The organism is Ruegeria sp. BC8 (genome assembly GCF_056535705.1).
The window spans coordinates 1-54,329 of record NZ_JBQFIV010000001.1; the positions used below are offsets into that span (position 1 = coordinate 1).

55 protein-coding genes and 8 pseudogenes (1 of these 63 running past the window's edge) are annotated in these 54,329 nt (G+C 63.5%); 32 read left to right on the forward strand and 31 right to left on the reverse strand.

Annotated elements, in window-relative coordinates; all coding sequences use genetic code 11:
• Positions 1-710, reverse strand: a 710-nt coding sequence (locus ACR3EK_RS00005; protein WP_480632371.1) for a DUF2189 domain-containing protein, incomplete at its 3' end; no start/stop codon positions are given.
• A gap of 192 nt (positions 711-902) precedes the next feature.
• Here ACR3EK_RS00005 and ACR3EK_RS00010 point away from each other — a divergent pair.
• Entirely contained in the window at positions 903-1,886 is a 984-nt protein-coding gene (locus ACR3EK_RS00010) for a quinone oxidoreductase family protein (RefSeq protein WP_170373107.1), read from the forward strand.
• 44 nt (positions 1,887-1,930) lie between these two features.
• On the opposite strand, the gene ACR3EK_RS00015 is transcribed toward ACR3EK_RS00010, so the two are convergent.
• From ACR3EK_RS00015 to ACR3EK_RS00055, 9 genes and pseudogenes are all read right to left on the reverse strand, one after another.
• Positions 1,931-2,464, reverse strand: coding sequence for an outer membrane protein (locus tag ACR3EK_RS00015; protein WP_093963551.1), 534 nt, complete (start codon positions 2,462-2,464; stop codon positions 1,931-1,933).
• Between the two features lie 258 nt (positions 2,465-2,722).
• A pseudogene (locus ACR3EK_RS00020) lies at positions 2,723-3,195 on the reverse strand (YHS domain-containing (seleno)protein).
• Positions 3,196-3,392: 197 nt separating this feature from the next.
• Entirely contained in the window at positions 3,393-3,662 is a 270-nt protein-coding gene (locus tag ACR3EK_RS00025) for a hypothetical protein (protein ID WP_170360017.1), read from the reverse strand.
• Entirely contained in the window at positions 3,659-4,264 is a 606-nt protein-coding gene (gene plsY / locus ACR3EK_RS00030; RefSeq protein WP_170360019.1) for a glycerol-3-phosphate 1-O-acyltransferase PlsY, read from the reverse strand. Before plsY ends, ACR3EK_RS00025 begins: the two co-directional genes overlap by 4 nt.
• A pseudogene (gene pyrC / locus ACR3EK_RS00035) lies at positions 4,264-5,539 on the reverse strand (dihydroorotase). The gene plsY and the pseudogene pyrC overlap by 1 nt, the downstream one beginning before the upstream one ends.
• Positions 5,536-5,909: pseudogene (locus tag ACR3EK_RS00040) on the reverse strand (hypothetical protein). The pseudogenes pyrC and ACR3EK_RS00040 overlap by 4 nt, the downstream one beginning before the upstream one ends.
• A 40-nt stretch (positions 5,910-5,949) precedes the next feature.
• The gene (locus ACR3EK_RS00045) at positions 5,950-6,423 is read right to left on the reverse strand and encodes a hypothetical protein (protein ID WP_480632372.1); all 474 of its coding nucleotides are present in this window, start codon (positions 6,421-6,423) and stop codon (positions 5,950-5,952) included.
• Positions 6,420-7,355 carry an aspartate carbamoyltransferase catalytic subunit gene (locus ACR3EK_RS00050; RefSeq protein WP_480632373.1) on the reverse strand — a complete coding sequence of 312 codons (936 nt, stop codon included), beginning with the start codon at positions 7,353-7,355 and terminating at the stop codon, positions 6,420-6,422. Before ACR3EK_RS00050 ends, ACR3EK_RS00045 begins: the two co-directional genes overlap by 4 nt.
• 65 nt (positions 7,356-7,420) lie before the next feature.
• A complete protein-coding gene (locus ACR3EK_RS00055; protein ID WP_480632374.1) occupies positions 7,421-8,035 on the reverse strand; it encodes a scavenger receptor class F, member 2 in 615 nt (204 codons plus the stop codon).
• Between the two features lie 85 nt (positions 8,036-8,120).
• Between ACR3EK_RS00055 and ACR3EK_RS00060 the strand changes: the two genes are divergently transcribed.
• From ACR3EK_RS00060 to ACR3EK_RS00085, 6 genes and pseudogenes are all read left to right on the forward strand, one after another.
• Positions 8,121-8,888 carry a uracil-DNA glycosylase gene (locus tag ACR3EK_RS00060; RefSeq protein ID WP_480632375.1) on the forward strand — a complete coding sequence of 256 codons (768 nt, stop codon included), beginning with the start codon at positions 8,121-8,123 and terminating at the stop codon, positions 8,886-8,888.
• Positions 8,885-9,484 carry a metallophosphoesterase family protein gene (locus ACR3EK_RS00065; RefSeq protein ID WP_170373102.1) on the forward strand — a complete coding sequence of 200 codons (600 nt, stop codon included), beginning with the start codon at positions 8,885-8,887 and terminating at the stop codon, positions 9,482-9,484. Before ACR3EK_RS00060 ends, ACR3EK_RS00065 begins: the two co-directional genes overlap by 4 nt.
• On the forward strand, positions 9,481-10,101 hold the full coding sequence (locus tag ACR3EK_RS00070) for a LysE family translocator (protein WP_170456549.1): 621 nt from the start codon (positions 9,481-9,483) through the stop codon (positions 10,099-10,101). Before ACR3EK_RS00065 ends, ACR3EK_RS00070 begins: the two co-directional genes overlap by 4 nt.
• A 6-nt stretch (positions 10,102-10,107) precedes the next feature.
• On the forward strand, positions 10,108-10,650 hold the full coding sequence (gene moaB, locus ACR3EK_RS00075; protein ID WP_480632376.1) for a molybdenum cofactor biosynthesis protein B: 543 nt from the start codon (positions 10,108-10,110) through the stop codon (positions 10,648-10,650).
• Between the two features lie 107 nt (positions 10,651-10,757).
• Entirely contained in the window at positions 10,758-12,212 is a 1,455-nt protein-coding gene (locus tag ACR3EK_RS00080) for an efflux RND transporter periplasmic adaptor subunit (protein WP_480632377.1), read from the forward strand.
• Positions 12,213-12,217: 5 nt separating this feature from the next.
• A pseudogene (locus ACR3EK_RS00085) lies at positions 12,218-15,617 on the forward strand (efflux RND transporter permease subunit).
• Here ACR3EK_RS00085 and ACR3EK_RS00090 read toward each other — a convergent pair.
• Both ACR3EK_RS00090 and ACR3EK_RS00095 read right to left on the reverse strand, forming a co-directional pair.
• On the reverse strand, positions 15,584-16,015 hold the full coding sequence (locus ACR3EK_RS00090; RefSeq protein ID WP_170365466.1) for an NUDIX hydrolase: 432 nt from the start codon (positions 16,013-16,015) through the stop codon (positions 15,584-15,586). The pseudogene ACR3EK_RS00085 and the gene ACR3EK_RS00090 overlap by 34 nt on opposite strands.
• 4 nt (positions 16,016-16,019) lie before the next feature.
• A complete protein-coding gene (locus tag ACR3EK_RS00095; RefSeq protein WP_170445488.1) occupies positions 16,020-16,832 on the reverse strand; it encodes a protein-disulfide reductase DsbD domain-containing protein in 813 nt (270 codons plus the stop codon).
• Between the two features lie 140 nt (positions 16,833-16,972).
• Between ACR3EK_RS00095 and ACR3EK_RS00100 the strand changes: the two genes are divergently transcribed.
• A complete protein-coding gene (locus ACR3EK_RS00100) occupies positions 16,973-17,527 on the forward strand; it encodes a YqgE/AlgH family protein (RefSeq protein WP_093963536.1) in 555 nt (184 codons plus the stop codon).
• On the opposite strand, the gene ACR3EK_RS00105 is transcribed toward ACR3EK_RS00100, so the two are convergent.
• Complete coding sequence (locus ACR3EK_RS00105) at positions 17,528-18,478, reverse strand: L-threonylcarbamoyladenylate synthase (protein WP_480632378.1); 951 nt, start codon at positions 18,476-18,478, stop codon at positions 17,528-17,530.
• A 135-nt stretch (positions 18,479-18,613) separates the two neighbouring features.
• On the opposite strand from ACR3EK_RS00105, the pseudogene ACR3EK_RS00110 reads away from it, so the two are divergent.
• The 7 genes and pseudogenes from ACR3EK_RS00110 (at position 18,614) to ACR3EK_RS00140 (ending at position 25,143) form a co-directional block, all read left to right on the forward strand.
• Positions 18,614-20,316: pseudogene (locus ACR3EK_RS00110) on the forward strand (acyl-CoA dehydrogenase).
• Positions 20,316-21,362: an MBL fold metallo-hydrolase gene (locus tag ACR3EK_RS00115; protein ID WP_170452200.1), complete on the forward strand. Its 1,047-nt coding sequence runs from the start codon at positions 20,316-20,318 to the stop codon at positions 21,360-21,362. Before ACR3EK_RS00110 ends, ACR3EK_RS00115 begins: the two are co-directional and overlap by 1 nt.
• A 4-nt stretch (positions 21,363-21,366) precedes the next feature.
• Entirely contained in the window at positions 21,367-21,819 is a 453-nt protein-coding gene (locus ACR3EK_RS00120; RefSeq protein WP_170342276.1) for a DUF6173 family protein, read from the forward strand.
• 36 nt (positions 21,820-21,855) lie between these two features.
• Positions 21,856-23,721 (forward strand): glycerophosphodiester phosphodiesterase family protein, encoded by a 1,866-nt coding sequence (locus tag ACR3EK_RS00125; protein ID WP_480632379.1) that lies wholly within the window; start codon positions 21,856-21,858, stop codon positions 23,719-23,721.
• A complete protein-coding gene (locus ACR3EK_RS00130) occupies positions 23,708-24,268 on the forward strand; it encodes a hypothetical protein (protein WP_480632380.1) in 561 nt (186 codons plus the stop codon). The genes ACR3EK_RS00125 and ACR3EK_RS00130 overlap by 14 nt, the downstream gene beginning before the upstream one ends.
• 91 nt (positions 24,269-24,359) lie before the next feature.
• The gene (locus ACR3EK_RS00135; RefSeq protein ID WP_093963530.1) at positions 24,360-24,494 is read left to right on the forward strand and encodes an aa3-type cytochrome c oxidase subunit IV; all 135 of its coding nucleotides are present in this window, start codon (positions 24,360-24,362) and stop codon (positions 24,492-24,494) included.
• 16 nt (positions 24,495-24,510) lie between these two features.
• Positions 24,511-25,143 carry a hypothetical protein gene (locus ACR3EK_RS00140; RefSeq protein ID WP_093963529.1) on the forward strand — a complete coding sequence of 211 codons (633 nt, stop codon included), beginning with the start codon at positions 24,511-24,513 and terminating at the stop codon, positions 25,141-25,143.
• Here the strand turns inward: ACR3EK_RS00140 and ACR3EK_RS00145 are convergent.
• Positions 25,132-25,464, reverse strand: a complete 333-nt coding sequence (locus ACR3EK_RS00145; RefSeq protein WP_170342269.1) for an AzlD domain-containing protein — start codon at positions 25,462-25,464, stop codon at positions 25,132-25,134. The two genes, ACR3EK_RS00140 and ACR3EK_RS00145, sit on opposite strands and share 12 nt — an antisense overlap.
• Positions 25,461-26,177 carry an AzlC family ABC transporter permease gene (locus ACR3EK_RS00150; RefSeq protein ID WP_170342980.1) on the reverse strand — a complete coding sequence of 239 codons (717 nt, stop codon included), beginning with the start codon at positions 26,175-26,177 and terminating at the stop codon, positions 25,461-25,463. Before ACR3EK_RS00150 ends, ACR3EK_RS00145 begins: the two co-directional genes overlap by 4 nt.
• Between ACR3EK_RS00150 and ACR3EK_RS00155 the strand changes: the two genes are divergently transcribed.
• The 5 genes and pseudogenes from ACR3EK_RS00155 (at position 26,176) to ACR3EK_RS00175 (ending at position 30,141) form a co-directional block, all read left to right on the forward strand.
• Entirely contained in the window at positions 26,176-27,120 is a 945-nt protein-coding gene (locus ACR3EK_RS00155; RefSeq protein WP_480632381.1) for a formate dehydrogenase accessory sulfurtransferase FdhD, read from the forward strand. The genes ACR3EK_RS00150 and ACR3EK_RS00155 overlap by 2 nt on opposite strands.
• Positions 27,110-27,766, forward strand: coding sequence for a molybdenum cofactor guanylyltransferase MobA (mobA, locus tag ACR3EK_RS00160; protein WP_170367600.1), 657 nt, complete (start codon positions 27,110-27,112; stop codon positions 27,764-27,766). Before ACR3EK_RS00155 ends, mobA begins: the two co-directional genes overlap by 11 nt.
• Positions 27,763-28,251, forward strand: a pseudogene (mobB, locus tag ACR3EK_RS00165) (molybdopterin-guanine dinucleotide biosynthesis protein B); the annotation flags it as partial. The gene mobA and the pseudogene mobB, both read left to right, overlap by 4 nt.
• 40 nt (positions 28,252-28,291) lie before the next feature.
• A pseudogene (locus tag ACR3EK_RS00170) lies at positions 28,292-29,548 on the forward strand (molybdopterin-binding protein).
• The gene (locus tag ACR3EK_RS00175; RefSeq protein ID WP_480632382.1) at positions 29,545-30,141 is read left to right on the forward strand and encodes a GNAT family N-acetyltransferase; all 597 of its coding nucleotides are present in this window, start codon (positions 29,545-29,547) and stop codon (positions 30,139-30,141) included. The pseudogene ACR3EK_RS00170 and the gene ACR3EK_RS00175 overlap by 4 nt, the downstream one beginning before the upstream one ends.
• Here ACR3EK_RS00175 and ACR3EK_RS00180 read toward each other — a convergent pair.
• The 3 genes from ACR3EK_RS00180 to ACR3EK_RS00190 all read right to left on the reverse strand — a co-directional run bounded on the left by ACR3EK_RS00180 (position 30,138) and on the right by ACR3EK_RS00190 (position 32,232).
• Entirely contained in the window at positions 30,138-31,130 is a 993-nt protein-coding gene (locus ACR3EK_RS00180) for a hypothetical protein (RefSeq protein WP_480632383.1), read from the reverse strand. The genes ACR3EK_RS00175 and ACR3EK_RS00180 overlap by 4 nt on opposite strands.
• A gap of 12 nt (positions 31,131-31,142) precedes the next feature.
• A complete protein-coding gene (greA, locus tag ACR3EK_RS00185) occupies positions 31,143-31,613 on the reverse strand; it encodes a transcription elongation factor GreA (protein WP_480632384.1) in 471 nt (156 codons plus the stop codon).
• Between the two features lie 238 nt (positions 31,614-31,851).
• Positions 31,852-32,232: a VOC family protein gene (locus ACR3EK_RS00190; RefSeq protein WP_170406821.1), complete on the reverse strand. Its 381-nt coding sequence runs from the start codon at positions 32,230-32,232 to the stop codon at positions 31,852-31,854.
• A gap of 89 nt (positions 32,233-32,321) precedes the next feature.
• Here ACR3EK_RS00190 and soxR point away from each other — a divergent pair, with 89 nt between their 5' ends.
• From soxR to ACR3EK_RS00210, 4 genes and pseudogenes are all read left to right on the forward strand, one after another.
• Entirely contained in the window at positions 32,322-32,777 is a 456-nt protein-coding gene (soxR, locus tag ACR3EK_RS00195; RefSeq protein ID WP_170342262.1) for a redox-sensitive transcriptional activator SoxR, read from the forward strand.
• A gap of 136 nt (positions 32,778-32,913) precedes the next feature.
• Positions 32,914-34,559: pseudogene (locus ACR3EK_RS00200) on the forward strand (electron transfer flavoprotein-ubiquinone oxidoreductase).
• A gap of 105 nt (positions 34,560-34,664) precedes the next feature.
• Positions 34,665-36,377 carry a tetratricopeptide repeat protein gene (locus ACR3EK_RS00205; protein ID WP_480632385.1) on the forward strand — a complete coding sequence of 571 codons (1,713 nt, stop codon included), beginning with the start codon at positions 34,665-34,667 and terminating at the stop codon, positions 36,375-36,377.
• Positions 36,367-37,188 carry a 4-(cytidine 5'-diphospho)-2-C-methyl-D-erythritol kinase gene (locus ACR3EK_RS00210; RefSeq protein WP_480632386.1) on the forward strand — a complete coding sequence of 274 codons (822 nt, stop codon included), beginning with the start codon at positions 36,367-36,369 and terminating at the stop codon, positions 37,186-37,188. Before ACR3EK_RS00205 ends, ACR3EK_RS00210 begins: the two co-directional genes overlap by 11 nt.
• Here the strand turns inward: ACR3EK_RS00210 and ACR3EK_RS00215 are convergent.
• Positions 37,181-38,179: a polyprenyl synthetase family protein gene (locus tag ACR3EK_RS00215; protein ID WP_480632387.1), complete on the reverse strand. Its 999-nt coding sequence runs from the start codon at positions 38,177-38,179 to the stop codon at positions 37,181-37,183. The two genes, ACR3EK_RS00210 and ACR3EK_RS00215, sit on opposite strands and share 8 nt — an antisense overlap.
• Positions 38,180-38,235: 56 nt before the next feature.
• On the opposite strand from ACR3EK_RS00215, the gene ACR3EK_RS00220 reads away from it, so the two are divergent.
• From ACR3EK_RS00220 to ACR3EK_RS00230, 3 genes are all read left to right on the forward strand, one after another.
• Positions 38,236-38,451: a putative signal transducing protein gene (locus ACR3EK_RS00220; RefSeq protein ID WP_480632388.1), complete on the forward strand. Its 216-nt coding sequence runs from the start codon at positions 38,236-38,238 to the stop codon at positions 38,449-38,451.
• A complete protein-coding gene (locus ACR3EK_RS00225; protein ID WP_480632389.1) occupies positions 38,448-39,221 on the forward strand; it encodes a tRNA1(Val) (adenine(37)-N6)-methyltransferase in 774 nt (257 codons plus the stop codon). The genes ACR3EK_RS00220 and ACR3EK_RS00225 overlap by 4 nt, the downstream gene beginning before the upstream one ends.
• 120 nt (positions 39,222-39,341) lie before the next feature.
• Entirely contained in the window at positions 39,342-39,506 is a 165-nt protein-coding gene (locus ACR3EK_RS00230) for a YdcH family protein (RefSeq protein WP_093963770.1), read from the forward strand.
• Here ACR3EK_RS00230 and yddG read toward each other — a convergent pair.
• The 10 genes from yddG to ACR3EK_RS00280 all read right to left on the reverse strand — a co-directional run bounded on the left by yddG (position 39,503) and on the right by ACR3EK_RS00280 (position 47,500).
• A complete protein-coding gene (gene yddG / locus ACR3EK_RS00235) occupies positions 39,503-40,369 on the reverse strand; it encodes an aromatic amino acid exporter YddG (RefSeq protein WP_480632390.1) in 867 nt (288 codons plus the stop codon). The genes ACR3EK_RS00230 and yddG overlap by 4 nt on opposite strands.
• The gene (locus ACR3EK_RS00240; RefSeq protein WP_170461014.1) at positions 40,366-41,313 is read right to left on the reverse strand and encodes a transcriptional regulator GcvA; all 948 of its coding nucleotides are present in this window, start codon (positions 41,311-41,313) and stop codon (positions 40,366-40,368) included. Before ACR3EK_RS00240 ends, yddG begins: the two co-directional genes overlap by 4 nt.
• A 296-nt stretch (positions 41,314-41,609) precedes the next feature.
• Positions 41,610-42,332 carry an acetoacetyl-CoA reductase gene (gene phbB / locus ACR3EK_RS00245; RefSeq protein ID WP_170342952.1) on the reverse strand — a complete coding sequence of 241 codons (723 nt, stop codon included), beginning with the start codon at positions 42,330-42,332 and terminating at the stop codon, positions 41,610-41,612.
• Between the two features lie 186 nt (positions 42,333-42,518).
• Entirely contained in the window at positions 42,519-43,694 is a 1,176-nt protein-coding gene (locus ACR3EK_RS00250; RefSeq protein ID WP_093963511.1) for an acetyl-CoA C-acetyltransferase, read from the reverse strand.
• A gap of 196 nt (positions 43,695-43,890) precedes the next feature.
• A complete protein-coding gene (locus tag ACR3EK_RS00255; RefSeq protein ID WP_480632391.1) occupies positions 43,891-44,724 on the reverse strand; it encodes an EAL domain-containing protein in 834 nt (277 codons plus the stop codon).
• 101 nt (positions 44,725-44,825) lie between these two features.
• Positions 44,826-45,017: a hypothetical protein gene (locus ACR3EK_RS00260; RefSeq protein WP_093963509.1), complete on the reverse strand. Its 192-nt coding sequence runs from the start codon at positions 45,015-45,017 to the stop codon at positions 44,826-44,828.
• Positions 45,018-45,109: 92 nt separating this feature from the next.
• The gene (locus ACR3EK_RS00265; protein ID WP_170360087.1) at positions 45,110-46,081 is read right to left on the reverse strand and encodes a sterol desaturase family protein; all 972 of its coding nucleotides are present in this window, start codon (positions 46,079-46,081) and stop codon (positions 45,110-45,112) included.
• Complete coding sequence (locus tag ACR3EK_RS00270) at positions 46,078-46,464, reverse strand: hypothetical protein (protein WP_480632392.1); 387 nt, start codon at positions 46,462-46,464, stop codon at positions 46,078-46,080. Before ACR3EK_RS00270 ends, ACR3EK_RS00265 begins: the two co-directional genes overlap by 4 nt.
• Positions 46,465-46,523: 59 nt before the next feature.
• Positions 46,524-46,853 (reverse strand): hypothetical protein, encoded by a 330-nt coding sequence (locus ACR3EK_RS00275; RefSeq protein WP_170360091.1) that lies wholly within the window; start codon positions 46,851-46,853, stop codon positions 46,524-46,526.
• An 80-nt stretch (positions 46,854-46,933) separates the two neighbouring features.
• Positions 46,934-47,500, reverse strand: a complete 567-nt coding sequence (locus tag ACR3EK_RS00280; protein WP_480632393.1) for a TlpA disulfide reductase family protein — start codon at positions 47,498-47,500, stop codon at positions 46,934-46,936.
• A gap of 21 nt (positions 47,501-47,521) precedes the next feature.
• Here ACR3EK_RS00280 and argH point away from each other — a divergent pair, with 21 nt between their 5' ends.
• The gene (gene argH, locus ACR3EK_RS00285) at positions 47,522-48,913 is read left to right on the forward strand and encodes an argininosuccinate lyase (RefSeq protein ID WP_170373087.1); all 1,392 of its coding nucleotides are present in this window, start codon (positions 47,522-47,524) and stop codon (positions 48,911-48,913) included.
• Entirely contained in the window at positions 48,910-49,092 is a 183-nt protein-coding gene (locus ACR3EK_RS00290) for a hypothetical protein (RefSeq protein ID WP_170360096.1), read from the forward strand. The genes argH and ACR3EK_RS00290 overlap by 4 nt, the downstream gene beginning before the upstream one ends.
• Positions 49,093-49,334: 242 nt before the next feature.
• Here ACR3EK_RS00290 and ACR3EK_RS00295 read toward each other — a convergent pair whose 3' ends face one another.
• Positions 49,335-49,721 carry a glycine zipper family protein gene (locus ACR3EK_RS00295; protein WP_170526087.1) on the reverse strand — a complete coding sequence of 129 codons (387 nt, stop codon included), beginning with the start codon at positions 49,719-49,721 and terminating at the stop codon, positions 49,335-49,337.
• 93 nt (positions 49,722-49,814) lie between these two features.
• Positions 49,815-50,246, reverse strand: coding sequence for a DUF8051 family protein (locus tag ACR3EK_RS00300; RefSeq protein ID WP_254442249.1), 432 nt, complete (start codon positions 50,244-50,246; stop codon positions 49,815-49,817).
• A gap of 140 nt (positions 50,247-50,386) precedes the next feature.
• Here ACR3EK_RS00300 and ACR3EK_RS00305 point away from each other — a divergent pair, with 140 nt between their 5' ends.
• From ACR3EK_RS00305 to ACR3EK_RS00315, 3 genes are all read left to right on the forward strand, one after another.
• Positions 50,387-50,974, forward strand: coding sequence for a TetR/AcrR family transcriptional regulator (locus tag ACR3EK_RS00305; protein ID WP_170436050.1), 588 nt, complete (start codon positions 50,387-50,389; stop codon positions 50,972-50,974).
• A 98-nt stretch (positions 50,975-51,072) separates the two neighbouring features.
• Positions 51,073-52,338: a diaminopimelate decarboxylase gene (lysA, locus tag ACR3EK_RS00310; RefSeq protein WP_480632394.1), complete on the forward strand. Its 1,266-nt coding sequence runs from the start codon at positions 51,073-51,075 to the stop codon at positions 52,336-52,338.
• 36 nt (positions 52,339-52,374) lie between these two features.
• On the forward strand, positions 52,375-54,329 hold the 5' portion of the coding sequence (locus ACR3EK_RS00315) for a TIGR02302 family protein (protein ID WP_480632395.1). The gene runs 589 nt beyond the window's last position; only the first 1,955 of its 2,544 coding nucleotides appear in the window; the start codon lies at positions 52,375-52,377; its stop codon lies off the right edge, out of view.

Genomic DNA, 54,329 nt, shown 5'->3' on the forward strand with positions numbered 1-54,329 from the left:
TGCCGCAGGACCCGGACCGAGGTGACAACGGCCACAGGCAGGCCGACCTTGCGGTCAAGCAGCAACGGGCTGACAACGCTGACGGCCAAGGTCACCAGAGCAAACAGGAACCCAACCGCCGATCCGACGATGATCATGGTCCAGCCGGGGCCGGTGGTCAGAGCCTGTGTCAGAAATTGGCCCAGCGTCTCTGGCGGCTGCGGACCCAGTGTTTCGATATAGATGCCGTGTGCCACCATCAGCCAGACCAGCAACAGCATGACAAGGTAAAAGGCCAGTGCCAGTATGGCGCCGAACGAGGGGGATCGAAAAACACCCAACGCGTCCAGCCAGTGAACCTCGTGCCCCTGTTCCCGCTTGCGGCTGATCTCATACAAGCCCAGTGCAGCGACCGGACCGATCAGCGCAAACCCGGCCACCAGAGGAGCCAGAAGTGGCACCATGTTGGCTTGCATCGCGAATCCGAACATCAAAAGCCCCGCGATCGGGTAGATCAGAACGATGAAAATGGCATCGGCCCGGATCGCCAGAAAGTCTTCGTATCCGGCGCGCAGGCACTCTCGCAAGTCTTGCAACGTCAGCGTTTGTACCGTCGGCAGATGCTGGGTGTCAGCGCTGCCGATGCCCGTTACGTTTTCAGCGATGTGATCGCTGGTCGCGCCGAGTTGCTGCGCGGTCCAACTGATCGGGTTTCCGATTGTCTTTGCCATTGTCATCCCTTTCCTTGGCGCAGGTGCGCCGCAGGATGCATCCGGCGAAAAGTTGCCCGTGGCCGGATGACCCGGCAACGCCTGACCCTAGTGTACCACAGTTTTTTCCAATCCTGGTTCACCCTTGCGAGATCGCCGGATTGCCCTGCGGCGCCGAAGTGATAGCTTGGATCCAGGCAATAGGAGGTCAGCATGCAGAAAACGGCGCGTACCGTAGTCATTCACGAAACCGGCGGCCCCGAGGTGCTGAAGATCGAGGATAGACCGTTGGGTGACCCGGGGCCGGGTGAAGTTCGGATCCGCCATCACGCCTGCGGTCTGAATTTTATTGATGTCTACCAGCGGACCGGTCTGTATCCGATGGAACTGCCGCACGCGCTGGGAATGGAAGCCGCCGGGGTGATCGAGGCGGTCGGCGAAGGCGTGACGCATCTGAAACCGGGCCAGCGGGCGGCCTATGCCGCGGTGCCGGCCGGTGCCTATTGCGAAGCGCGGGTGATGCCCGCGTCGCAGGTGTGTCCCTTGCCCGGCGGAATCTCATTCGAGACCGCGGCGGCCATGATGCTCAAGGGCTTGACGGTTGAATACTTGTTTCACCGCACCACGCCGCTGAAACGTGGTGATACGGTTCTGTTCCATGCCGCCGCCGGGGGTGTCGGCTTGATCGCGTGCCAGTGGGCCAAATCCGAAGGCATCAAGCTGATCGGCACGGCCGGGACCGATGACAAGTGCCGTCTGGCCCAGTTCAACGGCGCCACACACTGCATCAACTACCGGACCGAGGATTTTGCGTCCCGCGTGGCCGAGATTACTGGCGGCAAAGGGGTCGATGCGGTCATGGACTCTGTCGGTGCCGATACGTTCGAAGGCTCGCTGGACTGCCTCAAGCCATTGGGGATGATGATTTCCTTCGGCAATGCGTCTGGACCCGTGCCACCATTCAACATCGGCATTCTTGGGCAGAAAGGGTCGTTGAAGATCACCCGGCCGACGCTGTTCACCCATATCGCGGACCATTCCGTGTGTCAGGCCATGGCCCGGCGGCTGTTCGGCAAGGTGGCCGGCGCCGAGGTCAAGATTCACATCGATCAACGCTTTGAACTGGATCAGGTCGCCGATGCGCACCGCGCACTGGAGGCGCGGCAGACAACCGGAAGCACGATCCTAGTGCCATGAAAAGGCCCGGCACGCTGTGCCGGGCCCGTTCGATGCGCAAGAGATCAGAAGCGGTATGCCGCCCGGATCTGAAACGTGGTTGCATCCACGTCGACACCGGTCGAGTTGAAATTGTCGAACTCGTGGTACAGCAGCTCGCCCGCGATGCTGACGTTCGGCGCGACGATCTGTTCATAGCCGGCGCCGATGAACCATCCATCGTCGCTGCCCAGCGTGTCGGTTCCCGCATCCGCGTAACCGGCGACACCATAAAGCAGCCCCTGCGGGTTGACCTTGTAGCCGGCGCGGGCTTTCAGCCGCCAGACGTCTTCGACCGTTGCGGCACCCGAAAGGTCGACATCAGACCAGTCATAATCAAAGCCGCCGCCCACGACCCAGTCGCCCAGATCATAGTCGTAACCAAGGATCAGACCGCCGATGGCGCCGTCTCCGTCCACACCGGACAGGCTGGTGCCGATATCCGCGTAGCCGACCTGCGCACCCGCATAGAACCCGGTCCAATCGCCCGAGGACTGCGCCATGGCGGTGCCGGCTGCAAAAGTTGCAACGGTGGTCAATAGTGCCAGTTTGCTCGTCATCTTGCTATCCTTTCGTTGGAAGTTATCTGCCTCGGCCTTTGGTTGGCCTGAAGGTTTGTATTGATCATTACGTTCCGGTCGTTGGACCGGATCATTGGTTTTTCGCTGTTATTCCGACCCGGATTTCCGCAAGGTCGCGGCGCCTGGCCGCCCTTTTAGAGTGTTGTTCTGATCAGATAGGTTCGGGGTCGTGGGGCTTCAAATCACGATCGGCGGCAGAAGCATTCTGCCGCCGATCCTTACCGCCAATTCAGCAGATTATTGCTGCAGTTCGGCCGGATCCTTGTCGGCGATCGTTTCCCAGTTGACGCTTGCTTTTCGATGAAGCCGGGGATGTCGCCTTCCCAACGCTGCTGGATGTCTTCCGACAGGTTCAGGTACAATTTGTTGTCCACGATCTTCCAGTAGGTCGGATCGCCGTCAAACTTGAACCCCATGGCCGCTCCGAAGGCGCAGTAGCCGCCGTAGGCCGGCAGGTAGGCCTCGGGATTGGCTTCGAACGCGGCCTTGTTCTCTTCGGTGGCAAAACGGTACAGCGCATCGTTGTGCAACGCCGTGATCTTGTAGCTGCCTTTGGTCGGCTCGCCTTCAGTGAAATACGCCACCGGGTCGTAACCCTGCATCGCCAAACCGGTCGACGAGGCGTTGATTTCTACCCCGGCCGCCAGGGCCGAGCTTGCGATTGCCACAGACAGCGCAACGCCGCCCAACAGGGATTTGATCTTGTTCATGGTTCCACCTTTCGTGATCGGGCTGCCCGGCATGTCCAAGCGCGGGCGTTTCAGCACCGAAATTGCGTTTCGTGCACCCGGTAATTGAGCGTCACGAAAACTCAGGTGGGAAAGGCGGCGATCACGTTCAAAGCAATCAAACGTGAATGTGCGGAAATACCAGGCGGTCTGTTCGCAAGCGCAGATCGGTCTGCGGTTCAGCTGTCGGGTACCAGGGCCAGAACAAAGCGTACGACCTTGGCGGCAGGCATCTCGCAGGGGCGCAGCAAAGCGCCGCTTTGATCCGTCAGGTACAGGTTCATACTGATGTAGTCCGCACCACCCCGTTCATGGGCGACCAGCTTGTGCGATTTGCCGCCGGCCATCGCCAGCCGCGTGACCGAATAGCTTCGACCGTTTGCGGTTCCGGTGAACGAACCCGCCGGCAAGGCAAAGAATGAGTCCAAAAAGTCGGCCGGCGCGGTCACGATTTCCCGATCTTGGGCTCTGTTCCCGCCTTGATGCGGGCCAGATTTTCGCGGTGGCGCCAGTAAATCAGCAGCGTCAGAACGACGCCCAGCAAAAAGGTCGACCCGTCCGTCAGGATCATCACCCATGTTGTCGACAGGGCTGCCGCGGCCAGCGCGCCGAGGGACGAGATCCGCCAGATCGCAGCAGCGACCAGCCATGTCAGACAGCACGCAACGCCCACCCGCCAGTCCAGCGCCAGCCACAGGCCCAGGAAAGTTGCCACGCCCTTGCCGCCCTTGAAGCTCAGCCAGACCGGGTAGCAATGGCCGACAAAAGCCGCCAGCGCCGCGACCTGGGCGGCATCGTCGCCGGCCAGTGCCCGGGCCAGCAGGACCGCGACCACGCCTTTGCCGGCGTCGAACAGAAGAGTCAGCGCCGCCGCCGCCTTGCTGCCAGTGCGCAACACGTTGGTGGCACCAATATTGCCGGACCCGATCTGGCGCAGGTTGCCCAGTCCCATCACCCGCGCAACGATCATGCCATAAGGTACCGACCCCATCAGGTATCCGATCGCGGCCCAGATAATCAGTTGGGTCGTCGAGCTGTCGAAAACGGGCATCAGGATCTCCGGAAAATTTCTTTGCCTGCAACGTAGGTTGCGGTGACCTTACCCTGCATCCGCTGTCCGTCAAACGGGGTGTTCTGCGATTTCGATTTCAGCGTGAACCGGTCCAGCACGAAGGGCACATCCGGGTCGAACAGAACCAGATCGGCCGGGGCGCCCGCGCTCAGGCGGCCGCAGTCCAGCCCCAGTCGTTTCGCCGGATTCAGTGTCATGGCCCGGAACAGGGTCGGCAGGTCCAGTTGATCGGCATGATACAGGCGCAGTGCGGCCGGCAGCAGGGTTTCCAGCGCCACCGCGCCCGAGGCCGCCTCTTCGAACGGGAGGCGTTTGCTTTCCTCGTCCTGCGGCGTATGCATCGAACTGATCGTGTCGATCAGGCCGGAGCGCACGGCCTCGATCACCGCCTGCCGATCATCTTCGGAGCGCAGCGGCGGCTTGACCTTGAAGAAGGTGCGATAGTCCGCCACGTCCAGCTCGTTCAGCGTCAGGTGGTGGATCGAGGTGCCGGCGGTGATGTCCAGCTCGTTGCGCTTGGCCCGTTCCAGTGCGGGCAGGGCGCGGGCCGTGGTGATCTGATCGGCGTGATAGGCCGCGCCGGTCATTTCCAGCAGGGCGATGTCGCGGTCCAGCCCCATGCGTTCGGCCATGGGCGAAACGGCGGGCAGACCGCGCAGGGCGGCGAATTTGCCGCTGGTGGCGGCAGCACCGTGGCTCAGCCCCGGGTCCTGTGGGTGGGCGATGACAAGCGCGCCGCAGGCCGGGCATAGGTCAGCGCGCGGGAAAATACCTTGGTGTCCGTCACCACATGGTCGCAGTCGGTGAAAGCCACCGCGCCCGCATCCATCAGAAACCCGATCTCGGTCATCTCGCGCCCGTCGCGGCCCTTGGTCAGAGCGGCCATGGTCAGCACGTTGACGGGCGTGTCGGCCTGGGCGCGGCGGGTGACGAACTCGAGCGTTTCCGGCGTGTCGATCGCAGGCAGGGTGTCGGGGCGGGTGACCATCGTGGTCACGCCCCCGGCCGCGGCGGCAAGGCCCGCGGATTTGTAGCTTTCGTGCCGCTCGCCCGGCTCGCAGACCTTGACGCCGATATCGACGATGCCGGGGCCAGACACTGACCGCCGCAATCAATCACCTGCGCGTCCGCCTCGGGAGCTGGACCGTCGCCGCTGGCCAAGATGCGCCCGTCGGCCACGTGCAGCCAACCCAGCGCGTCGGTTCCGGCTTCAGGGTCGATCAGGCGGGCGTTGGTGAAGATCAGCTTGGTCATGCCATTGCCCTTTCAATCGCGGCTTTGGTGGCGGCCGGGTCGGCCTGGTACTTGATCAGGTGCTTGTCGCCGCCTTTAGTGACAATCTGCACGAAGCTGCCCATGATATTCACGGCTGCGACCCGGTTCAGCGGCATGCTGCGTCCGCCCGGGCCGGTCAGGGTGGTGTCGGTCATCTGCCAGTTGGCCGCCAGTTCCTCGGACGCCAGGTACCACGCCCGGACGCCCACCGCCGCCAGACCGGCCGGGGCGCCGGTCCAGACATAGGGATTTCCGATCAGCCACAGCACGAGCATCGCCCCGCCATCGCGCCCGCGGCCAGCCACGAGTTGGTGCGGACATAAGCGCCCTTGTCCGGTGCAAAGGTCACAGGATCAGCCACAGGGCACCTCCGATGACCAGCAGGATGATCAAGGCAAGCACGGCCGATCCCGTTCGGCGGGGTTGCTCGCTCGAAACCGGCTCGGCGCGGCCGAGTATGGCCGCGCGCTTTCGGTCTCGATGGTGCCGCCGCTCCAGTTCGTGGCCTCTTCGGTGTAAAGGCCGATCAGGCGCAGACGCGGATCGGGGTTCAATGTGGCCGCGCGCCCGCCCAGGGCCGCGCTGCGCAGCACCAGAACCCAGCCATCGACCGCGTCCAGCCTGGCCCGGTCCAGCTGGTCCTCGGACACGCCGCAGCCCTCGCTGAGATAGCCGTAGAGACCAAGATCCTCGAGGTCGGAAACCGGAAACACGTCGATCTGCTGGGGGTCCAGCCCCGAGACCCCAAGAACCTGATCCGCCGCGCCGGGCTCGCGCAGGAATTTCGCCTCTTCGGGGCGCATGTCCAGCGCGAACAGGCGGATCACGCCGCGCTCGCCAGCCGAGATGTCCAGATCGCTCATGCCGCCTCCTCCAGGTTGCGAGCCAGCAGTTCCATCGCGGCCATGCGCACGGCGACGCCCATCTCGACCTGCTCCTGGATGACCGAGCGGTTGATGTCGTCAGCCAGCGTGCCGTCGATCTCGACCCCGCGGTTCATCGGGCCGGGATGCATCACGATGGCGTCCGGCTTGGCCAGCGCCAGCTTGGCGGCGTCCAGGCCATAGCGGTGGTAGTATTCCCGTTCCGACGGGATGAACCCGCCATCCATCCGCTCTTTCTGAAGGCGCAGCATCATCACCACGTCCACGTCGCGCAGGCCCTCGGTCATGTCGTCATAGATCTCGGCCCCGAATTCGGCGAATTGCGCAGGCACCAGCGTCGGCGGGCCGATCAGGCGGATGCGGTTTTCCATCTTGCCCAGCAGGATCAGGTTTGACCGCGCCACGCGGGAATGGGCCACATCCCCGCAGATCGCCACGTTCAACCGGTGCAGCCGCCCCTTGGCACGCCGGATGGTCAGCGCATCCAGCAGCGCCTGCGTGGGGTGCTCGTGCCGCCCGTCGCCGGCGTTCAGCACCGCGCAGTTGACCTTCTGCGCCAGCAGGTCTACCGCTCCCGAATGCGGATGCCGCACTACCAGCAGGTCGGGATGCATGGCGTTCAGCGTCATCGCCGTGTCGATCAGGGTCTCGCCCTTTTTGATCGAACTGGCCTGCATCGCCATGTTCATCACATCCGCACCCAGCCGCTTGCCCGCCAATTCGAAACTGGCCTGCGTGCGGGTCGAGTTCTCGAAGAACATGTTGATCTGGGTCAGCCCCGCCAGAACGTCCGAGTGCTTGGCCGATTGCCGGTTCAGATCGACGTATTTTTCGGCCAGGTCCAGAATGGCGGTGATGTCGGATTGGGACAGATGCTCGATGCCAAGTAGGTGACGATGGGCGAAACGCATGGGCCGGGCTCCTGTCTGACAGTCGCGCCGCTTATAGAAAGCGCAGCGCGTCGGGGCAACTGGAGTCAGTCCCCGTCGGGCAGTTTCTCGCATCCGCCTTCGGGCAGGCACCGCTCGCCGGGTCTGCACCACTTGCCGTATCCGCAATCGACGGCCTTTCTGGGCACGCAGCCCTGATTGGCCGAGCATTTGAACCCGGTGCGGCATTGCGATCCGGTCTCTTCGCACAGGTACCAGCCGGGGCGCGTACAGCCGCCGCCCGGCAGGCAGGTCGAACCGGCTGCGCAGGTCCGCCCGTCGTCGCAGGGCGTTGCAGGTTGCGGAGAGGGGTCGAAGTCGGCCGAACTGCGCTCGCATTCGCCGCGCGCGTTGCAGAAGGACCCGCTGGGGCAATCCAGCCGCGAGGCGCATTTGTTTGCCCCTGCCGGCGCGCATCGGGTGCCTCCGGCCACGCATTTCTCGAACGGCCCGCAGGACTGCCCGCCGCCGCAATAGGTGCCCCCGGCCTGAATGCAGAACCCGTCATAGCTGCAGCGTTGGCCAACCGAGCAGCATTTCAGACCGCACTGAAACTGGCCCCCACGGCATTGGCCTTGATTGTTGAGAAACGACTGCGCCTCCGACCCGCCGGGCAGCAGGGCGAACAGAGTGATCAGCAGAAGGCCCAGGGTTCGCGTCATGACGGGGACCATCGTCGGCCCGGCAATGCGCCAAGGCAAGGCCAATTTGCTTTCCCTTCCCGCAAAGCTGAGTAGATTGATGGTCATGGAATCGGCCCTTGACCCCTACACCGCGCGTGCCCTGCTGGAATGGCAGGTTGAGCTGGGCGTAACCGACGCGATCGTCGACGCACCGGTTGACCGCTATGCATTGCCGGATACCGCGCCAAAGGTCAAAAAATCCGCCGCAGCGCAGCCCGCAGTGCAGAAGCCCGCCAAGGCGGATCCGGTGGTCGAGGCAAAGAAGGCTGCGTCTGCGGCATCGTCTCTGGATCAGCTGCGCGCCGCTATGGAGGCGTTCGAACACTGCGATCTGAAGCGTGGCGCGCGACAGCTGGTCTTTGCTGACGGGACACCCGGTGCGCCGGTCATGATCGTCGGCGAGGCCCCGGGCCGTGAAGAAGACCGCGCTGGAAAGCCGTTCGTTGGCCGCGCCGGGCAGTTGCTGGATCGGATGCTGGCCGCGATAGACTTGGACCGCGCCAAGAACGTTTACATCAGCAATGTTCTGCCCTGGCGTCCGCCGCAGAACAGGGACCCTCGGCCGGACGAGATCGCGATGATGCAGCCGTTTTTGGAACGGCACGTGGCCCTGTCCAAGCCAAACGTCCTGGTGGTGATGGGCAACATCAGCTGCCAGGCGGCTCTGAACAAGCGCGGCATAACGCGTCTGCGCGGGCAGTGGGATCAGGCGCTGAATCTGCCGGTTCTGCCCATGCTGCACCCCGCCTATCTGCTGCGCCAGCCCCATGCCAAGCGCCAGGCCTGGGCCGATCTGTTGGATCTGCGCGCATATCTGGAGAACAAGGGATGAAGGTTCTGGCCTTTTCCGACCTGCACATGGCCCGCAATCGGGCTGCGGAACTGGTGGCAGCCAGCGTCGACGCTGACCTGGTGATCGGCGCGGGTGATTACTGCAACATGCGTCAGGGGCTGGACGAGGCGATGGAAATGCTTTCCGGCATATCCGCGCCGATGGTTCTGGTTCCCGGCAACGCCGAAAGCGCCGAGGAACTGGCGGCGGCCGTGCCGGACGGCGTGCATGTTCTGCACGGAACAGGCATGACCGTGGACGGGCTGCGCCTGTTCGGACTTGGCTATGGCGTACCGGTCACGCCATTTGGTGACTGGTCCTGCGACCTGACCGAAGCCGAGGCCGCAGAGCTGCTCAATCGCTGCCCGTCGGCCGACATCCTGATCACGCATGCCCCGCCCAAGGGCAAAGGCGATCGGACCTCGCAGGGGCAATCGATCGGATCGAGCGCGGTGCGCGACGCGGTGGAACGGATTCAACCTGACTTTGCTCTGTGCGGTCATATCCACGACAGCTGGGGTTATCGCGGCGAGATCGGTCGCACCCGGATCGCAAATCTGGGGCCCAAGGTGAATTGGTTTGAGGTCGATCCATGATCGAATACGCAACGCTGTTGACCTTCATCCCAGCCGCCATAGCGCTGAACATGACGCCGGGGGCTGACATGATGTTCTGCTTCGGGCTTGGGCTGCGGTCGGGTGCTCGATCGGCCATCGTGGCCAGCGCCGGTGTTTCGACCGGTCTGATGGTTCATGTTCTGCTGGCTGGGCTGGGACTTGGCGCGGCGGTCGCGACTATGCCCTGGCTGTTCGACGTCATTCGCTGGCTGGGCGTGGCCTACCTGCTGTATCTGGCCTGGGGCACCATCAGAAACGGTGCCGTCCGGACTGACGCTCCAATGCAGTCGTCGGGCCATGCCTTTCGCGAGGGGATGCTTGTCAACATGACAAACCCCAAGATCATTCTGTTCGTTCTGGCCTTCATCCCGCAATTCGTCTCGCCGGCCAACGGATCGGTTCTGGCTCAGTTTCTGCTGCTGGGCGCGATCATCGCTGTGGGCGGGTTCGTCGTGAATGCCCTGGTGGGGTCATTTGCCGGCGGCGCCGGGCGAGCGCTGATTTCAAGCCCGCGGGCGTCGCGAATTCTCGGCTGGGTCAGTGGCGGCGTGTTCGTCGCGCTGGCGGCCCGGCTGGCCATCATGGAAAGAGCCTGACACGACATGTCCCGAATTGATGAAACCATGGAATTCATCCCCATCCGCATCGCTGTTCTGACCGTATCGGACACGCGGACACTGGCCGAAGATCATTCGGGCCAAACATTGGTCGACCGGATCGAGCGTGCGGGGCACACCGTGGCCGACCGCAAAATCATTCAGGACGAGCGCGCCCAGATCGCCGAGCAGTTGCGGGCGTGGGTCGCCGACCCCGAGATTGACGTGGTGATCTCGACCGGCGGCACCGGCTTGACCGGGCGCGATGTCACGGTCGAGGCGCATCGCGATGTCTACGAAAAGGAAATCGAGGCTTTTGGCACCGTCTTCACCCTGATTTCGATGGAGAAGATCGGAACCTCGGCGGTACAGTCGCGGGCCACAGGTGGCGTCGCCGGCGGAACCTATCTGTTCGCCCTGCCGGGCAGCCCGGGGGCCTGCAAGGATGCCTGGGACGGCATTTTGGAAAAACAGCTGGATTTTCGCCACCGGCCCTGCAATTTCGTGGAAATTATGCCCAGATTGGACGAACATCTGCGACGGAAGTAGACTGGTCGCACGTTTAACGGCTCATAACCGCCTTGTGGGTTGGTATTTTTTCCGGCCCGGCTACCTATTTATAGACGGCGTCCCGTTGCAACCGGAGTGAAAGATCTATGCGATTTCTGCGGCAGAGCCTCATCGGTGTCTTTCTGGCATCCCTGATGCTTGCGCTGTTGATTGTCGCTGCGCAGATGATCACCGGCGCGGTGCAAGAGGTCATGACCCGCGACAACAAACCCCCGCAGGCGCGCGAACGCGTGTTCGCCGTCACGGTTCAGAAGGCCGAGCCACAAACCGCCACCCCCTATTTGGAAGCATTTGGCGAAGTTCAAAGCCGCAGGCGTCTGGAGTTGCGGGCGGCGCTGGGCGGCCGCGTCATCGGGCTGGCGGAAAACTTCGAGGATGGCGGGGTTGTGAGCGCAGGCGAAGTTCTGGTCGAGCTGGACCCGGCCGATGCGCAGGCGGCACTGGACCGGGCGCGGTCGGACCTGCTGGATGCCCAGTTTGAAGAACGCGATGCCGAACGCGCCCTGCTTTTGGCGCAGGATGAATTGAAGGCCGCCGAATCCCAATCGGATTTGCGGGAACGGGCCCTGCAGCGTCAGAAGGATTTGCTGGACCGTGGCGTAGGTGCGACCGCCAGCGTTGAAGAGGCCGAATTGGCCGAGGCCTCGGCCCGGCAAACCGTGTTGTCGCGCCGTATCGCTTTGGCGCAGGCCGAGTCCCGCGTAGATCAGGCGACGACGTTGCTGGCGCGGGCCCGTATCGCTTTGGAATCGGCCGAACGCGATCTGGAAGACATGACCATCCGCGCCCGGTTCGACGGGACGCTGACGGGTGTCACGCTGGTTGAAGGGCGCCTGGTCACGGCCAATGAAAAGCTGGCCGAACTGGTCGACCCGTTTGCTCTGGAGGTCGCGTTCCGCGTTTCGACCGCGCAATACGTGCGGTTGCTGGACGATCAGGGCAAGCTGATCCCGGCACCGGTGACCATCTCGCTTGAGGTGACGGGCACGGACCTGAGCGCCACCGGTCGGATCAGCCGCGACAGCGGGTCGGCCGGCGAGGGCCAGACCGGCCGGTTGATCTATGCCCGGCTTGATGCCGCGCCGGGGTTCAAGCCCGGCGATTTCGTGACCGTTTCGGTCGAGGAACAGCCGCTGGATAATGTCGTGCGTCTCCCGTCTTCGGTTCTGGATGCGCAAGGCACCGTGCTGGTGCTGGGCGACGACGACCGGCTGGAAACGCTCCCGGTCGAGCTGGTACGCCGGCAAGGGGACGAAGTTCTGCTGCGCGGCGCCGGGCTGGAAGGGCGCGAAGTCGTGGTGGGTCGGACCCCGCTGCTGGGGTCGGGGGTCCGCGTGCGCCCGGTTCGCATCGAAGACAGCGCCGCGGTCGAGCCGGACATGGTCGAGCTGACGGACGAGCACCGCGCGCGGTTGGTGGCGCAGGTCGAGGCCAGCGACCGCATGTCCCAGGACGCCAAGACCCGTGTTCTTGCTCAGTTGAGCGAGGCGAAGGTGCCGTCGTCTCTGTTGCGGCGGCTTGAAAACCGGGCCGGGGGATAGGCGCCATGATGCGCGAGATCCCGGGCGCGGCCAGCGGCATCCTCAGCTATTTTACGCGTCACCGGACCATTGCCAACCTTCTGCTGGTGGTCATGCTGGTCCTTGGCGCGGCTTCGGCGCCGAACATGCGGGCGCAGTTCTTTCCAGACGTGATCCTGGAACGGGTCAATGTCAACGTCGAATGGGATGGTGCGGGGCCCGAGGATGTGGACAACGGGATTGTCCAGATCCTTGAACCTGCATTGCTGGCGGTCGAAGGCGTTGCCAGCACCGAGTCGACCTCCCGCGAAGGATCGGCCCGCATCGCGCTGGAATTTGAACCTAACTGGGACATGAGCCGCGCCGTCGAAGAAGTGCGCACCGCGGTCGACAGCGTGACCAACCTGCCGGAGGATGCCGAAGAACCGTCCATCCGGCGTGCCGCTTGGCGAGACCGGGTGACGGATGTTGTCCTCACCGGCCCGATCGAGACCGGGCAGCTGGCCAAATTCACAGATGAGTTGATCAATCGGCTGTTCGCTGCCGGTGTGACGCGGACCACGATCCGCGGCCTTGCCGCCCCACGCATCGTGGTCGAGGTTCCCACCGCGCAGTTGATCGCCAACGACATCACCCTGTCCGAGATCGCCTCGGCGGTTGCGGCCGAGGTCACGGCCAATCCGGCCGGGGACGTGACCGGCGCAAACGCCCGGATCCGCACCGGTGTCGAAAAGCGCACCCCGGAAGAGATCGAGCGCATCGCTTTGCGCACCTATCCGGACGGGTCCAAGCTGGTGGTCGGCGATGTCGCGCAGATCCGGGTCGAGGGCGTTACTCGCAATCGCAGCTATTTCGTGGGCGAGAACCCGGCCATGTCCGTCCGGGTGGACCGGTCGAACCTGGGTGACGCGATCGACATTCAGCACACGGTCGAGGATGTGGTGGCCGAGATGCAGGCGAGCTTGCCGGATGGTATCTCGGTCGAGCTGATCCGTACCCGGGCGCAGGCCATTACCGACCGGTTGGACATTCTGATCGACAACGGGCTGGTCGGGCTGGGCTTGGTGGTGTGCCTGCTGTTCCTGTTCTTGAATGCGCGCATCGCTTTCTGGGTGGCGGCCGGTATCCCGGTTGCGATGTCGGCGGCCATCGCCTTCATGTATATCGGCGGGCTGTCGATCAACATGGTCTCGTTGTTCGGCCTTATCATCACGCTGGGTATCGTGGTGGATGATGCGATCGTAGTGGGGGAACACGCCGATTTCCGGGCCCGCCGGCTGGGCGAGCCACCGGTCGTTGCCGCCGAGCGCGCCGCCCGGCGCATGGCGATGCCGGTTTTGCGGCCACGGTCACGACCGTGATCGCCTTTTCGGTCTGACCGCCATTGGCGGACGGTTCGGAGAGCTGATCCGGGACATTCCCTTTACGGTGATCGCTGTACTGATCGCCTCGTTGATCGAGTGTTTTCTGATCCTGCCGAACCACATGGCGCATGCCATCGCACATTCGGCCAAGGAACACTGGTATGACTGGCCCAACCGGGTTGTGAACAGGGGTTTTCGCTGGGTGCGCGACACTCTTTTCCGACCTTTGGTGGCGTGGGCAATCTGGGCGCGATACGTGGTCGTGGCCCTGATGATCGCCATTCTGGCCAGCCAGATAGCGCTGTTCATCAAGGGCGACGTCAATTGGCGGTTTTTCAACGCGCCCGAGCGGGGCTCGGTCACCGGCAATTTCATCATGGCCGAAGGCGCTACCCGCGCCGACACGATCGAAATGATGCACATTCTGCAGCGCGCCACCGAAGAGCTGGGCCAGATATACGAAGAACGCCACGGTCGCAACCCGATCGACTATGTTCTGGCCGAGATCGGGGGCAGTGCCGGCTATGGTCTGTCCGCCGCCGATGGCAAGGATGGCGATTTGCTGGGCGGTATCTCGATCGAGCTGATCGATGCCGACCTGCGACCTTATTCCAGCTTTGAATTCGTGGGCGAGCTGCAGGAATTCGTTCCGCGCCATCCCAAGGTCGAATTGCTGACGTTCCGCGGCTGGCGCTCGGGTCCGGGTGGTGATGCCATCGACGTGCAGCTTTTCGGCGCGGACGTGAACACACTGAAATCCGCGTCCGAGGCCCTGCAGGCGGAACTGTCGAAATACCCCGAGGTTTCAGCGCTGGAAGACAATCTGGCCTATGACAAGGAAGAATACATTCTGGATCTGACGGCACAGGGTGAGGCGTTGGGTTTCCGCATCGAGACATTGGGCAGGGTTCTGCGTCACCGTTTGAACGGGATCGAGGCGGCGACATTCCCCGACGGTCCTCGCAGCGCCGAGATCCGGGTCGAACTGCCCGAAGGCGAGCTGACCGCAGATTTCCTGGAACGCACGTTGATGCGGTCACCGGACGGGGTCTATGTCCCGCTGGCTGACATCGTCTCGGTCAAGCGCGAGTCGGGGTTCTCGACGGTGCGCCGGGAAAATGGCCTGCGGGTGATCGCAGTGAACGGGGACATATCCGAGGATGACCCGGCCCAGGCCGCGGAAATCACCCGCGCCATGCGCGAGGAAGTCCTGCCTGATATCGCCGCCGAGTATCAGGTCGAGTGGCGCATGGCCGGTCTGAGCGAACAGGAGGACGAGTTCCTGACCGAGGCGCGTACCGGTCTGATCCTGTGCCTGACCGGAATCTACCTTGTTCTGGCGTGGATCTTCGCCAGTTGGACAAGGCCGCTTGTGGTGATGGCGATCATTCCCTTTGGACTGGTCGGCACCATCTGGGGGCATTACATCTGGGGCGTTCCGCTAAGCATGTTCACGGTCGTCGGCCTGTTGGGCATGACCGGGATCATCATCAATGATTCGATCGTTTTGATAACGACCATTGATGGGTATCAGCAGGATCGCGGGCTGGTGCCCTCGATCATAGAAGGCACCGCTGACCGGTTGCGGCCGGTGATGCTGACCACGCTGACGACGGTGATGGGGCTGGCCCCGTTGCTGTACGAAGGGTCGCAGCAGGCGCAATTCCTCAAACCCACGGTGATCACGCTTGTCTACGGGCTCGGGTTCGGCATGGTGCTGGTGCTGCTCCTGGTTCCCGCGTTGCTGGCGATCCTGAGTGATATTTCTCGCCCGATGACTGCGATGCGCCGCGCCTTGCGGGCGCCAGACAAGGTGGTCCGGGTCGCGGCCGCGGGGACGGGCGGGGCGATGTTCCTCTGGCTGCTGGTCACGATGGTCTGGCCGGTTATGGCCGGCGCGCCGCTGGGTGTGCTGTCCGGGCTGTACGGCGGCGAGGACGGTCTGGCGTTGCTGAGAATGGGGCTGGGAGCGTTCGCGGCCGGTGCGGTTGCCATTCTGGCCGTCAGCCTGATCGTGTCCGGGGCGCTTTATGTCAGGCTTTCATCCCGGGCCAGTGCCTGAGACAGAAGGTCGGGCACCCGGGCGCTCATGGCAAGGCCGCGGTCCAGCACCTGCCGGATTGGAAACCAACGCGCATCCTGCGCATCATCCGCTGCGACCGGAGTGCCGGATCCGAAGCGGCAGGACACGCCGACCAGCAAATAGTGGGCGGTGATCTGTCCGGCCGAATCCCGGACCAGCAGATCAAGGTTGCCCAGATATGCCTGCGGGGTTGCTTCGATACCGGTTTCTTCCATCAACTCGCGCGCGGCGGCCTGCAAGACGGTTTCGCCCCACTCCACATGGCCGCCCGGAAATCCCCAGAGACCGGCATCGGGGGCCTTGCTGCGTTGCACCAGCAGGACATGGCCCTGATCTACGACAACCGCCAGTGCGCCGATCCGGGGAACCTGCTGCATCCGCTCAGCCCGCGCTGCAGCCCAGAATGTCGACCGCGTGTTTGGTCCCCAGAACCGTGATCCGCACGGCGGACCGGTCCAGCGCAAAGGGCTGACCGTCTGGGCTGATCACCTCGGACGTGGCGGTCAGCCGGTTGCCTTGCCGCTTGGTTTCAGTCTGCGAGGCCCACAGGGCCGGGTTCCCCGGTTCGATCACCGCAAGTTCGGCGCCACCGGCCGAGGGCATGTCGATCTGTACCTGAACCTGCAAACCGTCCGCGGTCGGGCTCAGGCGACAGGCCGCGCTGGTAACGCCAGCCTCGCGTGCAGAGAAGGGCCGTTGCGCCAGCGCAGCCGCAATCGCCGGATTTCTTGCTGCGCCGGCGTCCAGTTCGTGGTCAAATTTCAGCGATGCGGGAATGCAGACATCCTTGCACACTCCCAGATCGACCTCGCCGCGCAACCGGACCGGTTTGGATGCGTCCTTGGGCGTAATCCGAACCGGCAACACCAGCTGGGTTTCATAGCCGATGGACTTCAGGCCGTTCTGGTCAAAGACATGCGGCGTGGGCCAGGTGATCGCAACCGCGCCGACATTGCCGGAGCGGCGCCAGTCGAATTCAGGCGGAATGCCGGCGTCACCGGGGGCCCGCCAATAGGTCTTCCATCCGGGTTCCAGATCCAACCGGATCGCGGTGAGATAGGTTCCATCCTCGGATTGGCCGCCATCGATCACGTCCAGCCGGACGATCGAGTCGATCGATTGCCCCTGCGCAGGTGCGGCCAGGGCCAGACAAGCTGAAACAACGGTCAGGACGGGTTTGAACAGCGATCTCATGATCCATACATGCGACTTGCGGGCAGGTTTGCCAAGTCACGTTCTGGTCACCGGCAGAAATCGCGGGATTTCAGGCGTGATCCCTTGCCAATCCGGGTTCCGCAAGGTCATTGTAAGGGAATAAGCCGCACGAGTTTTTGATGGATCTGACTGGAAAACTGTTGATTGCGATGCCCGGCATGGGCGATCCGCGCTTTGATCATTCAGTGGTGTATCTGTGCAGCCACGGCGATGACGGCGCGATGGGTCTGATCGTGAACAAACCGTCGGATTTGCGGATCAAGACGCTGCTTGAACAGTTGAACATCGCGTGCCGCATCCCGGTTGTCGGAGAACGCCTTGTGCATTTTGGTGGTCCCGTCGAATTGTCCCGGGGGTTTGTGCTGCACAGCGCGGACTACGACGCAAATCTGCATTCGCTGCACGTGGCCGGCGATTTCAGCATGACAGCGACGCTGGACGTGCTCGAAGATATCGCTTCTGGCAAGGGGCCGCTGAACTCGATGCTGATGCTGGGCTATTCGGGATGGGGGCCGGGGCAGCTGGAAGATGAGATCGCGGCCAATGGCTGGTTGACGACCGATGCCACATCGAAACTGGTTTTTGACGTTGCCGACGACGAAAAGTGGGAGGCCGCCTTGGCTACGCTGGGTGTCGATCCGCTGACGCTGTCGGCCAGCGCCGGTCGGGCCTGATCAGGAATTGCGCGGCGCCGCGGCCCGGCGCAGGCGGTCGTTGATGGCCGCCCCCACGCCCTCGGAAGGGATCGGGCTGACGGCAATCGGCCGCCCCGTACCGTCCAGCTCGTGCAGATACGCAAACAGGTTTGCCGCCGCTTCGATCAGGTCACCCCTGGCAGACAGGTTGCGGTCGCAATCGACATTGCCAAATCCCAGCAGCAGCTCGTCCCCGCGCCGCTCGCTGGCGTTCAGCCGCACCGGTGCTTCCGGAGCATAATGTGACAGCAACTGCCCCGGAGCGGTCAGCAGATCTCCGGGCTTGTGGCGGGTCAGGCGCGTGCCAAGAACTGTTTCGATCTGCTCCAGAGCGACACCGCCGGGCCGCAGCAAAGCGGGGCTGCCGGCCAAGCCCACGATGGTCGATTCCAACCCGACTGAACAGGGTCCGTCATCCAGTACGGCGGCGATCCGACCGTCCAGACCGGCGCGCACATGCGCCGCAGTGGTCGGGCTGATCCGACCGGAGGGGTTTGCCGATGGGGCAGCGACGGGTCCGTCAACTGCGTTCAGCAATGCGCGCGCGGTTGGGTGGGCGGGCACCCGCACGGCCAGCGTCTCCAGTCCCGCCGTCACCAGCGAGGACACGCCATGCCCTGCGCGCAGCGGCAGCACCAGTGTCAGCGGACCGGGCCAGAACGCAGCTGCCAGTTGTTCGGCATTGTCCGACCACTCGACATAGCGTTTGGCGGCCTCGACCGAGGCGACATGCGCGATAAGCGGGTTGAAACTGGGTCGTCCCTTGGCGGCGTAGATCGCGGCGACTGCCTCGCCGTTGCGGGCGTCGCCGCCCAGCCCGTAGACGGTCTCGGTCGGGAAGGCGACCAGCAGTCCCTGACGCAGCAGGTCGGCCGCGGCTGCAATCCCGGCGGGATCAGCATCCAGATATTGCGTGCTGTTGGGGATCATGGGTGGTGACGCGGCGTTTTGGTTGCTTGCAACAGGGGGACGGATAGGTAATCGAACAAGCTTAAATGAATACCGGCGCGGGCCATGGATTCCAAGCCCGCCATTGCGACCGACACACGATTTCCGGGGGAAACCATGCCATATCGCGCTCCTGTCACTGATTACGAGTTCCTGATGGACAAGGTGGTGGGGTTCAAGGACGTCGCCGCGACCGAGAAATTCGCCGAGGCCACCCCGGACGTGGTCAGCGCCATTCTGTCCGAGGCCGGCAAGATGTGCGAAGAGGTGATGGCCCCCCTGCAGCGCCCCGGCGATCTGCACCCCGCGCGACTGGAAAACGGGGTTCTGCGGACCTCGCCCGGCTATGCCGATGGCTGGAAGGCGATCGCCGAGGGTGGCTGGATCGGCATGAGCGGTGACCCCGAATACGGCGGCATGGGCCTGCCCATGACCGTGACCACCGCCGTCAACGAGATGATGAGCGCCGCCTGTCTGTCGCTGCAGCTGGCCCCGTTGATGAGCCAGGGTCAGATCGAGGCGCTGGAACACCACGCCAGCGAAGAGCTCAAGGCGCTGTACCTGCCCAAACTGATGTCGGGCGAATGGTCGGGCACGATGAACCTGACCGAACCGCAGGCCGGGTCTGACGTCGGCGCGCTGACGTCCAAGGCCGAACCCAACGGCGATGGTACCTATGCGATCACCGGGCAGAAGATCTACATCTCGTGGGGCGACAATGATTTCTGCGAGAATGTCTGCCACCTGGTTCTGGCCCGTCTGCCCGATGGCGCGCCGGGGACCAAGGGGATTTCCTGTTCCTGGTGCCCAAGTTCATCCCCGATGAAAACGGTAATCCGGGCGTGGCGAATGACCTGAAGGTGGTGTCGTTGGAACACAAGATGGGACTGCATGGCTCGCCCACCTGCGTGATGCAGTATGACGGCGCCAAGGGCTGGCTGGTGGGCCAGGAACACAAGGGCATGGCCGCCATGTTCACGATGATGAACAACGCGCGCCTCGGCGTCGGCGGGCAGGGCGTGGGCGCGGCCGAGGGCTCCTATCAGCACGCGTTGGCCTATGCTCTGGAACGCAAGCAGGGCAAGACGCCTTCGGGCACGATCATCGATCATGCCGATGTGCGCCGGATGCTGATGGACATGCGGGCCGACCTGTTCGCCGCCCGTGCGATCATGCTGGCCAATGCCGCGGCCATCGACATGGCCAAGGCCACCGACAACGCCGACTGGGCCGCGCGGGCGGCCCTGCTGACCCCGATCTGCAAGGCTTTCGGCACCCAGACCGGCATGCGCGTGGCCGAGACCGGCCTGCAGGTGCATGGCGGCATGGGGTATGTCGAGGAAACCGGCGCCGCGCAGTATTACCGCGATGTTCGCGTCACCGCGATCTACGAGGGGACCAACGGCATTCAGGCCATGGACCTTGTCGGCCGCAAGATGATGGACGGGGGCGAAGCCGCCGCCCGCCTGCTGGACGAGATCGAAGATCATGCCGAGCGCGCCCGCGCCACCGTGCCCGAGCTGGCCGGCCCGGTATGGGAGGCGACTGAATCCCTGCGCGAGGCGACCGAGTGGCTGGTGGCGCAAGAGGACATGAACAATCGCTTTGCCGGGGCCGTGGCCTATCTGAACGCCTTTGCCCGCGTGCTGGGTGCGCATTACCACCTGATCGCCGCTTTGGCCGATCCGGATGGTCCGCGCGCCAAGCTGGCGCGGTACTACATCACCGCGCGCCTGCCGGAATACGCGGGCCTGCTGGATCAGGCGCAGATCGGTGCCAAAGACCTGTTCGCGCTCAGCGCCGACGAACTGGCCGCGTGATGGACGGCGCGCGGCCTCCGGCGTTTCGCCATCCCTGGCCCGAGCCGCCCGCGCCCGGACAAGCCACCGAGATCGCCGAGGGCGTGCTTTGGATGCGCCTGCCGCTGCCGATGGCGCTGGACCACGTCAATGTCTACGCGCTGGATGACGGCGATGGCTGGACGGTGATCGACACCGGGATTTCATCGAAAAAGACGCGCGGCCTGTGGTCCGACCTGATGGCCGGGCCGCTTGCGGGCAAGCCGGTGACCCGGGTGGTGGTTACGCATCACCACCCCGACCACGTCGGAAATGCCGGGTGGTTCCAGTCGGAGCACGGCGCCGATCTGGTTTCGAGCCGTACCGCATGGCTGTTTGCGCGAATGCTGACGCTGGACGTGCAGGAGAGCTGGCCGGAAGAGACGCTGGAATTCTACCGCAGCGCCGGCATGGCCCCCGAGATCCTGGCCAAGCGCATGTCCGAGCGGCCCTTCAATTTTGCCGACACGGTCTATCCGATGCCTCTGGGCTTTGTCCGCATCAAGCAGGGCGACGTGATCCGTATGGGCGGGCGGGACTGGGACGTGCATATGGGCAATGGCCATGCCCCCGAACACGCCACGTTCTGGAGCCGCGACGACAACCTGGTGATCTCGGGCGACCAGATCCTCAGTTCGATCAGCCCGAACCTGGGCGTCTATGCCACCGAGCCGATGGCTGACCCGGTGTCCGACTGGCTGGAGGCCTGTGAGCGCCTGCAACAGCTGGCACGGCCCGATCAGGTGGTGTTGCCGGGCCACAAGCTGCCCTTCATCGGCCTGCCGATCCGCATGAAGCAACTGATCGAGAACCATCACGGCGCTCTTGCACGCCTGCTGGACGATCTGGACGCGCCCAAGGCGGCCTCGGATTGTTTCGTGACCCTGTTCAAACGTCCGATCCGCGACGGCGAATACGGTCTTGCGCTGGTCGAAGCGGTTGCGCATCTGAACCAACTTTATCACACTGGAGCCGTGACCCGGGCGCGCCGTGAGGACGGCGCATGGGTGTATCAGCGCAAAGGTTGAGACGATGCAGGACAAGATCGAAACCTCGGCCGAGGCCGCCGAAGCGGCGGCTCTGCCCCGGTGCTATGAGGTTCATGCTGACCCGGACAGCACGTCGGGCACCAAGGATCTGCCCGAACCCCTGCGCCAGCCGGTCGACAGCAAAAGCCCCGCCCAATGGGCGTATGAGCGGCTGATCCTGTACATCCAGAACTTCGAGCAGACCCTCGATGCCGATCACGAGGTCGCCATGGGCTTTACCGGCGGTGACGCCGGGGTGATGCGGATCGAGGGGATGGGATATTTTGACCCCGACGTGATCACCTTCTACGGCTCGGACGGTTCGGGCGCACGCACCCAGCTGGTGCAGCATGTCAGCCAGCTGAACGTCATGCTGCGCGCCCTGCCCAAAACGGTCGAGGACAAGCCCGCCAACCGGATCGGCTTTCGCCTGGCCGCCAAGCTTGAGGAAAGCTGAGCGTCACGCTTGCAATTCACATCTGCGCGGCCTTGAATGAATTCAGCATTCAAAGGGGCCGGCGTGTCACATTTCTCAACCGTAACAGATGCCTATCTCGGGGCCTGGGTCCGACGCCGGACCTTTGTTCCCATCTATCTGGCGGTGCGTCTGCTGCTCATCGCGCTGATCGCACCCGGCGTGGCCTTCACCGTGAACCTGGCGGTGATGCTGTCCGATCAAACTGCGCTGACCGATCAGGACATCGCCATGTTCATCCTGTCGCCGGTTGGCTTCGTGGCGGCGGTGGTCATTCTGGGCCTGTTCCTGTTGGCCGAGGTGTTCGTCTTTTCGGTCATGGCCGGATCGCTCAGGATGGGCGAGAGCGACCCGTGGCGGGCCGGCGGGTCGGCGCTGCGATTGATCCTGTCGCGCCTGCCGACGCTGTTTTCCTTCGCGGTGCGCTTCATTCTGCGGGTGCTTGTTCTAGCGGTGCCTTTCGTGGCGGTCGCGGGCCTGATCGCGTGGTGGACGCTGACCGAATACGACATCAACTATTACCTGACCTTCCATCCGCCCGCCTTCCAGGTGGCCGTCGCGCTGATCGGGCTGGTGGTGCTGGCGTTGGCCTGGGTGCTGATCCGCCGCCTGTCGGCCTGGGCGCTCGCCCTGCATCTGGTGCTGTTCGAGGGAATTGCGCCTTCGGACGCCTTCGCCGAAAGCGCCCGCCGAATGGAGGGCAAACGCGGCCGGTTGAAGATCGAACTGGCACGGTGGCTGGCCATACGTCTGGCGATTGCTGCGCTGATTGCCGCCGTGGCCAGCCTGTTGTTCCACCTTGTACCTCTCGAACAGGGCACGAACCTGCGGTTTGCCCTGACGCTCAGCCTGCTGGTGGCCGGGCTGTGGTCTCTGGCCGGATTGGTGCTGGCGGCTGTGGCGCTGGGCGCGCTGGCGGTTCTGCTGGATGGGTTTTTTGAACCTCGCGCGGCAGAGCTTCCCCATCCCGAAGCCGGAAATCTGCGCGCCCCGGTTCTGGTGACCGTTGCCGCGGCAATCGTGGCCCTGCTGGCCGGGATCTGGTTCAGCCAGGACGTCCTGGACCAGATATCGGCACCCGATCATGCCGACGTGATCGGCCACCGGGGCGCGGCGGCGCTGCGGCCGGAAAACACGATGGCTGCGGTGCTGAAGGCCATCGAAGACGGGGCCGACTGGGTCGAGATCGACGTACAAGAAAGCGCCGACGGCGAGGTGATCGTGGCCCATGACAGCGACTTCATGAAGCTGGGCGGGGTCAATCTGAAGGTCTGGGATGCCACGATGGAGGATGTGGCGCAGATCGATATCGGCAGCTGGTTCGACCCCGAATATGCCGATCAGCGCACTCCGACCCTGCGTGAGGTTCTGAAGGCAGCGAAGGGCAAATCCAAGGTCATCATCGAACTGAAATACTATGGCCATGATGTCGACCTTGAAAACCGCGTGGCTGCCATCGTCGAAGAATTCGGGATGGAGCAGGACATCGCCACGATGTCGCTCAAATACCCGGCGGTGCAGAAGATGAAAGCGTTGCGCCCGGACTGGCGCGCCGGCGTTCTGGCTGCCACGGCGGTGGGCGATCTGACCGGGCTGGAGGGCGATTTCGTCGCGGTGAATGCCGGGATGGTCACGCCCGGGCTGATCCGCTCGGTCCATGATGCAGGCAAGGATATCTATGTCTGGACGGTGAATGACCCGCTGCAGATGTCGTCGATGGCCTCGATGGGTGTCGACGGTCTGATCACCGACCGCCCCGCCATGGCGCGTGAAGTGCTGCGTGTCCGCGCGGAAATGGAACCGGGCGAGCGCTTGCTGCTGTGGCTGGCCACGACCTTCGGCCTGTCGGTCGATACCGAGGCGATGCGCGATGAAAGCCCCTAGCTTCGGTCTTTTGCTCGCCTGCCTTGCCGGGTCGGCTTCGGCGCAGGATCTGATGCGCGGCGTCGAGATGCCCGCGCATCGGGCTTTGATCGCGCAATCGGTTGGGCAACCATTGAGCGCGTTTGAAACCGATGGCTGCTCGGGGGGCATGTCGTCCAGCTGGCGGCTGGTGGCAGATACCTTTCCCAGATTTCGCGCCGTTTACGAAAGCCACCCGCCGTGGGAATCCTGCTGCGTGACTCATGATCGCGCGTATCACACCGCCGGGGGCGCCACGTCCGCCGACGCCAGTTTTGACGCCCGGCTGGAGGCTGACCGCGCCCTGCGCGCCTGCGTCAAGGAATTCGGAGCCGTGCATGCGCAGGACTATGCCACGCAGTACGACATGACGCCCGAGCAGGTGACGTCGGCCATGTCGATCACCGCCGAGGCGATGTTCATGGCCGTCCGATTCGGAGGTGGCCCCTGCACCGGCCTGCCGTGGCGGTGGGGCTTTGGGTATCCCGGCTGCTCGGTTTTTGCCACCGATGAGGCTGCGGGCGACTGAACTCGGGCACCTGCGCGCGATTGACGTCGTGACAGGCCGGAAAATATGATTTATCCAAACCGGCAAACACGCGAATTGGGAATCTTTCGAAATGGCTGAACACAAGCACGGCGAGATGGACATCACCGTCCAGACCAAAACCTTCAACGGGTTCATCAAATTCACCACCTACAGCGTCGTGGTGATCTGCTTCATTGCCCTGTTTCTTGCGATCTTCGGGGCATAAGCCGGACTGACGGGTCATGTTTCGCATCTTGATTGCCTGCCTGCTGGCAGTGACCGTCGCAGGCTGTGCCACGTCGCAGCGCCCTCAGGCCGACCAGTCCGAGATCGTTGCGCGATCCTACCGTGACCCGGGGCCCTCAACGCTGACCCTGTACACGATGATCAACACGCGTACGGGGTCTGGCGCGCATACCTCGCTGATGATCAGCGCCAGCGAGCGGGTAATTTTCGACCCCGCCGGGTCGTTCCGCGCCGACGTGGTGCCGATCAAGGATGACGTGCTGTATGGCATCACCCCCGCGGTCGAGCGTGCCTATCGCAGCTCGCACGCACGCGAAACGCATTATGCGCGCATCCAGACCATCCAGGTGACCCCCCAGCAGGCCGAGATCGCCTATCAGCTGGCCAAACAGTCCGGACCGGTTCCGGGCGCCTACTGCGCCAACTCGACGGCTCGGCTGCTGCAGCAGGTTCCCGGGTTCGAGCAGATCCAGACCACCTTCTACCCGGTCAAGTTGTCCGATCAGTTCGGGCAGATTCCGGGGGTCGTCACGACCGAATATCGTGAAAACGACAGCGCCGATCTGCAGGCGGGGCTGGCGGCCAACAACGCCGCGCTCAACCAGCTGGAAGCGGCTTCAACCAACTAGGTACAGCAGACCATACAGCGTGCCGGCCCCGGCAAAGATGGCGGCCAGCACGTTCTTGGTGATCAACCCGACGCTCAGGGCAACCACGGCCGAGGCCATGCGCGGCAGGTCCGGCTGGCCCTCGGTGGCCGTGGGCCACATGACCAGAGGGGCAATCAGGGCCGGCAGGATGGCCACCGCCGTATAGCGTAGATGCCGCAGCAACCATGGCGGCAACGGACGGTCTCCGACAAAGCCGATGAACACGAAGCGCAGGGCATAGCTGCCGATCGCCAGCCCGACGATGATCGTCCAGACCGTTGTCTGATCGGGGGTGGTCATAACGCCACCTTTCTGCGTTCCAGCATCACTTCGGCCTGCGCACCGGCCATCATGCCCGCGCAGCCCGCGATCAGCAGGCCAAGATTGTAGGGGATTGCCACGCATAGCAGCGACACGACGATGGCGACCAGAGCCGCGACCACATGGGCCGGAGTGCGCATCATCGGGCCGATCATGGCCAGAAAGGTGATCGGCAGCGCGAAATCCAGTGCCCAGCTATCCGGGATCTGCGTTCCCAGGTAGGCGCCAATAAAGGTTGCCAGTACCCACATGGGCACCAGCGGCGAAACCGACCCCATGAAATAGGTCATGCGCTGCGGAACCGACATGTCCGGTTCCTTTTCGAACTGGACGATCGAGCAGGCATAGGATTGGTCGACCGTAAGATAGGCGGCAAAGGCCCGTTGCCACAGGGGCGCCGCGCCCAGATAAGGCGTCAAAGACGCTGAATACATGGCCATCCGCAGGTTCACGGCCAGTGCCGAAACCAGAATGATGGCCGTGGGTGTGCCGTCCTGCAGCAGCTGCAGCGATGCAAACTGCGCGGCGCCGGCAAATACGGCTGCGGTGAACACCATGGTCTGCAGAATGCTCAGGCCCGCCTCGGTCGCGAAGACGCCGAACAGGGTGCCGAAGGGCACCGCCACGAAGATGAACGGGGTCCCGTCGCGAAAACCCTGCCAATAGTATGACTTGGATGTGGAGGTTGCCATGGCTAGATCCTATGGTGGTCTGCGCAGCAGTAGCGGGTCAGCGAGAGGGTTGCAATTGGCCACCGAAACCGATCTGTCGGAATACATCATCGCCCCCGATCCCGGCGCGGCGCGGTTGACCCGCGCGGTCGAGGGGGTGGACCAGAACGGTGAGGTCAGCCGCATCTCGGTTGTCGAGGAGCGCCCGCTGACGATCTTCCTCAATTCGCAAGAGATCGTGACGGCCATGACTATCGGCGATTACCCGGAATACCTGGCGCTGGGCTTTTTGCGCAACCAGGGCATGTTGCGCCCCGATGACGAGATCACGCGGGTCGATTACGATGACGATCTGGAAACCGTCGTGGTGCGCACGACCCGCGAAACCTCGTACGAGGACAAGCTGAAGAAAAAGACCCGCACCAGCGGCTGCGCGGTGGGCACGGTGTTCGGCGACATGATGGAGGGGCTGGAGGGCGTGCGCCTGCCGCAGGTTCAGGTGCGCACCTCGTGGCTGTATGATGTGGCGGCCAAGATCAACCGCACGCCGTCGCTGTACCTGCAGGCCGGGGCGATCCACGGCACGGTTCTGTGCCGTGAGAGTCGCCCGCTGGTCTATATGGAGGACGTGGGCCGCCACAACGCGGTGGACAAGATCGCGGGCTGGATGTTGTCCGAAGGCGAGGCGTCCGGCGACAAGATCCTGTACACCACCGGGCGGCTGACCTCGGAAATGGTGATCAAGACGGCGATGATGGGCATCCCGGTTCTGGCTTCGCGGTCCGGCTTTACCGCGTGGGGCGTCGAAATCGCGCGCGAGGTCGGCCTGACCCTGATCGGCCGGATGCGCGGCCAACGTTTCGTCTGCCTGTCGGGCGAAGACCGGCTGCTGCGCGACGCGGACCCGGCCACCGTCCCGGTCGAGGACAGGAAGCATCGAAGGAAAAGCGCCGATGGAAGTTGAAGCATCACGCCCCCTCGGCGTCATACTGGCCGGAGGTCTGGCCACGCGGATGGGCGGCGGAGACAAAGGGTTTCTGCAACTGGGGGGGCAAAGCCTGTTGGCGCATGTGATCGACCGGTTGGCGCCGCAGGTGGCCGGGCTGGCGCTGAACGCCAATGGCGACCCTGCGCGCTTTGCCGATCTTGGCCTGCCGGTCCTGCCGGACAGCATCGCGGGTTACGCCGGGCCGTTAGCGGGCGTTCTGGCCGGGTTGGATTGGGCGGCGGGGCAGGGCGCTGATTGCATCGTCACCGCTGCCGCCGACACGCCGTTCTTTCCGCGCGATCTGGTCGAGCGGCTGACGCGGGCGGCGCAGGGGCAGGCTCATCCGCTGGCTCTGGCCACCACGCCGCGCACCGGTGACGAGGCGCTGAAATCGGGCGGTGGCCGCCGGGTGAACCGGCACCCGACCTTCGGCCTGTGGCCCGTCGCTCTGCGCGACGATCTGCGCGCGGCCCTGACGGACGGGTTGCGCAAGGTGGTCCTGTGGACCGACCGCCATGACGGGCGCGAGGCGCTGTTTCCGGCCGACCCGTTCGATCCGTTCTTCAACGTCAACACGCCCGAAGATCTGATCCGGGCGCAGCACCTGTTGGAGCGGGCATGAGGGTCTACGGCGTCACCGGCTGGAAGAATGCGGGCAAGACCGGGTTGGTCGAGAGGCTGGTTGCCGAGATCACCGGGCGCGGGTTCAGCGTCTCGACCGTCAAACACGCTCACCACGCGGTTGACGTCGACCAGCCGGGCACCGACAGCCACCGCCACCGAACAGCCGGGGCGTCAGAGGTTCTGCTGGCATCCAGCCGCCGCATCGCCGTGATGCAAGAGCTGCGCGGCGCGCCCGAGCCGCTGTTGGACGACCTTCTGGCGCGTCTGTCCCCGGTCGATCTGGTGCTGGTCGAGGGATACAAGCGCGCGCCGCACCCCAAGGTCGAGGCCTTTCGCGCCCAGCCCGGAAACCCGCTGATCGCCGCCGACGATCCGACGATCCGCGCGGTGGCCAGCGACACGCCGCTGGATCTGGACCGTCCGGTTTTTGACTTGAACGACACGCCTGCAATTGCCGATTTCATCCTGGCCGAGGTCGGCTTGGGGCCGCGGCCCAGCCCTGACCATGCCCGAGGACCGGACCATGCCAAAGATTGCGCCTCCACCGCTGAAAAACGACTGTTTCGCCCTGCCGCCGGGGGTCGAATGGACCCCGGTCGATGACGCGCTGGCCCTGCTGCGCGACCGGTTGCACCCGGTTGCCGGCGTCGAGACCCTGCCCGTTGGTCAAGCCTGCGGGCGCGTTCTGGCGCGGGACGTGATCGCGCAACGGTCGATCCGCCGCTGCCCAACACGGCAGTGGACGGGTACGGTTTTGCCGGTGGTCGGCCCGAGGGCCCGCATGTTCTGCCGCTGGCCGAGGGACGCGCGGCGGCGGGCGTGCCGTTTGCGGGGGCCGTGCCGGAGGGGCAGGCGCTGCGCGTTCTGACCGGCGCGCCGCTGCCCGAGGGGGTGGATACCGTCATTCTGGAAGAGGACGTGACCGTGCAGGACGGCCACATCGCCTTCAACGGTCCTTTGAAGGCTGGCGCCAACACGCGCAAGGCGGGCGAAGACGTGCAGGCCGGGGCCTTGGCTCTGTCTGGCGGGCGACGCCTGACGCCTGCCGATCTGGCGCTGCTGTCGGCGGTGGGCGTGGCCGAGGTCCCGGTCCGCACGCCCTTGCGCGTGGGGGTTCTGTCTACCGGCGATGAATTGCGTGATCCGGGTCAGGCCGCGGGGCCGGGCCAGATCTATGATGCGAACCGCCCAATGCTGTTGGCGATGCTGCAACGGATGGGTTTTGTGGCGGTCGATCTGGGCCGCGTGGGCGACGACCGGGCCGCGCTGCGGGACCGGTTGGACCAAGCTGCGCAACAGACCGACGCGATCCTGACCAGCGGCGGCGCTTCGGCGGGGACGAGGATCATGTCTCGGCCCTGCTGCGCGCGGCGGGGCCTTGCAAGAATGGCGCATCGCGCTGAAGCCGGGCCGCCCGCTGGCGCTGGGCCTGTGGCAGGGCACGCCGGTGTTCGGCCTGCCGGGCAATCCGGTGGCGGCGATGGTCTGCACTCTGATCTTTGCCCGGCCCGCGCTGGGCCTGATGGCGGGCGAGGGGTGGCGGCAGCCGCAGGGCTTTGACTTGCCCGCCGGGTTCGCCAAGAGCAAGAAACCGGGCCGCCGAGAATACCTGCGTGCCCGGGTCCGCGACGGCCGGGTCGAGGTGTTTCAATCGGAAGGATCGGGTCGCATCAGTGGGCTCAGCTGGGCCGAAGGGCTGGTCGAGCTGCCGGACGGCGCGCAAGACATCCAGCCCGGAGACCCTGTGCATTTCATACCCTATGGCAGTTTCGGCCTGTGACGGTTTCGGTCTCGTGCGGGTTTTCCCCTGATGAGCGCGCGCGGGCGGCCGCGCTGTTCTGGCAGGCGTTCTCGGGCAAACTGTCGCGCGTGATGGGTCCGGACGCCCGCGGCCTGGACTTTTTCGAACGGGCGCTGAACCCCGATTTCGCCTTGGTGGCGCGGGATGCGGATGGGCGGATGCTGGGGCTGGCCGGGTACAAGACCCGCGACGGCGGGCTGACGCAGGGCGGGCTGGCGGATCTGGCCCGGGTCTATGGCTGGTTCGGCGCCCTGTGGCGGGGCCTTGTCCTGAGCGTTCTGGAGCGCGACCTGAAGCCGGGCGTGTTCCAGATGGATGGCATATGCGTGGCGACCGAGGCGCGCGGGCAAGGTGTCGGGACCCTGCTGCTGCGGGCGATCAAGGACGAGGCCCGGAGGTTGGGCATGCACGAGGTGCAACTGGACGTGATCGACACCAACTCGCGCGCGCGGACCCTGTACGAGCGCGAAGGGTTTCAGGCGATCGGGCAGGACTATACCGGCCCGTTCAAGCATCTTTTCGGATTCAGTTCGGCCACGAAAATGCGGTGGGTCGTGCCCAACGGTGGCTAGTCGAACGTTCCGGCCACTCGGCCCAGCAGCATGAAGGCGCGCGCCGTGCGCGTGTCGCCCAAAGCGGTCAGGTCGGCGTCGCTGGCCTGAGGTTCGAACTCGGCGATCATGGTGTCGAAGCGGCGCAGGAAATGGTGCACCGCATCGCGAAAGATCGGGTCCTGTTTCAACCGCGCCGAGGTCAGCGCCAGGCACGACCGGTCGCGGATACCGCCCAACGCGGCGACCGCACGCCCGCGTTCGCCCTTGGAGAACTGGCGCCAGACCTCGGGGCGGGCCATGTCCGGACGCAGGTCGTCCATGTAGATGCCTTCCTGGCTGAGCAGAGTCAGCACGTCCTCGGCGGCCTGCACCAGTTGCGCGGTCTTGCGGTCCTTCATCGCGCGGCGCAGGGCGTTGAAGCCTTCGGTATCCTCGGCGGTTTCGGGAAAGTTCAGCGCGCGGATGAAAATGTCGGTGGGCAGAGGAGTCGTGATCTCTTCGGCCGGAGTGCCCAGTTCCAATGAGGTCTGGCCCGAGGGTGCCGCAGGTCTTGCCAGCGGCGCAAGATCCCGCCGCTTGCTGGAGAACGTGGCCAGCGTGCTTTGGGTGTGCCGGGCGGCCGCGGCGATTTCATCCAGTTTCCGGGCCACCGCGGGTTCGTAGGTGCTGGCCGACCGCTGTTGCTGCGATACATAGGCCTGCCGGATCGCGTCGATCGCGGTCTGCAGCCGGGCGCTTTCTTCGCGCATGATGCGGCTGGCGCGCATGGCCAGCGCTGCGACCCAGATCATCGCGACCGGCATGAACACCGCCAGCAGCATCACGATGAAACTGCCGGCCTGCGTCTGCTCGGGCAGCACAAGAAAGGCTACGGCCACCACCAGCCAGATCAGGCTGAGGGCCGCGGCCGCAATCTCGATCCCGGTGACGCTGGGGCGGCCCGGACGGTCATAGATGCCCAGCCAGGTGGGGCGTTTGCTGTCCGGATCAGGGTCTTGGCCCGACATGGCGCGCTCCGATCAGGCGTAGTGGATGCTCAGCACTTCGTACGAGCGCACGCCGCCGGGGGTGCGCACCTCGACGCTGTCGCCTTCTTCCTTGCCGATCAGGGCGCGGGCGATGGGCGATTTGATGTTCAGCAGGCCCTTTTCGATATTGGCTTCATGCTCGCCCACGATCTGCCAGGTCTTCTCCTCGTCGGTGTCCTCGTCCACCAAGGTGACCTTGGCGCCGAACTTGATCGCGCCCGACAGTTTGGTCGGGTCGATCACCTCGGCCAGCGACAGAACGCCTTCCAGTTCCTTGATACGGCCTTCGATGAAGCTCTGCTTTTCGCGGGCCGAGTGGTATTCGGCGTTTTCCTTCAGGTCGCCCAGTTCGCGCGCCGAGGCGATGGCCTCGATGATGGCGGGGCGTTCAACGGACTTGAGTTGCTTGAGCTCTGCCTCGAGCGCGGCAAAGCCCGCAGGCGTCATGGGGATCTTTTCCATATCTTCTTTTTTCCACGCACAAATTGAGTCGCCCCGCCGCATGAGACCAGCGTCGGGGCGAAAGATGGGTTGGCAATTACCTGACCCAAATATGGCGTGAAATGCAAGAGGCCAAGGGGTTTGGCCCCTGCAATCCGCAACTTAACGCCGTCGGGGCGGTGGGGGTTTCCGATTGTGCCGATGCCCCAGCAGATCACCGCGTTTCCAGCGATGCGCCTCGGCGCCGAACCAGAGCATTTCAATCATATTGAACGACCTCGAACTCGATACCGTTGTCATCGTCGAAATAGAACCGGTGGCCGGGTTCATAGTCGGCGTGGTTGTGGGGCTCGAAGCCCGCGGCGCGAACCTTGGCCTCGGTCGCGTCGATGTCCTCGACCAGCACGCCCACATGGTTCAGCCCGCCGACGATGTCATAGCTGCTTTCGCCCGACGGTTTGGGGTCGGCCGGGGCGTAAAGCGCCAGATAGGTATGCGCGCTGCCCACATGCACGGTATAGCCGCCCGCGATGGCCGGGCCTTCCCAGCGTGTCTTCCATCCGAATACGTCCTGCATCCAGGCGGCGGTCGCCTGCGGGTTGCGGACGGTGAAGTTCGTGTGTTCCAGCGTCGCCATCATGGGGTCTCCTTTTCATGTACAGGCTTGTTTCGACTCACCGTAATTCCTAAACCTAACTTTAGCTCAAGAGATTTTTTCGGGAGGAGATCATGCCCGCATCCGAAGGCCTTTCCATCGGCGCGTTGGCGCGTCGCACGGGGTTGGCGGTATCCGCCATCCGCTACTACGAGGCGCAGGGGCTGATTTCCCCCTGGCGCAATCCGGGTGGTCAACGGCGGTACCAGCGCGCCGACATCCGTCGGCTGAGTTTCGTGATGATCGCCCAGCAGTTCGGCCTGACCCTGCCCGAAATCCGCGAGGTTCTGGCCGGGCTGCCCGACAACCGCACGCCCACGCCGGCGGATTGGAAAAAGATCAGCGTCGGCCTGCGCGCGCATCTGGACCAGCGAATCGATACTCTGCTGCGTCTGCGCGACAATCTGGACGGCTGCATCGGCTGTGGCTGTCTGAGCCTTCCGAAATGCGCGCTCTACAACCCCGACGACCGGGCCAAGGCGCATGGTAGCGGTCCCAGGTACCTGATGGGTGACGCGCCCGAGGGCTGATCTGCCGCATTGCAGCAATGTTACGCCGTGTTTTGATTGACCAAGGTCTTTTCCAGCAGGTAATCAGCCGGGAAACAAAATTTCGCCGAGCCCGCGCCCCAGGCGCCAATTCGGATAGTTAGCGGAGGAGCCCACGATGGCCGAAATTGAACGCGAAGCGATGGAATACGACGTGGTGATCGTGGGCGCAGGCCCGGCGGGCCTGTCGGCGGCCATTCGTCTGAAACAGCTGGACGCCGACCTGAACGTGGTTGTGCTGGAAAAGGGCTCGGAAGTGGGCGCGCATATCCTGTCGGGCGCGGTGCTGGACCCGTGCGGTCTGGATGCGCTGATCCCCGACTGGAAGGAAAAGGGCGCGCCGCTGAACGTGCCGGTGCGCGAAGACAACTTCTATATGCTGGGCGAGGCCGGCAAGCTGCGCATCCCAAACTGGCCGATGCCGCCGCTGATGAACAATCACGGCAACTACATCGTCTCGATGGGCAATGTCTGCCGTTGGATGGCCGAACAGGCCGAGGAACTGGGCGTCGAGATCTTCCCTGGTATGGCCTGTTCCGAACTGGTCTATGGCGACAATGGCGAGGTCAAGGGTGTCGTGGCTGGCGTGTTCGGGCTGGAACCCGACGGATCCTATGGCCCCAACACCGAGCCGGGCATGGAACTGCACGGCAAATACGTCTTCCTGTCGGAAGGCGTGCGCGGGTCGCTGTCCAAGGAAGTGATCGCGAAATACGACCTGTCCGCCGGGAAAGAGCCGCAGAAATACGGCATCGGCATGAAAGAGATCTGGGAGATCGACCCCGCCAAGCACAAGGAGGGCAGCGTCACCCACACGATGGGCTGGCCGCTGGGCGGCAATGCCGGGGGCGGGTCGTTCATCTACCACCTGGAAAACAACCAGGTCTATGTCGGCTTCGTGGTTCACCTGAACTACAAGAACCCGCATCTTTTCCCCTACATGGAATTCCAGCGGTTCAAGCACCACCCGGTGGTGGCCGACCTGCTGAAAGGCGGCAAGCGCGTCGCCTATGGCGCCCGCGCGATCACCGAGGGCGGATATCAGTCGATGCCGAAGCTGGTGGCGCCGGGCGTGGCGCTGCTGGGCTGCTCGGCGGGCATGGTCAACGTGCCGCGCATCAAGGGCAACCACAACGCGATGCTGTCGGGCAAGGCAGCGGCCGAGGCCGCATTTGAGGCGATCAAGGCCGACCGGTCGGGCGACGAGCTGTCCGCCTATGAAGACGAGGTGCGCAACGGTGCGATTGGCCGCGACCTCAAGAAGGTTCGCAACGTCAAGCCGCTGTGGTCGAAATATGGCCTGACCGCTTCGCTGGTGCTGGGTGGCATGGACATGTGGACCAACACGCTGGGCTTCTCGCTGCTGGGGACGCTGGGCCATGGCAAGAACGACGCCGAGGCGACCGAGGATGCCAGCAAGCACACCCCATCGACTATCCGAAGCCCGATGGCACGCTGTCTTTCGATCGTCTGACCAACGTGGCGTTTTCGTTCACCAACCACGAAGAAAGCCAACCCTGTCACCTGAAGCTGACCGACCCCGAGATTCCGGTGAAGGTCAACCTGCCCAAGTTTGACGAACCGGCGCAGCGGTATTGCCCGGCGGGCGTGTACGAAGTGGTGAAGGACGAGGCCGAGCCGCGATTCGTGATCAACTTCCAGAACTGCGTCCACTGCAAGACCTGTGACATCAAGGATCCCAGCCAGAACATCACGTGGACCACGCCGCAGGGTGGGGACGGACCGAACTACCCCAACATGTAGGCAAAAACCCGGGCAATGGCGGGGCCGTGAACGCTCGGCCATTGCCTCTGGCGGGCCAAGGCCCTAGCTTGTTCTGCAATCATAGGCAGACAAGGCAGGTATTAGGTGGTTTCACTGGTTCGTCGCACGGCGCTGGCCGTGTTTCTTGCGACAGCGGCTGTCGTTCCGGTTCACGCGGATTCCGGCGCGGGATCCTATCTGGCTGGACGCCAGGCCATCTATGAAAGCGACTACAAGGCTGCCGAGGAGTACTACTCCAAGGCCCTGATTTTCGATCCGGGCAACACCAAGCTCAAGGAAAGCGTGCTACTGGCGCGCGTGGCGCTTGGCGATGTGGAACGTGCATTGCCGATCGCCGAGGACATGGAGGCGAACGGGCAGCCCAACCAGGCCGCACGTATGGTTGTTTCCGCCAAACTGGTATCTGACGGAAAGTTCGACGAATTGCTGGCCCGTGACCTGGAAAATCAGGGCGTTGGCCCGCTGGTCGATGGGCTGATGACGGCCTGGGCGCATCTGGGCAAGGGCGAAATGACCAAGGCGATGGCGCAGTTCGATGAGGTCGCCCAGCAGGACGGTCTGCGGGAATTCGCGCTGTATCACAAGGCGTTGGCGCTGGCGTCGGTTGGCGATTTCGAGGGGGCCGAGGCGATCTTTGCGGCCGACGACAGTATCGTTGCGCGATTCTCGCGACGTGCAGCGCTGGCGCGGGTCGAAGTCTTGTCGCAGCTCAACCGCAATGACGAAGCTCTGCAATTCTTGGAAAACGTCTTTGCGGCAGGCAGCGATCCGTCGATCGAGTCCTACGTGGACACGCTCAGCGCCGGTGGCACCTTGCCATTCACCCATGTCGGATCGGCCACCGAAGGCGTGGCCGAGGTCTTTTTCTCGGTCGGGGCGGCGTTGAACACCGAGGCCGCACATGACTATGTGCTGCTCTACGCGCGGATCGCGACTTTCCTCCGGCCCGATCACATCGATGCGATCCTGCTGAGCGCGGAACTGCTTGAGCAGTTGAGCCAGTACGACCTGGCCGCCGAAGCCTATCGAAAGGTTCCCACGGGTAGCAGCGATTTCCACGCAGCCGAGCTGGGGCGTGCCGAAATCCTGGCTCAGTCGGGGAAACCGGATGCGGCGATCGAAGTGCTGGAAAATCTGGCGGCCCGGCAGCCCAACCTGCCCAGTGTCCACGTCGCCTTAGCCGACCTGCAGCGGCGTCAGGAAAACTACGCCGCAGCTGTCACCTCGTATGACCGAGCCATCGAACTGACCGAAACCGGTTCGGGTGGCAACTGGTTCCTGCACTACGCCCGCGGCATCTGCCACGAACGGCTCAAGGCCTGGGACAAGGCCGAGGCGGATTTCAGGCGTGCCCTGGAGTTGAATCCGGATCAGCCGCAGGTTTTGAACTATCTCGGTTACTCGCTGGTCGAGCGGCAGGAAAAACTGGAAGAGGCGCTGGACATGATCGAGCGCGCCGTCGCGATCCAGCCTGACAGCGGCTATATCGTCGACAGCTTGGGCTGGGTTCTGTTTCGCTTGGGCCGGTACGACGAGGCGGTCGAACATATGGAGCGCGCCGTTGAACTGATGGCCGTGGACCCGGTGGTCAACGACCACTTGGGCGACGTCTACTGGGCCGTCGGGCGCACCCGTGAGGCCGATTTCCAATGGCGGCGCGCGTTGTCCTTCATCGATCCCGAAGATACCGATGGCGAGGCCGACCCCGACCGGATCCGTCGCAAACTCGAGGTCGGGCTGGACGCGGTGCTGGCCGAGGAAGGCGCGGCCCCCCTCAAGGTCGCCAATGGCGATTGAGGCCTTTGCGCCCGCGAAGATCAACCTTTCCCTGCATGTGACCGGACGGCGGGCCGACGGATACCATCTGCTGGATTCGCTGGTCGCCTTTGCCGATGTGGGAGACACGTTGATCCTGTCACCCGGGCCCGAGATTCGCCTGACCGTGATCGGTCCCCATGCCGCCGGGGTGCCGACCGACGACCGCAACCTCGTCTGGCGGGCCGCTAGGGCGATGGGATGGAGCGGGCAAATCCAGTTGGACAAGCTCCTGCCGCATGGCGGGGGAATCGGCGGCGGCTCATCGGATGCGGCAGCGACTTTGCGGGCCATCGCAGGGGAAGACGCGGAAGTTCCGCTGGAAACGGCTTTGGCCCTGGGCGCGGATGTTCCTGTTTGTGTACTGGGCAGAGCCGCACGGATGCGGGGCATTGGTGACCATGTTGCCCCGGTTGCATTGCCGGCTTTGCCCGCGCTGCTGGTCAATCCGGGTGTGCCTGTTCCGACGGGGCCGGTGTTCAATGCGCTGGCTTCACGCGACAATCCGGGGATGCCCGATCAGATACCGGCATTCGAAACGCCCGAGGCCTGCGCTGACTGGCTGGCCGGGCAACGCAATGATTTGCAGGAAGCGGCAATAGGTTTGGCGCCCCAGATTTCAGACGTGTTGCAGGCGCTGGGTGAAACGCGGGACGTTCTGCTGGTGCGCATGTCGGGGTCGGGTTCGACCTGCTTTGCGCTGTACCCGTCCATGAAGGCCGCACATTTTGCAGCCTACGAGATTGGTGTTTCCCAGCCGGACTGGTGGTGTTGCGCCAGCGTACTCAGCTGAGGCGGGATACGACGTAATCGGCCAGATCACCGAGCAGGTCGCGCAACTCGTGATCGGGCAGCGCGGTCAGAGCGGTTTTGGCCTTGGCAGCCCAGGCCAGAGCGTCCTTCCGTGTCTCCTCCAGGGTGCCGTATTTGCGCATGAGGTTCAGGGCCAGGTCCAGGTCTCCATCCTGTTGCCGACCCTTCTCGATCGTGCGTTCCCAGAACGCACGCTCGTCGGGTGTGGCCTGGGCCACGGCCTTGATCACTGGGAGGGTCAGTTTACGCTCGCGGAAGTCGTCGCCCACGTTCTTGCCGGTGGTCTTGCTGTCGCCCTGATAGTCCAGCAGGTCGTCGGCGATCTGGAAGGCGATGCCCAACGCGTCGCCATAGGCGAACAGCGCCCGGACCTGTTCCTCGGACGCACCGGCGATCACGCCGCCCACCTCGGTCGCCGCGGAGAACAGCGCCGCGGTCTTTCCGCGCACGACCTGCAGATACACGCTCTCGTCGGTGCGCAGGTCGGTGGCAGCGGTCATCTGCAGCACCTCGCCCTCGGCAATGGTGGCCGAGGCATTGGCCAGGATGTCCAGAACCCGCAGCGATCCGGTTTCCACCATCAGCTGGAAACTGCGCGAAAACAGATAGTCGCCGACCAGCACGCTGGACTTGTTGTCCCACAGGAGGTTGGCAGTAGGCCGGCCCCGCCGCTGCGCGCTTTCGTCCACAACGTCGTCATGCAAAAGCGTGGCGGTGTGGATGAATTCGACCGTGGCGGCCAAACGGATGTGATGATCGCCGCCATAGCCGAACAGCCGCGCAGCGGCCAGTGTCAGCATCGGGCGCAGGCGCTTGCCGCCCGCTTCGACCAGATGCGCGGTGACTTCGGGGATGCGGGGCGCGTGTTCCGAGGCCATGCGGGTGCGGATCAGAGTGTTTACCGCCTCCATTTCACCGGCCAAAATCTCGGCCAGTCGCTCATGCGGTTTCGAGATCGTGCTGATCGTCATCACACTCCTGATACAAGGCTCGACTTTCGTCCTGCCTTGCCCTTACATCCATCCCCATGAAAGAACTTCTGCGCAGCACTGATCCGACCATCATCGCCTTTGCATCCGCTCTTCTTGAGGGCGAGGATATAGACTGCTTTGAGATGGACGTAAATATGAGCGTCCTCGAGGGAGGCATCGGAATCTTTCCGCGCCGCCTCATGGTTCGGACCGATGACCTCGAGCGGGCAGAGCGGGTGATGCGTGACAATGACATTCCGCTGGGAAAATGACCGGGTTTCCTGACAGCGCGCTGACTTGCAACGACTTTCTGGGTGGCCGCCTAAAGCTGTGGCAGCCGCGTGACGGTTATCGCGCCGGTATCGATCCGGTGCTACTTGCTGCCGCAGTTCCGGCCAAAGCCGGGCAGTCGGTGCTGGAGCTGGGCTGCGGGGCGGGTGCTGCGGTTCTTTGTCTCGCGACCCGCGTACCCGGTCTGTGCTCGACTGGGATCGAGCTTCAGGCCGACTATGCCGATCTGGCCGCAAGAAACGCGCAATGCAACGAGATTGATCTGTCCGTCCACGTGGCCGACCTGTCCAATATGCCGACTGATCTGCGTCAGCAGCACTTCGACCACGTGATCGCAAACCCGCCCTATTATCGGCCCGGTGCACATAGCGCGGCCGTCGATGCTGGTCGGCGAACGGCGCTGAGCGAGCAGACGCCGCTGTCCGACTGGTTTGATGCGGCAGCGCGCAGGCTGGCACCGCGCGGGTACTTGCACATGATCCAGCGCGCGGAACGCTTGCCCGACATGCTGACGGCCTGCGCGGGTCGGTTGGGCTCGGTAGAGGTTCTGCCCATCGCGCCGCGTATGGGGCGCGGGGCCGAGTTGCTGATCCTGCGGGCGCGCAAGGGCGGGCGCGCGGATTTTCGATTGCATGCGCCGCTGATTCTCCACAGCGGTGACCGCCATGAAAGGGACGGCGAGAGCTATACCGACATGGTATCTGGCATCCTGCGCGAGGGCCGACCAATGCCCTGGCCGGACGCCCGATAGGCAATGACCAGCCGAAATTGTCGGATTTGAACAAGAATCCGAGCGTCTGCAGCGTGACAGGCTGGAAATGATGTGATCAACTTCCCATGTGATATTCAGAAACAGAGAAGGAGGATCGCCATGAGCGTAAGCGCACATCTGACGGAACTGAAGAAGAAGCACGAAACCCTCAGTCTCGAAGTGGAACAAGCCCAGCGCTCGCCCGGTATCGACGATCTCCACATTGCTCAACTCAAAAAGAAGAAGCTGAAGCTGAAGGAAGAGATTGAACGCCTGTCGGCTTAACGTCGTAGGCTGGCGCGTGCCGCGATTGCAGCGCCGCCGGTAACAAGCAATGCCGCGATCGCCAGCGTCCAGGACGGCGTGGCGATCCCGGCGACCACAAGCACCAGAGTTGACAGCAGGGGTGCCGCGTACGAGCTGGTGCCCAACATCTGGATGTCACCGTGCTTGACCCCGATATCCCAGACATAGAACGCCAGCCCAACGGGCCCCAACCCCAGGGCAACGGTCGACATCCAGGCCAGTGCGTCGGGCGGCCAGACTGTCTGCTCAAGGCTGAAATGCAGGATCCACGAGGCGATGGCGGTCAGCACGCAGAACACTGCTACCGAGCTGGTCGGCGTTTGACCCAACCTGCGCGACAATACGGAATACCCCGACCACGTAAGGGCACACAGAAGCGCGAGCGCATAGCCCGGCAGATGTTCGGCCTGAAACCCTGCGGTTCCGCCACCGGTGATGATCAGCGCGGCCCCGGAAAAGCCCAGACAAGCCCCGAGCAGATGGCCCAGACGTAGGGTTTCGCCGGGAAGCAACCCTGAGAAAAGCACGATCAGCAAGGGCCAGAGGTAGGCGATCAATCCGGCCTCGGCCGCAGGTGCCATGCGCAGGGCCGAAAAATACAGGGCGTGGTATCCGAACAAGCCAACCGTGCCGAACGCGAACACCTTCCAACTGACCTGTTTCAGTTGCCCAAGCCCACCGCTGTGCCATGTCCAGATCAAGCCAAGGGTTCCGCCGATCGTGAAGCAGATGGCGTTCAGCAAAAGCGGCGGGGTCGGCGCCGAGCCAACCGTGAACAGCGCCAGCAGTGCCCACAAAAGGACGGCGGCAAAGCCGATGGCGGTGGCGCGGTTCTTTGTCATGCGGGGGGGATTTCCTCGACGGGTATGATTTCCAGACCGTCGGATATGTGCGCGGTTTTTTCGATCTCTGCAAGGAACCAATCCCGGAAGGCGGCAATCTGAGGGCGCGTCTCCTCGCCCGAACGGCACAGGAACCGGAAGCGGGCCTTGGTTTCGATGGCGGTTTTGAAGGGCATGACCAGCCGGCCTTCGATCACATCTTTGATGATCATCGGGCGCCGTCCCAACGCGACGCCGACACCCGCCACCGCGGCATCAATGGCGTGATCCGCGTTCGAGAAATGCGCGCCATGGGTTGGCGTGAAGTCCACCCCGACCGCGCGAAACCAGGCGGGCCAGTCACAGGGCGGGTTCAGGAAGTTGATCGAGTCATCGTGGATCAGCGGCGCTTTGGTCAGGTCCTGCGGCGTCGGAAACCGGGCCGCAAGCTCGGGCGTCATGACCGGCGTCAACCACTCTTGCCGCACGGGAACTGAATACAGCCCGTCATCCTGCCCATACCCGAACCGGATCGCGACATCCACGTCGTCGCGCTCGAAATCGAGATTGCGCAGCGTGGCTGAGAATCTCAGGTCGATCTCGGGATGGGCGCGGGCGAACTCGTAAAGGCGGGGGGCCAGCCATTTGGCTGTCAGGGCCGGCCCAGCGGTCACTGTCAGTGTTGTGTTGTCCTGCAGGCGGCGGGTGGCCGACCAAGCCGCCTGCAGCGCAGCAAACCCTTTTTCCGTGCCCGGGGCCAGGGTTCGTCCGGCCTCGGTCAGCTCGACCGCACGGTTCAATCGGCGGAACAGCGGCTGGCCCAGATGCTCTTCCAGAGACTTGATCTGAAACGACAGCGCGGCTGGTGTCACGTTCAACTCGTCTGCGGCCTTGGCAAAGGACATATGGCGGGCGGCGGCGTCAAAGGCCCTGAGGGCGGTGAGTGGGGGAAGTCGGTCGCTCATCTTCACATAAGAATTTCTAAACTGAATGCGGAAAAACTCTCGTTTGTACCTTTTGAAAACAACAGGCATGTTGAATGCAAGTCAAGTTCACCTTTAGTAGAAGGGAAGAGCCATGATCGAGATGACGACCAATCCTGCCGCACAAAAGGCAATTCTGCGCGCTCATCAAGAGCGCGGCAAGGCGATCCGGAGTTTCTGGAAGTGGATTCTGGGTTCCCGCTGAACGCTGCGCGCGTTCTTACGGGATCAAAGAAGGGCCGACCCGTTGGGTCGGCCCGTTTTCATATAAGCCGCGATCAGACGAAAAACTGCGCGCCGTTGGCCGAAATCGTCGACCCGTTGATGAACTGCGACTCTTCCGAGGCCAGGAACGCGACGCAGCGGGCAATTTCCTCGGGCTCGCCCAAACGGCCTGCGGGGATCTGGCCGATGATGGCTTCACGCACCTTTTCCGGAACGGCCATGACCATCTCGGTCGCGATGTATCCGGGGCAGATGGCGTTTGCGGTGATGCCGGCGCGCGCGCCTTCCTGCGCCAGGGATTTGACGATGCCCAGATCGCCGGCTTTCGTGGCGGCATAGTTCACCTGGGCGAACTGGCCCTTTTGCCCGTTGATCGAGCTGATCACGATCACCCGACCGAACTTGCGCTCGCGCATGCCGGGCCAGACGGGGTGTACGGTGTTGAACACCCCGGTCAGGTTGGTGTCGATCACCTGGTGCCATTGTTCCGGTGTCATCTTGTGGAACGGCGCGTCGCGGGTGATGCCGGCATTGGCGACAACGATGTCGATCGGGCCGAGCTCGGCTTCGACCTTTTCGATGCCCGCCTTGGACTCGTCATAGTCGGCCACGTTCCATTTGTAGGTCGCAATGCCGGTTTCCTCGGTGAACTTGGCCGCGGCTTCGTCATTCCCCGCATACGAGGCGGCTACATTGTATCCTTCGGCCTTGAGCGCTTTGGAAATTGCTGCGCCGATGCCGCGGGTGCCGCCGGTTACGAGTGCTGTACGTGCCATTTAGGACTCCTCCAAATTTAATCGTGTTGGCAATTCTGTTACTCTGAGAGATTGTGTTGCGCAATATCGTTTCGTTGCGAGCTGGCTCTTTCCGTTTGGTGATATTGTCGCATCCTAGGGATATTCTCGGAGTGTAACAAAAAAGGGCGCCCATTGGACGCCCTTATTCGTGACTTGTCAAAGCACTTAGACGCGCTCCACGCACAGGGCGACGCCCATGCCGCCTCCGATGCAGAGGGTTGCCAGACCCTTTTTCGCGTTCCGACGCTTCATTTCGAACAGCAGCGTGTTCAGGACCCGGCAGCCGGATGCTCCGATCGGGTGGCCGATGGCGATCGCGCCGCCGTTCACGTTCACGATCGAGGGATCCCACCCCATGTCCTTGTTCACGGCGCAGGCCTGTGCCGCGAAGGCCTCGTTGGCCTCGACCAGATCCAGATCGTCAACCGACCAGCCGGCCTTTTCCAGCGCCTTGCGCGAGGCATAGATCGGTCCGACACCCATGATCGACGGGTCCAGCCCGGCGGTCGCATAAGACGCGATGCGGGCCAGCGGTTCGATCCCGCGCTTTTCGGCGTTGTCGGCAGACATCAGCAGGGTTGCCGCCGCGCCGTCATTCAGACCCGAGGCGTTGGCCGCAGTCACCGAGCCATCCTTCGTGAAGGCTGGACGCAGCTTGGCCATCGCCTCCATGGTCGCGCCGTGACGGATGTACTCGTCACTATCCATCACGATGTCGCCCTTGCGGGTCTTGATGGTGAAGGGGACGATCTCGTCCTTGAACTTGCCGGCCTTCTGCGCGGCCTCAGCTTTGTTCTGGCTGGCCACGGCGAATTCGTCCTGCATGTCGCGGCTGATCTGCCACTTCTCGGCCACGTTCTCGGCGGTCTGGCCCATGTGGTAGCCGTTGAACGCATCCCACAGGCCGTCGCGGATCATGGTGTCGATGTATTTCATGTCGCCCATCTTGTGGCCCGCGCGCAGCGATGCGGCGTGGGGCGACAGGGTCATGTTTTCCTGACCGCCCGCGCAGACGATCTCGGCATCGCCCAGCTGGATATGCTGAGCGCCCAGTGCGACGGCACGCAGGCCTGAACCACAGACCTGGTTGATGCCCCATGCCGCGCTTTCCTGCGGCAGGCCGGCGTTGATATGCGCCTGGCGTGCGGGGTTCTGGCCTTGGGCGGCCGTCAGAACCTGACCCATGATGGTTTCGCTCACCTCGGACTTGTCGATCCCGGCGCGTTCCACGACGGCTTCGAGGACGGCAGCGCCCAGATCATGTGCGGGGGTGTTCGCAAAGGAACCGCCAAAGCTGCCGACGCCTGTGCGTGCGGCGGATGCGATTACTACGTTGGTCATACAGTCAATCCTTTACCGTCAAGGTCCTGTGGGAAATCTGACGGCGCAGGTCGCACAGAGCCTCTCTGGCGATGCAAGAGCGCCTCGTGATCCCCCGCTCCAGCACTTTCTGCCATAGCGCAATGCTGCACGTGCAGCAACGGACAGCTTGTCTCATGAGAAAGCCTCGGCTGGATAGCGCCCAAGGGAATTCGGTTCAACTTCCTGTTTTGGCTTCTTTTTCCGGTTGCCACGGGGCTTTCACCGTCGGAGCGCCGAATAGGTAGCCCTGCAGACAGTCCACACCGCTGGCCACCAGAAACTCGGCATCTTCACGCGTTTCGACCGATTCGGCGATGACCAGAATCTCGAATTCACGGGCGACGGCGATCAGCGCGCGCACCAGCGCCTGATTGTCCGGGTTGGTGCTGACACCCCGTACGAACTGCCCGTCGATCTTCGCCGCGTCAAAGAAGAACTCGCGAAAATACCTGAAACTGAAGTTGCTGGCGCCGAAGTCATCCAGCGCAAAAGCGATCCCGCGATCCTGAAGCCGGTCCATGAAATCGATCACCAGTTCGGGAACCTGCATTGCCGAGCTTTCGGTGATTTCGAGGATAAGCCGCTCGCCCAGCGTTTTGTCCCGCTTGAGAAACCGGTCCAGGATCCGCGACCAGCGCGCGTATCCGATCGAGCGTGCGGACATGTTGACCGAAAGCCGGATTTCCGGATTGCGAGACAGGGCGCGCAATCCTTTTTCCAATGCTATGCAGTCCAATTCCCGGCCGATTGGTGTGTTTTCCACCTGCGGCATGAACTCCCGCGCGGGGATCACACGGCCGGTTTCGTCCAGCACGCGGATGAATGCCTCATAGAAGGCAACGCCGTGCGGGTCTCGTGCTTGCATGACGGGCTGGAACGCCAGGCGGCATTGCTGATGCTTGACAGCCTCGGTCGCCATTTGAACGGTCGAAGTATCTCGCGCGGCGACGGCCGAATTCAACGGGCTGTCCCCACCCTCTGGCAGATCTGCAAAGTCCTTTTTCCGCATCGACGCCGAATCCCCGTACGTTTCCGAAACCGGTCAGCACGTAGTTTCGGGTCGTACCGGTGAATTTGCGGTTAATGCGCGTCGGGAATCAGTCGGCGGGATCAGCGGGTCGTCTGGGCTGCGTGGCGCAATTCGACTACGGCGCCAATCACGGCGCCCAGGAAGCCTGTGCCCACCATAGCAACTCCAAGCATCATCACCGCCGGCGCAGGCTGCTGGCCAAGGGCGCTGAGCATCGCGATTACCAGGCCCAACAGGCCGGTTGCGGTGAAGATGGCTGTAACGCGGGACATGGTGGAACTCCGACCGAACAAACTTGTCACTTGTCCGGATATGGAGCACGCGCGCCGGAATTCAAGCGCCCGCCCGGCAGACGCCGCCAGTCTCAGGCCTGTTTTGCCTGTTGGTTGGGCAGGTTTTCGTCAAATTGCTCGAAACCGGGCGTTCCGCGATCTTCGGGGTGGCGGGCCAGGTGCTTGGACTTGATCTGCTCGGAGCTGTCGCGGCTGCCGTCATGGCTGTAGCCCGGCGGGGCAAAGCAATAGGCCAGCCGCTGTTTCAGGGTCAGGCCCGGCTGGGTCGCGTCGCGCCAGATGGCCACCCATTCGTGAAAGGCCACCCGCAGCGGGTTGAAGGTGCCGATATTGTGCACCAGGCCATAGTCGACCCGGTCGTGCTCCTGCTCGGGGACGAAGGTGCCGAACAGCTTGTCCCAGATGATGAACACCCCGGCATAGTTGCAATCCAGATAGCGCGCGTTGCGGCCGTGGTGGGCGCGGTGATGGCTGGGGGTGTTCATGACCGCCTCGAACCAGCGGGGCATCTTGCCGATGGCTTCGGTGTGGATCCAGAACTGGTAGATCAGGTTCAAGCCGCCGCAGAACAGCACCATCGCCGGGTGGAAGCCCAACAGGATCAACGGCGCGCGCACAACCATCATGAAGGTGAAGGTATAGGTCCAGGTTTGCCGCAGGGCGGTTGTCAGGTTGTAGTGCTGCGAGCTGTGGTGGTTTACATGGCTGGCCCAGACCCAGCGGATGCGATGCCCGAACCGGTGCACCCAGTAGTATCGCAGGTCATCCAGCACAAAGCACAGGATGATCACCGGGATCGATGTGCCCAGATCCAATGGCGTAATCTTCCACAGCCACATGAAGAACCCATAGGCGATGAAGCCCAGCAGGAATCCGGACGCGATGTTGCCCGCTCCCATGATCAGCGAGGTCACGGCGTCGCGGGTTTCATACCGCCCGCCACGGCCCTTCATGGCGATCCACAGAAATTCGGCCAGGATTGCGGCGATAAAGAACGGCACGGCCCATTGGACGACATCGGGAAAGCTGATCTGGTCGGTCATGCGGGCTCCAGCAGGTGGCGCCAGTGGCGGCGCTCGGTTTCATCAAGGCGGACGGTGACGCCGGGGGTGGCGAAGTCGTGGAACTGGACCTCGATGCCCTCGGGGTGGTCGATCCAGTCGAAATCGCGCAGGTGGCGGGCCACTGTATCGGCGCCAAAGGACCACAACAGGCCCGGCCCGGTCTCGGTGCGCAGCAATGAGGCGTGTCCGTCATGGGCCAGGGTGACGTCGATGATGGTGTCGTCGGGGAAATGGCGCAGCCATTCGGCGCGCGCGACATCGGCGCTCAGCACGCGCTGGCGCGATTTGCCCGTCAGATGCAGCAGTGCGGTGATGCCGGCAATGCCACCGACCACCAGAACCAGCAGGATTTCCAGCGGCATGATGTCCTCCCGCGGACAGAGTGCAAGCGGGGTCAGGCCCTGTCAAAGGTGGCGTTGCGTCAGGGGGTGTTGTGCGGCTCAAGCACTTCGTGCCGGACAACGCGCTCGACGAAGGGCACCAGCCCTTCGGGTCCCGAGGCGCGATCCTTGAGGTGAATGCAGATATCCGGCCGCCGCGCCGCGATGATGCCCACCAGTTCGCCGCGCACCTTGTCATCGAGGCCCGCGCCCATAATCGCGCAGGCGATGCGCGGTTCGGCGTCCAGTTGCCGCCGCACCTCGTCGGGATCATGCGCGCCCAGCCACCGGATCGGAAGATGCTCCAGTTGCCGCGCCACGTCGCCGATCACGTTGGGCAGCCGGCCGATCAGTAAAACCACCGGTTTCATCTCAGCCTCCTGTCTGTTGCCAATGAAAAACCGGCCCTGTCAGGCCGGTTCCAGTCTAGCACAAAAGGCCCGTCAGGTGGTCAGCTTTCGGGGTTCAGCAGGGCCGCGATGATCGCCTTGGCACTGTCCGAGTTCCATTCGGCATCGCCGATCAGCCGCGCGATTTCCTGGCCGTCGGGGTCGATGATTATGGTGACCGGAAGGCCGACGATGCCCATCTCGCGGGCGACGGCCTGCTTCGGGTCTTGGTGGCGGGGCAGGTTGGTGATGCCGTTTTCATTAAAGAACTTCTTGATCCCCGCGGGCGAGTTGCGCCCGGTGGCCAGCGTCAGAACCTCGAACTGGTCTCCGCCGAATTCCTCCTGCAACTCGGCGATCTGGGGCATCTCTTTTCGGCAGGGCGCGCACCAGGTGGCCCAAAAGTTCAGCAGAACGTATTTGCCGCGATAATCTGCCAGCGTGGCGGTGCCGCCGTCATCTTCCAGCAGGAATTCCGCGTCCGAGACCGGTTTCGGCTCGGAATGCAGGATCAGGCGTTTCAGGCTGCCGTCGCGCAGGTCGGCCAGGGCCTGCGTGTCGGCGGCCAAAGCGGCATTTGCACCCAGCGCAAGGGCCATATAAAGGGGGATCAGACGAAACAGGCGCATATCAACTCCGGGTTTTCCAGCATGACCGAACAATCCTCGAACCAGATGTGGGGCGGCCGCTTTGCCGCCGGACCAGACGCGATCATGGAGGCGATCAATGCCTCGATCGGGTTCGACCGACGGATGGCGGCCCAGGACATCGCGGGCTCGCGTGCCCATGCCGCCATGCTGGCCGCCACGGGCGTGATTAGTGATAGTGATGCCGAGGCCATTCGGGAAGGGCTGCTCACCGTTTTGTCAGAGATTGAACGTGGTGAGTTCCAGTTCTCGACCGCGCTGGAAGACATCCACATGAATGTCGAGGCGCGGCTGAAAGAGATCATCGGCGAGCCCGCAGGCCGCCTGCACACCGGCCGCAGCCGCAATGACCAGGTGGCGACCGATTTCAAACTGTGGGTCCGCGATCAGCTGGACGCCGCCGAATCCGGCCTGCTGGCCCTGATCCGCGCGCTTTTGGCGCAGGCCGAGGCTGGGGCCGATTGGGTCATGCCCGGTTTCACCCACCTGCAGACCGCGCAGCCGGTGACCTGGGGCCATCACATGATGGCCTATGTCGAGATGTTCGGCCGCGACCTCAGCCGCGTGCGCGACGCGCGGGCGCGGATGAACGAATGCCCGCTGGGCGCGGCGGCGCTGGCCGGCACCTCTTTCCCGATCGACCGGCACATGACGGCGCAGGCGCTGGGCTTTGACCGGCCCGCCGCCAACTCGCTGGATGCGGTCTCCGATCGCGATTTCGCGCTGGAATTTTTGTCGGTGGCCTCGATCTGCGCGGTGCATCTGTCGCGCTTTGCCGAAGAACTGGTGATCTGGTCCTCGGCCCAGTTCCGCTTTGTCACCCTGTCCGACCGGTTCTCGACCGGATCGTCGATCATGCCGCAGAAAAAGAACCCCGACGCCGCCGAGCTGATCCGCGCCAAGGTGGGTCGGATCTTTGGCGCCAACACGGCGCTGATGATGGTGATGAAGGGGCTACCGCTGGCCTATTCCAAGGACATGCAGGAAGACAAGGAACAGGTCTTTGACGCCGCCGACAACTGGATGCTGGCATTGGCTGCGATGGAAGGCATGGTCAAGGACATGACCGCCAACCGCGACAGCCTGGCCGCTGCCGCCGGCTCGGGCTTTTCCACCGCGACCGATCTGGCCGACTGGCTGGTGCGGGTGCTGGGCCTGCCCTTCCGCGATGCGCACCACGTCACCGGATCGCTGGTCGCCATGGCCGAAAAGAAGGGCTGCGACCTGCCCGATCTGACGCTCGAGGACATGCAATCGGTCCACGCGGGCATCACGCAGGATGTCTATTCTGTCCTTGGCGTGGATAATTCGGTAAACTCGCGCCAGTCCTATGGCGGTACGGCCCCGGACCAGGTCCGGGCGCAGATCGCCCGCTGGAAGGAGATGCTGGAATGACAATCTTGCGTGTGATTGCCCTGATCGGGGCCGCCTTCACCTTGGCGGCCTGCGGCGCTGACGGAGAGCCCGTCCAGCCGACCCTGAACGCCAATGTGGGCGTTTCGACCAGTGGCACATATGTGAGCGGGGGCGTCGGCCTGCACCGAGGCCCCCTCAGCGTGTTTCTGGGGATCTGAACGCTCTGCGGTTGAAAGCGACGTGCCAGTCGCCATTTAGCAAGTGATCCAACAAATGAAGGCAGCGAAATGAAACCACTCGGCCTTATCCTGTCGCTTGCCATAATGGCGGCGTGTGAGACCACGAATCCGCCGCGTTCGCAGCCAGTAGAAGAGCCCGCGCGCTCGGGGGCTGGAGTGTCCGTATCCGGATACGCGCGGGCCGGGGTGTCGACGAATTTCTGAGTGAGCCGTTGATGCGTTCAGCCGGCCACTGGGTGCCCGCGCTGCCGCAGACACTCGATCAGAATGTCACGCCGGGTGTTGCGCATCTCGGCGGCTCCGGCGACTGCACCTGCCGCTGATCCCACTGCTGCGCCGGCTATGGCGCCTTCTGTGTTTCCAACCGTGTCGTCCGAAATGCCTGCCAATGCGCCGACCCCGGCGCCTATCAAGGCCTGTGTCCGGGTTTCCGGGTTCCACAGGTCCTGAGACTTGGCCAATGCGCGGCACTGGTCCAGATCAGCGGCGTAGGCCGGGCCCGGCTCGGCAGACAGGACGGGTTGGTGTTGGGCCCCGGTGCCGCTGCATGCGGCTGTGACCAGGGCCAGCGGCAAGACGGTCAATGTGAATCGTTCCTTGAACAGCATGAGTTGTCTTTCCTTGTCGGTATTCCGGCGGAACCCGGAGCCACTTCCTTTTGCTGTGGCTTCGGCCCCTATACGAGGGCGTGCCGGGCGGGTTCAGATGTGGCCCAGGCCACGATGAGCCAAGGCCACGATGTAGAAAGCCAGGATGAAATCCAGAATCTCGATCAGTCCCAGCATCAGCGGAATTGAGTCGGGTGATGTGGGGAAGACGTGATCCAGGTCCAACAGGACCACGAAGATGTATCCCCAGGCCGCCACGATGGCGCCCCAGCTTGCCGTTGCCGAACCGCGCAGCATGGCCACCGCCGACCCCACGGCCAGCAGGGCAAGCGCGATCAGAAAGGCGTTGAAACCCCAGAATACCGTTCCGCCCAGTCCGGAAAAGTCGCGGGTCTCGATCGGGCCGCCGGGGACCAGCGTGACAAAGCTGGCAACGAGGACAAGCATCAGTTTGGCGGCTGTCGCCGTGGGTTGGGACGCCATAGGCCGCGTTGGGCCGGTGTTGATTTGTGACGAATGCACCATGACAGAATCCTTTTAATGACTTGTGGGTCATAAATGGAGATGGCGCTACTGACCGTCAAGTCATTAAAAGATTGAATTTGCGTGACGCCGCGTCCAATCTGCGTCAAGAGAGGCGCGCCGGAAGAAAATCGGGGGGCAAGATGCCGAAGATCGTCGATCGCGAAGAGATGCAGGGGCGGATATTGGATGCCGCCATGGCCTGCTTTCTGGATCAGGGCTATCACGCCACCAAGATGCAGGACGTGGCCCATCAGGCCGGGATGGCCAAGGGCACGTTGTATCTGTACTTCCAAAGCAAGGAGGCTCTGCTTCTGGCGTTGCTGCAGCGGTATTTCGAGGATATCCGCGCCCGCATCAGCGACATCCCGGCCCCGCAGACGCTGGACCAGTTCATGACCGGGCTGCGTCTGTCCATGCCTGCCGACCGTCTGGCTGCGACGCGGCTGTTCTTTGACGTGCTGGGCCCCGGATTTCAGGACCCGCGCGCGGCCGAGGTCATTGGCGGGTTCTTCGCCTGGCTTGCCGATCATTATGCGGCTCACTTCGCTCCTTTGATCCGCGCGGGTGAAATCCGCGGCGATCTCAGTGCGCTGGCCGCCGCGCAGGCGGTGACGGCGATGCTGGATGGATTAGTTATCCATCTGGCGATCTTCGGGGGCGATGAAAGCGACTTTGAGGCGCGGCGCGATGCGACCCTTTCGTTGCTTGAGGCCGGCCTGCGCGGATAAGCCGTTGCGCCCGACTACTGTGCGGTTCGCACCGGATTGCGTGCCCACGTCGCAAATCCCGTTGATCCACAGGCCTGTTTTGGTCTAAGCGCGCAGATATGGATCACTTTCTTTACCGCGATGGCGTGTTGTGCGCCGAGGACGTCCCGGTCGCCGAGATCGCTGCTGCGGTCGGCACGCCGTTCTATGTCTATTCCACGGCGACGCTGCTGCGGCACTACAACCTGTTCGACGAGGCGTTGGCAGGTACCGACCACGTGGTCTGTTATGCGATGAAGGCCGCCAGCAATCAGGCCATTCTGAGAACGCTGGCGCAGGCGGGCGCGGGGATGGACGTGGTTTCGGGCGGCGAGTACCTGCGGGCCAAGGCAGCGGGTGTGCCGGGCGAAAAGATCGTGTTCTCGGGCGTCGGCAAAACGGCCGAGGAAATCCGCATCGCGCTGACCGGCGGGATTCGCCAGTTCAACGTCGAATCCGAGCCCGAGATGGAGGTGATCAACGCCGTCGCGCAGGACCTGGGCGTGATCGCGCCGATCACCGTTCGCGTGAATCCGGACGTCGACGCCAAGACCCACGCCAAAATCGCCACCGGTAAATCCGAAAACAAATTCGGCATCCCGATCGTCCGTGCACCCGAGGTCTATGCCCATGCGGCCAGCCTGCCCGGCCTCAAGGTGGTGGGCATCGACGTGCATATCGGCTCTCAACTGACCGATCTTGAGCCATTCCGCCTGGCCTACTCCAAAGTCGCCGAACTGACCGAACAGCTGCGCGCACAGGGCCACGACATTCACCGTCTGGACCTGGGTGGCGGGCTGGGCATTCCCTATGCCCGCTCGAACGAAGCACCGCCGCTGCCGTTGGAATACGGTGCGATGATCAAGGAAACGCTGGGCCATCTGGGCTGCGAGATCGAGATCGAGCCGGGCCGTCTGATCGCGGGCAACGCGGGGCTGATGGTGTCAAAGGTGATCTATGTGAAGTCGGGCGAAGGGCGCAATTTCCTGATCCTCGACGGGGCGATGAACGATCTGATCCGCCCGGCCATGTACGACGCCTATCATGACATCGTTCCCGTCATCGAGCCCGCGCCGGGGGTCGAACAACGCCCCTATGACATTGTCGGGCCGGTCTGCGAGACCGGGGATACCTTTGCGAAACAAAGGGCGATGCCACCGCTGAACCCGGGGGATCTGGTCGCATTTCGCAGCGCCGGCGCCTATGGCGCGGTTATGTCCAGTGAATACAACACCCGGCCCCTGATCCCCGAAGTTCTGGTTCATGGCGATCAATTCGCGGTTATTCGTGAACGGCCAACCTTTGACGAAATCATAAACCGCGATACCATACCTGAGTGGCTGTGACGCGATAACCGCGCGGGCCCGACCCGGAGGCCTGACGTGACCGACACTCGCAACCTGCCGATCCCCAGACTGTCCCTGTTGCTGACGCGCACGGGGATGCTGGCCGAGCAGGTGATGCGCGCTTTTTGGCCGTTCCTGTCGATTGCGGCCCTGATCATGGCGGCCTTGCTGCTGGGCCTCCACGACCTCGTCGGCGTTGAAACCGTCTGGATCATCGGAGCCGCATCCATTCTGGCGTTTACGGTTGCATTGGTCTGGGGCGCGCGGAGGTTTCGGTTCCCCACCCGCACGCAGGCGCTTGTCCGACTGGACGAGACACTGCCGGGCCGTCCCATTCAGGCGTTGCTGGACGATCAGGCCATCGGGGCGATGGACGAAGATTCGCGCGCTTTGTGGCAGGCCCATCAGGCGCGCATGGCCGCCCGCGCCGCGCGGGCAGGACCGGTCAAGCCTGACCTGAACCTTGCCGCTCGTGACCCTTACGCGCTGCGCTATGCGGCGCTTTTGGCGCTGGTGGTCGGATTGCTGTTCGGATCGTTCTGGAAAGTTGGATCGGTCGCCCAGATGACACCCGGCACGGCCGTAGCCGGCCAAGGCCCCAGCTGGGAAGGCTGGGTCGAGCCACCTCGCTATACCGGCCTGCCGACGCTGTATCTGGCCGATCAATCCGGTCCGACGCTGACAGTGCCACAAGGCAGCCGCGTCACTTTGCGCTTCTATGGCGAGGTCGGCGCGCACAGCTTGACCGAAACCAGTTCCTCCGCTTCCACCACGACAGCAACCGATCCGGATCAGGAGTTTGTCGTCGAGCGTTCGGGCCGATTGTCGATCGAGGGCCCTGCAGGACGTGACTGGGGTGTCGAGGTCATTGCGGACGCGCCGCCGGTAATCGCCGTGGCCGAACCCGCCACCGCCGAGGCTGGTGGCCAGATGAAACTGCCGTTCTCGGCGCGTGACGATTATGGCATCCTGTCAGGCACCGCGTTGATCGAGTTGGACCTGTCTGCGGTCGATCGTCGCCATGGTCTGGCCGTTGAGCCCGAACCTCGCGACGCGGTCACCGTCGACCTGCCCATGCCGATCGCTGGTGACCGGAGCGATTTCACGGAAGATCTGATCGAGGACTTTTCGGAACACCCTTGGGCGCACCTGCCGGTCAAGATTACCCTTTCGGCCGTCGATGCCGCTGATCAGGTGTCGGAGTCGGATGTCTACCGAACCGACCTTCCTGCCCGCCGGTTCTTTGATCCGCTGGCTGCGGCGGTGATTGAACAGCGCCGCGATCTGCTGTGGTCGCGCGACAATGCCAAAAGGGTGGCTCAGCTGTTGCGGGCGGTTTCGCACCGGCCCGAAGATGTCTTCCGTTCGGAAACCGCATATCTGCGACTGCGCTATATTCTACGCCGGTTGGAAACCTTTACGGAATTCGGCCTGGGCCCCGAACAGCAGACCGAGATCGCGCAAGCCCTGTGGGATCTGGCCATCCTGATCGAAGAAGGCACGCTCGCCGACGCGCTGGAGCGGATGCGTCGCGCTCAGGAACGTCTGACCGAAGCGATGCAGAACGGTGCCAGCGACGAGGAAATCGCCGAGTTGATGCAGGAGCTGCGTGAAGCGACCGACGAGTATCTTCGTCAGCTGCAGCGACTGGCGCAGGAAAACCCGGACGGCCAGCAGGGCCAGCAGAACCAATCCGGTGAATCCATGCAGATGACGCAGGATGACCTGCAGCGGATGATGGACCGGATACAGGAACTGATGGAGCAGGGCCGCATGGCCGAGGCCCAGCAGGCGCTGGAGGAGTTCCAGCAGATGATGGAAAACATGCGGGTGACCCAAGGCCAGGGACAGGGGCAACAATCCGAAGGCCAGCAGGCCATGGAAGGCTTGGCCGAAACTCTGCGTGAGCAGCAGGGCCTGAGCGACGAGGCCTTCCGTGACTTGCAGGAGCAATTCAATCCCGGCGCGCAGGCCGGTGAAAGCCAGGGCAA

Coding starts and splice junctions, on each gene's coding strand:
- mobA (WP_170367600.1), top strand. CDS start 27,110: ATGGAAGTTGAAGCATCACGCCCCCTCGGCGTCATACTGGCCGGAGGT.
- ACR3EK_RS00300 (WP_254442249.1), bottom strand. CDS start 50,246: ATGGTGCATTCGTCACAAATCAACACCGGCCCAACGCGGCCTATGGCG.
- ACR3EK_RS00100 (WP_093963536.1), top strand. CDS start 16,973: ATGGATCTGACTGGAAAACTGTTGATTGCGATGCCCGGCATGGGCGAT.
- ACR3EK_RS00190 (WP_170406821.1), bottom strand. CDS start 32,232: ATGATGGCGACGCTGGAACACACGAACTTCACCGTCCGCAACCCGCAG.
- plsY (WP_170360019.1), bottom strand. CDS start 4,264: ATGCCCGTTTTCGACAGCTCGACGACCCAACTGATTATCTGGGCCGCG.
- ACR3EK_RS00240 (WP_170461014.1), bottom strand. CDS start 41,313: ATGAGCGACCGACTTCCCCCACTCACCGCCCTCAGGGCCTTTGACGCC.
- ACR3EK_RS00260 (WP_093963509.1), bottom strand. CDS start 45,017: ATGTCCCGCGTTACAGCCATCTTCACCGCAACCGGCCTGTTGGGCCTG.
- ACR3EK_RS00305 (WP_170436050.1), top strand. CDS start 50,387: ATGCCGAAGATCGTCGATCGCGAAGAGATGCAGGGGCGGATATTGGAT.
- ACR3EK_RS00140 (WP_093963529.1), top strand. CDS start 24,511: ATGTTTCGCATCTTGATTGCCTGCCTGCTGGCAGTGACCGTCGCAGGC.
- ACR3EK_RS00265 (WP_170360087.1), bottom strand. CDS start 46,081: ATGACCGACCAGATCAGCTTTCCCGATGTCGTCCAATGGGCCGTGCCG.
- ACR3EK_RS00145 (WP_170342269.1), bottom strand. CDS start 25,464: ATGACCACCCCCGATCAGACAACGGTCTGGACGATCATCGTCGGGCTG.
- soxR (WP_170342262.1), top strand. CDS start 32,322: ATGCCCGCATCCGAAGGCCTTTCCATCGGCGCGTTGGCGCGTCGCACG.
- ACR3EK_RS00125 (WP_480632379.1), top strand. CDS start 21,856: ATGAATTCAGCATTCAAAGGGGCCGGCGTGTCACATTTCTCAACCGTA.
- ACR3EK_RS00050 (WP_480632373.1), bottom strand. CDS start 7,355: ATGCGTTTCGCCCATCGTCACCTACTTGGCATCGAGCATCTGTCCCAA.
- ACR3EK_RS00225 (WP_480632389.1), top strand. CDS start 38,448: ATGACCGGGTTTCCTGACAGCGCGCTGACTTGCAACGACTTTCTGGGT.
- ACR3EK_RS00210 (WP_480632386.1), top strand. CDS start 36,367: ATGGCGATTGAGGCCTTTGCGCCCGCGAAGATCAACCTTTCCCTGCAT.
- ACR3EK_RS00055 (WP_480632374.1), bottom strand. CDS start 8,035: ATGACGCGAACCCTGGGCCTTCTGCTGATCACTCTGTTCGCCCTGCTG.
- yddG (WP_480632390.1), bottom strand. CDS start 40,369: ATGACAAAGAACCGCGCCACCGCCATCGGCTTTGCCGCCGTCCTTTTG.
- ACR3EK_RS00230 (WP_093963770.1), top strand. CDS start 39,342: ATGAGCGTAAGCGCACATCTGACGGAACTGAAGAAGAAGCACGAAACC.
- ACR3EK_RS00295 (WP_170526087.1), bottom strand. CDS start 49,721: ATGCTGTTCAAGGAACGATTCACATTGACCGTCTTGCCGCTGGCCCTG.
- ACR3EK_RS00290 (WP_170360096.1), top strand. CDS start 48,910: ATGACAATCTTGCGTGTGATTGCCCTGATCGGGGCCGCCTTCACCTTG.
- ACR3EK_RS00105 (WP_480632378.1), bottom strand. CDS start 18,478: ATGATCCCCAACAGCACGCAATATCTGGATGCTGATCCCGCCGGGATT.
- argH (WP_170373087.1), top strand. CDS start 47,522: ATGACCGAACAATCCTCGAACCAGATGTGGGGCGGCCGCTTTGCCGCC.
- ACR3EK_RS00220 (WP_480632388.1), top strand. CDS start 38,236: ATGAAAGAACTTCTGCGCAGCACTGATCCGACCATCATCGCCTTTGCA.
- moaB (WP_480632376.1), top strand. CDS start 10,108: ATGTCCCGAATTGATGAAACCATGGAATTCATCCCCATCCGCATCGCT.
- ACR3EK_RS00070 (WP_170456549.1), top strand. CDS start 9,481: ATGATCGAATACGCAACGCTGTTGACCTTCATCCCAGCCGCCATAGCG.
- phbB (WP_170342952.1), bottom strand. CDS start 42,332: ATGGCACGTACAGCACTCGTAACCGGCGGCACCCGCGGCATCGGCGCA.
- ACR3EK_RS00015 (WP_093963551.1), bottom strand. CDS start 2,464: ATGACGAGCAAACTGGCACTATTGACCACCGTTGCAACTTTTGCAGCC.
- ACR3EK_RS00115 (WP_170452200.1), top strand. CDS start 20,316: ATGGACGGCGCGCGGCCTCCGGCGTTTCGCCATCCCTGGCCCGAGCCG.
- ACR3EK_RS00045 (WP_480632372.1), bottom strand. CDS start 6,423: ATGAGCGATCTGGACATCTCGGCTGGCGAGCGCGGCGTGATCCGCCTG.
- ACR3EK_RS00150 (WP_170342980.1), bottom strand. CDS start 26,177: ATGGCAACCTCCACATCCAAGTCATACTATTGGCAGGGTTTTCGCGAC.
- ACR3EK_RS00065 (WP_170373102.1), top strand. CDS start 8,885: ATGAAGGTTCTGGCCTTTTCCGACCTGCACATGGCCCGCAATCGGGCT.
- ACR3EK_RS00095 (WP_170445488.1), bottom strand. CDS start 16,832: ATGAGATCGCTGTTCAAACCCGTCCTGACCGTTGTTTCAGCTTGTCTG.
- ACR3EK_RS00250 (WP_093963511.1), bottom strand. CDS start 43,694: ATGACCAACGTAGTAATCGCATCCGCCGCACGCACAGGCGTCGGCAGC.
- ACR3EK_RS00090 (WP_170365466.1), bottom strand. CDS start 16,015: ATGCAGCAGGTTCCCCGGATCGGCGCACTGGCGGTTGTCGTAGATCAG.
- ACR3EK_RS00080 (WP_480632377.1), top strand. CDS start 10,758: ATGCGATTTCTGCGGCAGAGCCTCATCGGTGTCTTTCTGGCATCCCTG.
- ACR3EK_RS00130 (WP_480632380.1), top strand. CDS start 23,708: ATGAAAGCCCCTAGCTTCGGTCTTTTGCTCGCCTGCCTTGCCGGGTCG.
- lysA (WP_480632394.1), top strand. CDS start 51,073: ATGGATCACTTTCTTTACCGCGATGGCGTGTTGTGCGCCGAGGACGTC.
- ACR3EK_RS00215 (WP_480632387.1), bottom strand. CDS start 38,179: ATGACGATCAGCACGATCTCGAAACCGCATGAGCGACTGGCCGAGATT.
- ACR3EK_RS00270 (WP_480632392.1), bottom strand. CDS start 46,464: ATGCCGCTGGAAATCCTGCTGGTTCTGGTGGTCGGTGGCATTGCCGGC.
- ACR3EK_RS00180 (WP_480632383.1), bottom strand. CDS start 31,130: ATGTCGGGCCAAGACCCTGATCCGGACAGCAAACGCCCCACCTGGCTG.
- ACR3EK_RS00155 (WP_480632381.1), top strand. CDS start 26,176: ATGGCTAGATCCTATGGTGGTCTGCGCAGCAGTAGCGGGTCAGCGAGA.
- ACR3EK_RS00255 (WP_480632391.1), bottom strand. CDS start 44,724: ATGCGGAAAAAGGACTTTGCAGATCTGCCAGAGGGTGGGGACAGCCCG.
- ACR3EK_RS00120 (WP_170342276.1), top strand. CDS start 21,367: ATGCAGGACAAGATCGAAACCTCGGCCGAGGCCGCCGAAGCGGCGGCT.
- ACR3EK_RS00135 (WP_093963530.1), top strand. CDS start 24,360: ATGGCTGAACACAAGCACGGCGAGATGGACATCACCGTCCAGACCAAA.
- ACR3EK_RS00010 (WP_170373107.1), top strand. CDS start 903: ATGCAGAAAACGGCGCGTACCGTAGTCATTCACGAAACCGGCGGCCCC.
- ACR3EK_RS00060 (WP_480632375.1), top strand. CDS start 8,121: ATGGAATCGGCCCTTGACCCCTACACCGCGCGTGCCCTGCTGGAATGG.
- ACR3EK_RS00275 (WP_170360091.1), bottom strand. CDS start 46,853: ATGAAACCGGTGGTTTTACTGATCGGCCGGCTGCCCAACGTGATCGGC.
- ACR3EK_RS00280 (WP_480632393.1), bottom strand. CDS start 47,500: ATGCGCCTGTTTCGTCTGATCCCCCTTTATATGGCCCTTGCGCTGGGT.
- greA (WP_480632384.1), bottom strand. CDS start 31,613: ATGGAAAAGATCCCCATGACGCCTGCGGGCTTTGCCGCGCTCGAGGCA.